The 54,575-nt window shown below is 73.7% G+C and carries 57 protein-coding genes (2 of these 57 cut by a window edge); 36 read left to right on the forward strand and 21 right to left on the reverse strand.

Features of this window, described 5'->3' with window-relative positions; genetic code table 11:
* Both ACFFJG_RS10415 and ACFFJG_RS10420 read left to right on the forward strand, forming a co-directional pair.
* A protein-coding gene (locus ACFFJG_RS10415) for a DEAD/DEAH box helicase (RefSeq protein WP_378518622.1) crosses the window boundary here: on the forward strand, window positions 1-321 show its 3' portion. 2,442 nt of this gene lie to the left of the window's left edge; only the last 321 of its 2,763 coding nucleotides appear in the window; its start codon lies beyond the left edge, outside the window; it ends in the stop codon at window positions 319-321.
* Window positions 318-1,004 (forward strand): SWIM zinc finger family protein, encoded by a 687-nt coding sequence (locus ACFFJG_RS10420; RefSeq protein ID WP_378518623.1) that lies wholly within the window; start codon window positions 318-320, stop codon window positions 1,002-1,004. Before ACFFJG_RS10415 ends, ACFFJG_RS10420 begins: the two co-directional genes overlap by 4 nt.
* Before the next feature lie 149 nt (window positions 1,005-1,153).
* Here the strand turns inward: ACFFJG_RS10420 and ACFFJG_RS10425 are convergent, their stop codons facing one another.
* On the reverse strand, window positions 1,154-1,702 hold the full coding sequence (locus tag ACFFJG_RS10425; RefSeq protein WP_378518624.1) for an SACE_7040 family transcriptional regulator: 549 nt from the start codon (window positions 1,700-1,702) through the stop codon (window positions 1,154-1,156).
* 291 nt (window positions 1,703-1,993) lie between these two features.
* Here ACFFJG_RS10425 and ACFFJG_RS10430 point away from each other — a divergent pair, with 291 nt between their 5' ends.
* From ACFFJG_RS10430 to ACFFJG_RS10465, 8 genes are all read left to right on the forward strand, one after another.
* Window positions 1,994-2,689, forward strand: a complete 696-nt coding sequence (locus ACFFJG_RS10430; RefSeq protein ID WP_446686222.1) for a response regulator transcription factor — start codon at window positions 1,994-1,996, stop codon at window positions 2,687-2,689.
* Complete coding sequence (locus ACFFJG_RS10435) at window positions 2,686-3,873, forward strand: sensor histidine kinase (protein ID WP_378518625.1); 1,188 nt, start codon at window positions 2,686-2,688, stop codon at window positions 3,871-3,873. The genes ACFFJG_RS10430 and ACFFJG_RS10435 overlap by 4 nt, the downstream gene beginning before the upstream one ends.
* 19 nt (window positions 3,874-3,892) lie before the next feature.
* Entirely contained in the window at window positions 3,893-5,479 is a 1,587-nt protein-coding gene (locus tag ACFFJG_RS10440; RefSeq protein WP_446686223.1) for a carboxyl transferase domain-containing protein, read from the forward strand.
* A gap of 5 nt (window positions 5,480-5,484) precedes the next feature.
* The gene (locus tag ACFFJG_RS10445; protein ID WP_378518626.1) at window positions 5,485-7,299 is read left to right on the forward strand and encodes an acetyl/propionyl/methylcrotonyl-CoA carboxylase subunit alpha; all 1,815 of its coding nucleotides are present in this window, start codon (window positions 5,485-5,487) and stop codon (window positions 7,297-7,299) included.
* Entirely contained in the window at window positions 7,292-8,236 is a 945-nt protein-coding gene (locus ACFFJG_RS10450) for a hydroxymethylglutaryl-CoA lyase (RefSeq protein ID WP_378518627.1), read from the forward strand. Before ACFFJG_RS10445 ends, ACFFJG_RS10450 begins: the two co-directional genes overlap by 8 nt.
* Window positions 8,237-8,613: 377 nt before the next feature.
* Window positions 8,614-9,702, forward strand: a complete 1,089-nt coding sequence (locus tag ACFFJG_RS10455) for a hypothetical protein (protein WP_378518628.1) — start codon at window positions 8,614-8,616, stop codon at window positions 9,700-9,702.
* Window positions 9,699-10,811, forward strand: a complete 1,113-nt coding sequence (locus ACFFJG_RS10460; protein ID WP_378518629.1) for a hypothetical protein — start codon at window positions 9,699-9,701, stop codon at window positions 10,809-10,811. The genes ACFFJG_RS10455 and ACFFJG_RS10460 overlap by 4 nt, the downstream gene beginning before the upstream one ends.
* Complete coding sequence (locus ACFFJG_RS10465; RefSeq protein WP_378518630.1) at window positions 10,808-11,998, forward strand: hypothetical protein; 1,191 nt, start codon at window positions 10,808-10,810, stop codon at window positions 11,996-11,998. Before ACFFJG_RS10460 ends, ACFFJG_RS10465 begins: the two co-directional genes overlap by 4 nt.
* Before the next feature lie 3 nt (window positions 11,999-12,001).
* Here ACFFJG_RS10465 and ACFFJG_RS10470 read toward each other — a convergent pair whose 3' ends face one another.
* Window positions 12,002-12,679 (reverse strand): EcsC family protein, encoded by a 678-nt coding sequence (locus ACFFJG_RS10470; protein WP_378518631.1) that lies wholly within the window; start codon window positions 12,677-12,679, stop codon window positions 12,002-12,004.
* A gap of 94 nt (window positions 12,680-12,773) precedes the next feature.
* Between ACFFJG_RS10470 and aat the strand changes: the two genes are divergently transcribed.
* The 3 genes from aat to ACFFJG_RS10485 all read left to right on the forward strand — a co-directional run bounded on the left by aat (window position 12,774) and on the right by ACFFJG_RS10485 (window position 14,474).
* Window positions 12,774-13,457 (forward strand): leucyl/phenylalanyl-tRNA--protein transferase, encoded by a 684-nt coding sequence (aat, locus tag ACFFJG_RS10475; protein WP_378518632.1) that lies wholly within the window; start codon window positions 12,774-12,776, stop codon window positions 13,455-13,457.
* A 71-nt stretch (window positions 13,458-13,528) separates the two neighbouring features.
* Window positions 13,529-13,990 carry a hypothetical protein gene (locus ACFFJG_RS10480; RefSeq protein ID WP_378518633.1) on the forward strand — a complete coding sequence of 154 codons (462 nt, stop codon included), beginning with the start codon at window positions 13,529-13,531 and terminating at the stop codon, window positions 13,988-13,990.
* A gap of 94 nt (window positions 13,991-14,084) precedes the next feature.
* Window positions 14,085-14,474, forward strand: coding sequence for a hypothetical protein (locus tag ACFFJG_RS10485; protein ID WP_378518635.1), 390 nt, complete (start codon window positions 14,085-14,087; stop codon window positions 14,472-14,474).
* A 94-nt stretch (window positions 14,475-14,568) separates the two neighbouring features.
* On the opposite strand, the gene ACFFJG_RS10490 is transcribed toward ACFFJG_RS10485, so the two are convergent.
* Window positions 14,569-15,450, reverse strand: coding sequence for an Fpg/Nei family DNA glycosylase (locus ACFFJG_RS10490; RefSeq protein WP_378518636.1), 882 nt, complete (start codon window positions 15,448-15,450; stop codon window positions 14,569-14,571).
* A gap of 46 nt (window positions 15,451-15,496) precedes the next feature.
* Here ACFFJG_RS10490 and ACFFJG_RS10495 point away from each other — a divergent pair, with 46 nt between their 5' ends.
* Both ACFFJG_RS10495 and ACFFJG_RS10500 read left to right on the forward strand, forming a co-directional pair.
* The gene (locus ACFFJG_RS10495; RefSeq protein WP_378518638.1) at window positions 15,497-15,760 is read left to right on the forward strand and encodes a hypothetical protein; all 264 of its coding nucleotides are present in this window, start codon (window positions 15,497-15,499) and stop codon (window positions 15,758-15,760) included.
* A gap of 71 nt (window positions 15,761-15,831) precedes the next feature.
* Window positions 15,832-17,049 carry an ATP-binding protein gene (locus ACFFJG_RS10500; protein WP_378518639.1) on the forward strand — a complete coding sequence of 406 codons (1,218 nt, stop codon included), beginning with the start codon at window positions 15,832-15,834 and terminating at the stop codon, window positions 17,047-17,049.
* A 114-nt stretch (window positions 17,050-17,163) separates the two neighbouring features.
* Here the strand turns inward: ACFFJG_RS10500 and ACFFJG_RS10505 are convergent, their stop codons facing one another.
* A complete protein-coding gene (locus tag ACFFJG_RS10505; protein ID WP_378518640.1) occupies window positions 17,164-18,582 on the reverse strand; it encodes a dihydrolipoyl dehydrogenase family protein in 1,419 nt (472 codons plus the stop codon).
* Window positions 18,583-18,762: 180 nt separating this feature from the next.
* On the opposite strand from ACFFJG_RS10505, the gene ACFFJG_RS10510 reads away from it, so the two are divergent.
* A complete protein-coding gene (locus ACFFJG_RS10510) occupies window positions 18,763-19,761 on the forward strand; it encodes a TerC family protein (protein ID WP_378518641.1) in 999 nt (332 codons plus the stop codon).
* Window positions 19,762-19,785: 24 nt separating this feature from the next.
* On the opposite strand, the gene ACFFJG_RS10515 is transcribed toward ACFFJG_RS10510, so the two are convergent.
* The 3 genes from ACFFJG_RS10515 to ACFFJG_RS10525 all read right to left on the reverse strand — a co-directional run bounded on the left by ACFFJG_RS10515 (window position 19,786) and on the right by ACFFJG_RS10525 (window position 21,776).
* On the reverse strand, window positions 19,786-20,580 hold the full coding sequence (locus ACFFJG_RS10515; RefSeq protein ID WP_378518643.1) for an endo alpha-1,4 polygalactosaminidase: 795 nt from the start codon (window positions 20,578-20,580) through the stop codon (window positions 19,786-19,788).
* A gap of 4 nt (window positions 20,581-20,584) precedes the next feature.
* Entirely contained in the window at window positions 20,585-21,208 is a 624-nt protein-coding gene (locus ACFFJG_RS10520; RefSeq protein WP_378518644.1) for a LysE family translocator, read from the reverse strand.
* 70 nt (window positions 21,209-21,278) lie between these two features.
* Window positions 21,279-21,776, reverse strand: a complete 498-nt coding sequence (locus tag ACFFJG_RS10525; protein WP_378518645.1) for a hypothetical protein — start codon at window positions 21,774-21,776, stop codon at window positions 21,279-21,281.
* Between the two features lie 289 nt (window positions 21,777-22,065).
* Here ACFFJG_RS10525 and ACFFJG_RS10530 point away from each other — a divergent pair, with 289 nt between their 5' ends.
* The 4 genes from ACFFJG_RS10530 to ACFFJG_RS10545 all read left to right on the forward strand — a co-directional run bounded on the left by ACFFJG_RS10530 (window position 22,066) and on the right by ACFFJG_RS10545 (window position 24,801).
* A complete protein-coding gene (locus tag ACFFJG_RS10530) occupies window positions 22,066-22,548 on the forward strand; it encodes a DUF2087 domain-containing protein (protein ID WP_378518647.1) in 483 nt (160 codons plus the stop codon).
* A 25-nt stretch (window positions 22,549-22,573) separates the two neighbouring features.
* A complete protein-coding gene (locus tag ACFFJG_RS10535) occupies window positions 22,574-22,927 on the forward strand; it encodes a UBP-type zinc finger domain-containing protein (protein WP_378518649.1) in 354 nt (117 codons plus the stop codon).
* A gap of 66 nt (window positions 22,928-22,993) precedes the next feature.
* On the forward strand, window positions 22,994-23,821 hold the full coding sequence (locus ACFFJG_RS10540; protein WP_378518650.1) for a glycerophosphodiester phosphodiesterase family protein: 828 nt from the start codon (window positions 22,994-22,996) through the stop codon (window positions 23,819-23,821).
* A 47-nt stretch (window positions 23,822-23,868) separates the two neighbouring features.
* Window positions 23,869-24,801, forward strand: coding sequence for a DUF5926 family protein (locus ACFFJG_RS10545; RefSeq protein ID WP_378518651.1), 933 nt, complete (start codon window positions 23,869-23,871; stop codon window positions 24,799-24,801).
* Between the two features lie 178 nt (window positions 24,802-24,979).
* On the opposite strand, the gene ACFFJG_RS10550 is transcribed toward ACFFJG_RS10545, so the two are convergent.
* The 8 genes from ACFFJG_RS10550 to ACFFJG_RS10585 form a co-directional block, all read right to left on the reverse strand.
* Window positions 24,980-25,456, reverse strand: a complete 477-nt coding sequence (locus ACFFJG_RS10550; RefSeq protein WP_378518652.1) for a GNAT family N-acetyltransferase — start codon at window positions 25,454-25,456, stop codon at window positions 24,980-24,982.
* Between the two features lie 28 nt (window positions 25,457-25,484).
* Window positions 25,485-26,489, reverse strand: a complete 1,005-nt coding sequence (locus ACFFJG_RS10555; RefSeq protein ID WP_378518653.1) for an adenylate/guanylate cyclase domain-containing protein — start codon at window positions 26,487-26,489, stop codon at window positions 25,485-25,487.
* Complete coding sequence (locus ACFFJG_RS10560; RefSeq protein WP_378518655.1) at window positions 26,486-26,860, reverse strand: cyclic nucleotide-binding domain-containing protein; 375 nt, start codon at window positions 26,858-26,860, stop codon at window positions 26,486-26,488. Before ACFFJG_RS10560 ends, ACFFJG_RS10555 begins: the two co-directional genes overlap by 4 nt.
* Before the next feature lie 43 nt (window positions 26,861-26,903).
* Entirely contained in the window at window positions 26,904-28,130 is a 1,227-nt protein-coding gene (locus ACFFJG_RS10565; RefSeq protein ID WP_378518656.1) for an arginine deiminase, read from the reverse strand.
* Between the two features lie 91 nt (window positions 28,131-28,221).
* Window positions 28,222-29,148 carry a hypothetical protein gene (locus tag ACFFJG_RS10570; protein WP_378518658.1) on the reverse strand — a complete coding sequence of 309 codons (927 nt, stop codon included), beginning with the start codon at window positions 29,146-29,148 and terminating at the stop codon, window positions 28,222-28,224.
* Window positions 29,149-29,322: 174 nt separating this feature from the next.
* A complete protein-coding gene (locus ACFFJG_RS10575) occupies window positions 29,323-30,459 on the reverse strand; it encodes a GNAT family N-acetyltransferase (protein ID WP_378518660.1) in 1,137 nt (378 codons plus the stop codon).
* A complete protein-coding gene (locus ACFFJG_RS10580) occupies window positions 30,441-31,046 on the reverse strand; it encodes a TMEM165/GDT1 family protein (RefSeq protein ID WP_378518661.1) in 606 nt (201 codons plus the stop codon). The genes ACFFJG_RS10575 and ACFFJG_RS10580 overlap by 19 nt, the downstream gene beginning before the upstream one ends.
* 14 nt (window positions 31,047-31,060) lie before the next feature.
* Window positions 31,061-31,900 (reverse strand): prephenate dehydratase, encoded by an 840-nt coding sequence (locus tag ACFFJG_RS10585; protein ID WP_378518662.1) that lies wholly within the window; start codon window positions 31,898-31,900, stop codon window positions 31,061-31,063.
* Between the two features lie 69 nt (window positions 31,901-31,969).
* Here ACFFJG_RS10585 and ACFFJG_RS10590 point away from each other — a divergent pair, with 69 nt between their 5' ends.
* The 6 genes from ACFFJG_RS10590 (at window position 31,970) to ACFFJG_RS10615 (ending at window position 40,250) form a co-directional block, all read left to right on the forward strand.
* Complete coding sequence (locus ACFFJG_RS10590) at window positions 31,970-32,362, forward strand: DUF4446 family protein (protein ID WP_378518663.1); 393 nt, start codon at window positions 31,970-31,972, stop codon at window positions 32,360-32,362.
* A gap of 223 nt (window positions 32,363-32,585) precedes the next feature.
* On the forward strand, window positions 32,586-34,244 hold the full coding sequence (gene kdpA, locus ACFFJG_RS10595) for a potassium-transporting ATPase subunit KdpA (protein ID WP_378518664.1): 1,659 nt from the start codon (window positions 32,586-32,588) through the stop codon (window positions 34,242-34,244).
* Window positions 34,241-36,337 (forward strand): potassium-transporting ATPase subunit KdpB, encoded by a 2,097-nt coding sequence (kdpB, locus tag ACFFJG_RS10600; protein ID WP_378518665.1) that lies wholly within the window; start codon window positions 34,241-34,243, stop codon window positions 36,335-36,337. The genes kdpA and kdpB overlap by 4 nt, the downstream gene beginning before the upstream one ends.
* A 24-nt stretch (window positions 36,338-36,361) precedes the next feature.
* Window positions 36,362-36,949, forward strand: coding sequence for a potassium-transporting ATPase subunit KdpC (gene kdpC / locus ACFFJG_RS10605; protein ID WP_378518666.1), 588 nt, complete (start codon window positions 36,362-36,364; stop codon window positions 36,947-36,949).
* Window positions 36,950-37,005: 56 nt separating this feature from the next.
* Complete coding sequence (locus tag ACFFJG_RS10610) at window positions 37,006-39,576, forward strand: ATP-binding protein (protein WP_378518667.1); 2,571 nt, start codon at window positions 37,006-37,008, stop codon at window positions 39,574-39,576.
* Window positions 39,573-40,250, forward strand: a complete 678-nt coding sequence (locus ACFFJG_RS10615; protein ID WP_378518668.1) for a response regulator — start codon at window positions 39,573-39,575, stop codon at window positions 40,248-40,250. Before ACFFJG_RS10610 ends, ACFFJG_RS10615 begins: the two co-directional genes overlap by 4 nt.
* Before the next feature lie 137 nt (window positions 40,251-40,387).
* Here ACFFJG_RS10615 and ACFFJG_RS10620 read toward each other — a convergent pair whose 3' ends face one another.
* On the reverse strand, window positions 40,388-41,965 hold the full coding sequence (locus ACFFJG_RS10620) for a bifunctional phosphatase PAP2/diacylglycerol kinase family protein (RefSeq protein ID WP_378518669.1): 1,578 nt from the start codon (window positions 41,963-41,965) through the stop codon (window positions 40,388-40,390).
* A gap of 60 nt (window positions 41,966-42,025) precedes the next feature.
* On the opposite strand from ACFFJG_RS10620, the gene serS reads away from it, so the two are divergent.
* Genes serS through ACFFJG_RS10640 form a run of 4 tightly spaced genes read left to right on the forward strand, consistent with a single transcriptional unit; the run spans window position 42,026 to window position 45,520 of the window.
* Window positions 42,026-43,291 (forward strand): serine--tRNA ligase, encoded by a 1,266-nt coding sequence (gene serS / locus ACFFJG_RS10625; RefSeq protein WP_378518670.1) that lies wholly within the window; start codon window positions 42,026-42,028, stop codon window positions 43,289-43,291.
* Window positions 43,284-44,123: an HAD family hydrolase gene (locus ACFFJG_RS10630; protein WP_378518671.1), complete on the forward strand. Its 840-nt coding sequence runs from the start codon at window positions 43,284-43,286 to the stop codon at window positions 44,121-44,123. The genes serS and ACFFJG_RS10630 overlap by 8 nt, the downstream gene beginning before the upstream one ends.
* The gene (locus tag ACFFJG_RS10635) at window positions 44,116-44,934 is read left to right on the forward strand and encodes an HAD family hydrolase (RefSeq protein WP_378518672.1); all 819 of its coding nucleotides are present in this window, start codon (window positions 44,116-44,118) and stop codon (window positions 44,932-44,934) included. The genes ACFFJG_RS10630 and ACFFJG_RS10635 overlap by 8 nt, the downstream gene beginning before the upstream one ends.
* A 10-nt stretch (window positions 44,935-44,944) precedes the next feature.
* On the forward strand, window positions 44,945-45,520 hold the full coding sequence (locus ACFFJG_RS10640; RefSeq protein WP_378518673.1) for a hypothetical protein: 576 nt from the start codon (window positions 44,945-44,947) through the stop codon (window positions 45,518-45,520).
* Window positions 45,521-45,545: 25 nt separating this feature from the next.
* Here the strand turns inward: ACFFJG_RS10640 and ACFFJG_RS10645 are convergent, their stop codons facing one another.
* From ACFFJG_RS10645 to mobA, 4 genes are read right to left on the reverse strand one after another with little or no spacing between them, the layout of a single operon-like run.
* Window positions 45,546-46,196 (reverse strand): bacterial proteasome activator family protein, encoded by a 651-nt coding sequence (locus tag ACFFJG_RS10645; protein ID WP_378518674.1) that lies wholly within the window; start codon window positions 46,194-46,196, stop codon window positions 45,546-45,548.
* A 22-nt stretch (window positions 46,197-46,218) separates the two neighbouring features.
* Window positions 46,219-47,187: an NAD(P)H-quinone oxidoreductase gene (locus ACFFJG_RS10650; protein WP_378518675.1), complete on the reverse strand. Its 969-nt coding sequence runs from the start codon at window positions 47,185-47,187 to the stop codon at window positions 46,219-46,221.
* A gap of 4 nt (window positions 47,188-47,191) precedes the next feature.
* Window positions 47,192-47,515, reverse strand: coding sequence for a DUF6457 domain-containing protein (locus ACFFJG_RS10655; protein ID WP_378518676.1), 324 nt, complete (start codon window positions 47,513-47,515; stop codon window positions 47,192-47,194).
* 57 nt (window positions 47,516-47,572) lie between these two features.
* Entirely contained in the window at window positions 47,573-48,178 is a 606-nt protein-coding gene (mobA, locus tag ACFFJG_RS10660) for a molybdenum cofactor guanylyltransferase (RefSeq protein ID WP_378518677.1), read from the reverse strand.
* 37 nt (window positions 48,179-48,215) lie between these two features.
* Between mobA and ACFFJG_RS10665 the strand changes: the two genes are divergently transcribed.
* The 5 genes from ACFFJG_RS10665 to ACFFJG_RS10685 all read left to right on the forward strand — a co-directional run bounded on the left by ACFFJG_RS10665 (window position 48,216) and on the right by ACFFJG_RS10685 (window position 52,252).
* Window positions 48,216-48,980: a carbon-nitrogen hydrolase family protein gene (locus ACFFJG_RS10665; RefSeq protein ID WP_378518678.1), complete on the forward strand. Its 765-nt coding sequence runs from the start codon at window positions 48,216-48,218 to the stop codon at window positions 48,978-48,980.
* An 11-nt stretch (window positions 48,981-48,991) separates the two neighbouring features.
* Window positions 48,992-50,251 (forward strand): hypothetical protein, encoded by a 1,260-nt coding sequence (locus tag ACFFJG_RS10670; RefSeq protein ID WP_378518679.1) that lies wholly within the window; start codon window positions 48,992-48,994, stop codon window positions 50,249-50,251.
* 68 nt (window positions 50,252-50,319) lie between these two features.
* The gene (locus tag ACFFJG_RS10675) at window positions 50,320-50,547 is read left to right on the forward strand and encodes a biotin/lipoyl-binding carrier protein (RefSeq protein ID WP_121142516.1); all 228 of its coding nucleotides are present in this window, start codon (window positions 50,320-50,322) and stop codon (window positions 50,545-50,547) included.
* A 38-nt stretch (window positions 50,548-50,585) separates the two neighbouring features.
* Complete coding sequence (locus ACFFJG_RS10680) at window positions 50,586-51,230, forward strand: Pr6Pr family membrane protein (protein ID WP_378518680.1); 645 nt, start codon at window positions 50,586-50,588, stop codon at window positions 51,228-51,230.
* A gap of 11 nt (window positions 51,231-51,241) precedes the next feature.
* The gene (locus ACFFJG_RS10685; RefSeq protein WP_378518681.1) at window positions 51,242-52,252 is read left to right on the forward strand and encodes an aldo/keto reductase family protein; all 1,011 of its coding nucleotides are present in this window, start codon (window positions 51,242-51,244) and stop codon (window positions 52,250-52,252) included.
* 364 nt (window positions 52,253-52,616) lie between these two features.
* Here ACFFJG_RS10685 and ACFFJG_RS10690 read toward each other — a convergent pair whose 3' ends face one another.
* Complete coding sequence (locus ACFFJG_RS10690) at window positions 52,617-53,879, reverse strand: MFS transporter (protein WP_378518682.1); 1,263 nt, start codon at window positions 53,877-53,879, stop codon at window positions 52,617-52,619.
* 72 nt (window positions 53,880-53,951) lie between these two features.
* Between ACFFJG_RS10690 and ACFFJG_RS10695 the strand changes: the two genes are divergently transcribed.
* A protein-coding gene (locus ACFFJG_RS10695; protein WP_378518683.1) for a cation diffusion facilitator family transporter crosses the window boundary here: on the forward strand, window positions 53,952-54,575 show its 5' portion. Its footprint extends 279 nt past the window's final position; 624 of the gene's 903 nt are visible here — the first part of the coding sequence; the start codon lies at window positions 53,952-53,954; its stop codon lies off the right edge, out of view.

The following is a 54,575-nucleotide window of genomic DNA, read 5'->3' on the forward strand; positions in this document are numbered from 1 at the left end:
GTGTTCCTGCTCTCGCTCAAGGCCGGCGGCACGGGCCTCAACCTCACCCGCGCCGACCACGTGATCCACTTCGACCGCTGGTGGAACCCCGCCGTCGAGGACCAGGCCACCGACCGGGCCTACCGCATCGGCCAGACCCGCCCGGTGCAGGTGCACCGCTTCGTCACCGAGGGCACGATCGAGGAGCGGATCGCCGAGCTGCTGAGGCGCAAGCGCTCGCTCGCCGACTCGGTGCTGGCGCGGGGCGAGACCGCGCTCACCGAGCTCTCCGACGCCGAGCTCCGCGACCTCGTCGAGCTCCGCCCCGGCGGCCGGCGATGACCACCTCGACCACGCACCCCCGGCTCCCCCCGCGACGCGGCGGCGGCACCGGCACCTGGTGGAGCAAGGCCGTGCTCCGCGCGGTCGAGGAGGCCGCCTACGGCGAGAAGGAGCTGCGCGCCGGACGGGCGCTCGCCCGCGCCGGCGCGGTCGGCGCGATCACCGTCTCCGACGGCGGCGCGGTGGCGGCCGTCACCGACGGCGACGACGCGTGGACCGTGGAGGTCACCGTTCCCGTCCTGGACGGGCCCGACGCCGCCACCGTCACCGAGCTGGTCGCGGCGGAGTCCGGCCGGGTGGGCGCGCTCCTCGCCGGGCAGCTGCCGCACGCCTTCGTCGAGGCGGTGGAGGAGGCGGGGGTCGAGCTGCTGCCCTACGGCGGCGAGCTGGGCTCGGCGTGCTCGTGCGACTCCTGGCTCGACCCCTGCCCCCACGCGGTCGCCGTGCTGACCCAGCTCGCGTGGCTGATCCAGGCCGACCCGTTCGTGCTCACCCACCTGCGCGGGCTGCCCCGCGAGGTCGTGCTGCGCGAGCTGCACCGGATCACCGCCCCCCGCGCCGGCACCGCGACCGCGCCGGAGGACGGCGTACCCGACGAGGTCGACGACCTCGCCGTCGCCGAGGAGGCCGCGGCCCGCGCGGCCCGCCTGCTCGAGCGCGGCGCCACCGCCGACTCCTGGTGAGCGTCCGGCCTGCCGTCCGCCGTGATGCTTCACCATGGGATGTCGCTGGACCCGCGCTTCCCCGTGGAAGGAGCGTGAGGGAAGTGCGGCTTCGCCGACATCCCATGGTGGAGCCGGCAGGTGCCGGCGGACGGCGACGGCGGGAGGCCTCAGAGACCGAGGGCGCCGTGCGCCATCTCCCGCAGCACCTCGTGGAGCTGGGGGTCGGGGAGCCGGCCGCTGTGGGGGGTCGAGTTGAGCAGCCCGAAGAGGACGTGGGCGCGGGTGCGGGAGGCCTCCGTGGTCACCGAGGGGTCGAGCAGCCGGACCTGGTCGGCCCACAGGTCGACGTAGGCGCGCTGGAGCGTGCGCACCCGCTCGCGGGCCTCGTCGGGCAGGCTGCTCCAGTCGCGGTCCTGCACGACGATCAGCGCGCGGTGGTCGATCGCGAACTCGATGTGCCACTCCACCAGCGCCTCGAGCGCGGCGCGCGGACCGTCGGCGCCCGCGACGCGACGCCGGCCCTGGTCGAGCAGGGTCTCGCTGATCGAGACCAGCATCTCGGCCAGCATCGCGTCCTTCGACTCGAAGTGCTTGTAGAGCGCGGGGCCGGAGATCCCGCAGGCCGAGCCGAGCTCGGCGACCGAGACGCCGTGGAAGCCGCGGGCGGCGAAGAGCTCGGCCGCGATGCCGAGGATCTGCTGCCGACGAGGGGTCACGAGGTCGAGGTTAGTGGTGATTAACCCGGTCGACGGCAGGCGCCGGACCGTGGACGGTGCACGACGCGACGGCGCCTCCCAGACGGCGAGCGGAATCAACGGTCCTCCCTGTGGGCCGGCACAGGTGGCCGCTCCCCCCAGCGGCCACCGACCCCCACGGTCCGTGCCGACGCGGACGATCCTCCCGAGGCGGGCCCCGGCTGTCAGTGGTGCCAGCACCACCGTGCGCGCACCGGCGGTGTGGTGCCCGCTCTACCGACGGGTGCGGGCGGGCGTGGCTACGCTGCGGCCATGCCTGCCATCCGCGTCGTCCTCGCCGAGGACGGCGACCTGCTCCGCGCGGGTGTCCTGGCCCTCCTCGCGGCGTACGACGACATCGACGTCGTCGCGACCGCCACCAACCTGCCGGAGCTGCTGGCCGTCGTCGCGGAGCACCGGCCCGACGTGCTGCTCACCGACATCCGGATGCCTCCCGACTTCACCGACGAGGGCATCCGCGCCGCCGCCGAGCTGCGCCGCACGCAGCCGGGCCTCGGGGTCGTGGCGCTGACGCAGTACTCCGACGTCGAGTACGCCCTCGACCTGGTGCGCGAGGGCAGCGACGGTCGTGGGTACCTGCTCAAGGAGCGCGTCGCGGACGTCGACGAGCTGGTCGCCGCGCTGCGCACGGTCGCCGCCGGCGGGTCGGTCATCGACCAGATCGTCGTCGACGCGCTGCTCGCCACCAGCGCCCGGCGCCACGACTCGCTGCTCGACCGGCTCACCCCGCGCGAGCTCGAGGTGCTGGCGATGGTGGCCCGCGGGATGACCAACGGCGCGATCGCCGCCGACCTCGTCGTCACCGATCGCGCCGTGGAGAAGCACATCAACTCGATCCTCACCAAGCTCGACCTCCCCGCCGACGCTCCCGTGCACCGTCGGGTGGCGGCCACGCTCGTCTTCCTCAGCGAGGCGGGCGTGGGCGGCGGGGTGTCGCCGCGCGGATGAGCCGGTTGCTGGCCGGCTGGGACGGCCTGGACCCGGCCCTGCGGTGGCTGCTGCGCATCAACCTGATCGCCCTGACCACCGCGACGACGCTGCTCGCGGCGGCGTACTTCATGGGCTTCCGGCACACCGCCGTCGAGATCGACCTCGCGGTGATGGCGGTCTCGATCGTGGTGATGCTCGTGACCCCGCCGCTGTGCCGGCGCTGGGGCGCCCCGGCCGCGATCACCGGCCTGACCGGGTCGGCCCTGCTCTTCGCGGTCGGTGGCACGTGGGCCACGCCCAACCTCAGCCCGCTGACCGCCCTGCTCACGATGGTGCCGCTGCTGGTGGGCTTCCCGTACCTCTCGCAGCGGTGGATCGGTGCGCTGATGGTGGTGGCCGTCATCGGCAGTGCGGGGGTGGCCGCGCTGGGGGAGTACCGCCGCGTGGGCAACGTCGAGGACGTCTGGTGGGTCAACGCGCTGGTGATCGCCTGCTCGCTCCCGACCGGCGTGGTCATCGTGGTCCACCTGGTGCGCGACGCCTACGTGCGGCTGCGCGCCCAGGCCGACGAGCTGGCCGGGTCGCGCACGCGGATCGTGGAGGTGGCCGACGCCGCCCGGCGCAGCCTCGAGCGCGACCTGCACGACGGCGCCCAGCAGCACCTGCTGGCGATGAGCGTGACCATCGAGCGGGCCCGCAAGGAGCTGCAGGCCGGGCGTGCCGACGGGGCGGGCGCACTGCTGGAGCAGCTCGCCGCCGACAACCGCGACGTGCTGCTCGAGCTGCGCGAGCTGGCCCGCGGCATCTACCCGCCGCTGCTCACCGAGCGCGGCCTCGTGGCCGCGGTCCAGTCGACGGCCCGCCGCTCGGCGGTGCCGGTGACGCTCGACGTCGCGCAGGTCGAGCGGCACAGCCAGCAGGTCGAGGCGGCGGCGTACTTCTGCATCCTCGAGGCGATGACCAACGCGGTGAAGCACTCGGGGGCCGACGAGCTGCTGGTGGTGCTGCGCGGTCGCCCGCACCTCAGCTTCACCGTGTCCGACTCCGGGCGCGGGTTCGACCCGGAGTCGGTGACCCGCGGCGGGCTCGTCGGCATGGCGGCGCGCATCGAGGCGGTCGGCGGCCGGCTGCACCTGCACACCGCACCCGGGCAGGGCACCCGGCTGGTGGGGGAGTTCCCGCCACTGGACGCTCCGGGTTAACGATCGCTAACCTGAGGTGGTGCCCGAGCCCCAGACCCCCCCGACCATGCGCGAGCTCGTCGACGACCTGCGTGACCGGCTCGCCCGGGTCCGCCAGGGCGGCTCGGAGAGCGCGCGGCGCAAGCACACCGACCGCGGCAAGCTCCTCGTCCGCGACCGCGTCGACCGCCTGCTCGACCCCGGCAGCCCGTTCCTGGAGCTCGCTCCCCTCGCCGCCTACGGCATGTACGGCAGCGACGGCGACGACTACGCCGTCCCGTCCGCCGGCGTCGTCGGCGGCATCGGCCGGGTGTCGGGCCGCGAGTGCGTGATCGTCGCCAACGACGCGACGGTCAAGGGCGGCACCTACTACCCGATGACGGTCAAGAAGCACCTGCGTGCCCAGGCGATCGCCGCGGAGAACCGCCTGCCGTGCCTCTACCTCGTCGACTCCGGCGGTGCGTTCCTGCCGATGCAGGACGAGGTCTTCCCCGACCGCGAGCACTTCGGGCGGATCTTCTTCAACCAGGCGAACATGTCGGCCCGCGGCATCCCGCAGGTCGCCAGCGTGATGGGCTCGTGCACCGCGGGCGGCGCCTACGTGCCGGCGATGTCCGACGAGACGGTGATCGTGCGCGACCAGGGCACGATCTTCCTCGGCGGCCCGCCGCTGGTGAAGGCCGCGACCGGCGAGGTCGTCACGGCCGAGGACCTCGGCGGGGGTGACGTGCACGCCCGCACCTCCGGCGTGGTCGACCACCTCGCCGAGGACGACGCGCACGCGCTGGCTATCGTGCGCTCGATCGTCGACACCCTCCCGCCCGTCGCCCCCGCGCGCACCCCCGCCGCCGAGGTGGAGGAGCCCCACGAGGCGCCGGAGTCGATCTACGACGTCGTCCCCACCGACACCCGCACCCCCTACGACGTGCGCGAGGTGATCCGCCGCGTCGTCGACGGCAGCCGCTTCCACGAGTTCAAGAAGCTCTACGGCGACACCCTCGTCTGCGGCTTCGCGCGGATCCACGGCTACGAGGTCGGCATCGTGGCCAACAACGGCATCCTCTTCAGCGAGTCGGCGCTCAAGGGCGCCCACTTCATCGAGCTGTGCAACCAGCGCGGCATCCCGCTGGTCTTCCTGCAGAACATCACCGGCTTCATGGTCGGGCGCGAGTACGAGAACAAGGGCATCGCCCGTGACGGCGCCAAGCTCGTCACGGCCGTCGCCTGCAGCGTGGTCCCGAAGTTCACCGTCGTGATCGGTGGCTCGTTCGGAGCGGGCAACTACGGCATGTGCGGGCGCGCCTACGACCCGCGCTTCCTCTGGATGTGGCCCAACGCCCGGATCTCGGTGATGGGCGGCGAGCAGGCGGCCGGCGTCCTGTCGACCGTGCGCCGCGACGGCCTCGAGGCCCGCGGCGAGGAGTGGTCGGCCGAGGACGAGGAGGCCTTCAAGGCGCCGATCCGCGCCCAGTACGAGGAGCAGGGCAGCCCCTACTACGCCAGCGCCCGCCTCTGGGACGACGGCATCATCGACCCCGCCGACACCCGCCGCGTGCTCGGCATGGCGCTCGGCGCGACGTCGTACACCCCGATCCCCGAGCCGTCCTACGGCATCTTCCGGATGTGAGCACCGTGAACACTGTCCTGATCGCCAACCGCGGCGAGATCGCGCTGCGCGTGATCCGCACCGCCCGCCGCCTCGGCTGGCGCACGATCGCGATCCACACCGACCTCGACGCCCGCGCGCCGCACGTGCGGGCCGCCGACACGGCCGTGCGGGTCGGGTCGTACCTCGACGTCGACGAGGTCGTGGCCGCCGCGCGCGAGTCGGAGGCCGGGTTCGTGCACCCGGGCTACGGCTTCCTGTCCGAGCGTGCGCCCTTCGCGCGGGCGCTGGCCGAGGCGGGGATCACCCTGGTCGGCCCGTCGGGCGACGTGATGGACGCGATGGGCCGCAAGGACGCCGCCCGCGACGTCGCGGTGGCCGCCGGGGTGCCGGTCGTGCCCTCCTACGGCCTCGACGAGGACCTGGCGACCTTCGCCTACCCGGTGCTGGTCAAGGCCGCCGCCGGCGGTGGCGGCAAGGGCATGCGCGTCGTCCGCAGCGCCGCGGAGCTGCCGGAGGCCCGCGCGGCCGCGGCGCGCGAGGCTGCGTCGTCGTTCGGCGACGACACCCTGCTGATCGAGAAGTACGTCGAGTCCGGCCGCCACGTCGAGGTGCAGGTCCTCGGCGACACCCACGGCACGGTCCTGCACTTCTTCGAGCGCGACTGCTCCACCCAGCGCCGGCACCAGAAGGTGCTGGAGGAGGCGCCCGCGCCCACCATCACCGACGCGCAGCGCTCCGCCATCACCTCCGCCGCCGTCGCGCTGGCCGAGCAGTGCGGCTACGTCGGCGCCGGCACCGTCGAGCTGCTCCTCGACAACGCCACCGGCGAGTTCTACTTCCTCGAGATGAACACCCGGCTCCAGGTCGAGCACCCGGTGACCGAGGAGGTCACGCGGGTGCGCGGCGGGCGGGTGGACCTGGTGGAGCTCCAGCTCCGCGTGGCCACCGGAGAGCCGATCGGCATCTCCCAGGACGAGGTCACGCTCGAGGGCCACGCGATCGAGGCGCGGGTCTACGCCGAGGACTCCTTCCACGGCTTCCTCCCGCAGGCCGGCGTCGCGACCCACGTCGCCTGGGCCGGCGGTGAGGGGATCCGGGTCGACCACGCGCTTGAGTCCGGCCAGGAGGTCAGCACGTCCTACGACCCGATGCTCGGCAAGGTCGTCGCGGTCGGCGCGGACCGCGAGGAGGCCCGCCGGCGGCTGGTGGACGCCCTCGGCCGCACCGTGGTCGCCGGGCTGACCACCAACACCGGCTTCCTGCGGGTGCTCGCCGACTCCGACGAGTTCCGCGACTGCACGATCGACACCGCCTGGCTCGACCACCACGAGGTGCCCGAGCCCGACGACGCCGAGGCCCGGCAGCTCGCCGCGGCCGCGCTGGTGGGGCCGACCGGCACCGGTCCCTGGCGGGCCGACGGCTGGCGCCTCGGCGCTGGTCCGGCGCCCGTCCGGGTCGTCGTGGGCACCGAGCTGGTCGACGTACGACCCGACGCGGCGCCCCGCGACGCCTTCGTGAAGGTCACGACCGGGTCCGTCGAGGTCGTCGACCGCGGGCAGCGGTTCGTCCTGGAGCGGCCCGACCCGTTCGGCGACCACGCGGCCGCCGCAGGCGACGGCACGCTGCTCGCGCCGATGCCCGGCACCGTGCTCGCCGTCGACGTCGCCGAGGGCCAGGCCGTGGCCGCGGGTGAGACGCTGGGCGTGATGGAGGCGATGAAGATGGAGCTCGCGCTCAAGGCGCCCTTCGCCGGCACCGTGACCTCGGTCGGCGCGGCAGCGGGCGACCTGGTCAAGCTCGGCGCGGTGCTCTTCACGGTGGAGCCCACCGATGACTGAGCGCACGCCCGGGCTCCCGATGACCGTCCGCGCCGACGGTCTCCCGTCGGCGGTCACGATCTACGAGGTCGGTCCGCGCGACGGCCTGCAGAACGAGAAGGCGATCGTGCCGGTCGCGGTGAAGGCGGAGTTCGTCCGTCGTCTCGTCGCGGCCGGGCTCCCGGTCGTCGAGGCCACCTCGTTCGTCCACCCGCGCTGGGTCCCGCAGCTCGCGGACGCCGCCGAGCTGATGACCGAGCTGGGCGATGCCGGCCGCCACCTGCCCGTGCTGGTGCCCAACGAGCGCGGCCTCGACCGTGCGCTCGAGCTCGGGCTGGAGCACGTGGCGATCTTCGGCAGCGCCACCGAGACCTTCGCGACCAAGAACCTCAACCGCACCTTCGACGAGCAGTTCGCGATGTTCGAGCCCACCGTCGCGCGTGCCCGCGAGGCCGGGATGGACGTGCGGGCCTACGTCTCGATGTGCTTCGGCGACCCGTGGGAGGGAGCCGTGCCGCTCGAGCAGGTCGTCACCGCCGGCACGCGGTTGCTCGACCTGGGCGCGAGCCAGCTGAGCATCGGCGACACGATCGGCGTCGCGACGGCCGGTCACGTCACGGCCCTCGTCGCGGCGTTCGCCGAGGCGGGCGTCGGCACCGACCGCCTCGCGATGCACTTCCACGACACCTACGGCCAGGCGCTGGCCAACACCTTCTCCGCGCTCCAGGCGGGCATCACCACCTTCGACGCCAGCGCCGGCGGCCTCGGCGGCTGCCCCTACGCGAAGTCGGCCACCGGCAACCTCGCCACCGAGGACCTGGTCTGGATGCTCGACGGCCTCGGCATCGAGCACGGCGTCGACCTCGACGCCGTCGTGGCCACCAGCACCTGGATGGCCGGCGAGCTCGGGCGTCCGAGCCCCAGCGCCGTCGTGCGCGCCCTCGGCTCCGCCGGGTAGTCCGCCGGCCCTCCGCCCGCGGGTGGCGGGATACGACATGCCGCGGGGCGATCGGCATGTCGTCTGCCGCCAGGGTGGGTGGCGTACGGCGGCGGCTGGACTGAGGGTGGCGGCGTACGACGTGCCACGGGGCGATCGGCATGTCGTCTGCCGCCAGGGTGGGCGGCGTACGGCACCGGCGGGGTGAGGGTGGCGGCGTACGACGTGCCACGGGGCGATCGGCATGTCGTCTGCCGCCAGGGTGGGCCGGCGCAGCCCCAGCGCGGCCACCTCGACCTCGGAGACGCCGCCGGGTGGTCCACCGGCAGGTGGTCCGGGCGACGCCCGTCGGCCAGCCGCTTCCCGGTGGACCACCCCGCTCGGGCAGAATCAGCGCCATGAGTCGTGTCGTCCACCTGCACATCGGGGCACCCAAGACCGGCACGACGTACCTCCAGGACCGGCTCCGCCTCAACGCGCCGTCGCTGGCCCGGCACGGGGTGACGATCCCCGCCACCAGGCCCGGGCAGACCGACATGTTCCACTTCCGCGCGGCGCTCGACCTCCTCGACCAGGACTGGGGCGGCGCGCCCGGGCACGCCAAGGGCGCCTGGGACGCGATGCTGCGCCGCGTCGACCGGGCCGAGGGCAACGTGGTGATCAGCCACGAGATCCTCGCCGGGGCCAAGCCCGACAAGATCGCCAAGGCGCTCAACGACCTGGCCGACCACGAGGTGCACGTCGTGTACTCCGCACGCGACCTCGGCCGGCAGCTCCCTGCGGCGTGGCAGGAGTCGATCAAGCAGGGCCGCAAGTGGAGCTTCCGCCGTTTCATCAACCGCTACGAGCGCGGCAGCGCGTTCTTCTTCCGCCAGGCCCTCGACCTGCCGGACGTCCTCGGCGCCTGGGGCGCCAAGCTCCCCCCGGAGCGCGTCCACGTCGTGACGGTCCCGCACGACCGCGGCCCCGACGGGGACGAGCTGTGGCTGCGGTTCTGCCGCGCCTTCCGCATCGACCCGGCCTGGGCGCCGCTCGACTCCGAGCGCGACAACCGCTCGCTCGGCATCGCGGAGACCTCGCTGCTGCGCAAGCTCAACCGCCGGCTCGAGCTGGGCGTGCACCGCGACCCGGTCTACGACAACCTCATCCGCGAGCAGCTCGCGCAGGAGGTCCTGGTGGCGCGCGACGCGTGGCCGGTGCGGCTGCCGCCGGAGCGCTACGACCTCGCCGAGCAGCACGGCGAGCGGTGGATCGAGTGGATCAAGGCCAGCGGCGTCGACGTCATCGGCGACCTCGACGACCTCAGGCCGCGCCGCCCCGCGGACGACGAGGAGTGGCGCAACCCCGACCGCGTCCGGGCCAAGCTCGAGCTCGGCGCCGCGCTCGACGCCCTCGAGGTGATGACCCGGGAGGCGGCCGAGAGCCGGGCCCGGTCGAGCGTGGGGGGCAGGCTCCGCACCACGGCACGTCGACTGCGCGACCGTTGAGCACCCGCGCCCAGGCGTGGGTGGCCCACCTGCGCTCCGGGGGGACCACGCCCTGGCTGTCCTGGACCGCGGCCGCTTCCGCCGCGGCCGCGGACGGGCCGGTGCCCGGTGCCCAGCAGCTCGAGCTGCTGCGACGGATCAACCTGGCCGCCGGTGGCACCCCCGTGCCGGGGCTGGCCGACCGGGTCCTCACCGCTCCGGCCGCCGGACGCGGCAGGGCCGACCTCCCGCTGGTCGGCCTCGACGTGCCGCACTGGGGGCCCCGCCCGGTCGACCCGGCGTCGCTCGGCGCCCACGAGCTGGTGCGGGTGGCGGTCGTGCTCCTGGCCGACGACCTCGTCGCGCTGGGCCCCGACCTCGTCCCGACGTCGCGGCCGAGGCCGTGGCGCCGCCGGTTCCGGCTGGTCGGCGACCCCGTCACCGTCGGCGGGCTGCGTCGCCACCTCGCCTCCCGCGGCCGGCCCGAGGGAGGTCCGCGGCAGCTCGTCGTCGCGGTCGGCGCACCCCTCGACCAGCTCCTGGCCCGCACCTGGACGCAGCGCTGCTTCGAGACCGGCACGATGCCCTGGGCGGACTGGCTGCGGTTCTGGCGCGAGCGCGACCAGCTCCCGGCCCGCGCGGACCTCGTCGCGTCCGTACGCCGCTGGCCGGCCCGCCGCTCGCGCGTGCGGATCGTCACCGACCTCGACCTGCTGCCCCGGCAGGTCGGCGTACGCCACCTCCCGTCGGTCGCGGTGCCGGGCGCCGACCAGGCCGAGCTCGCCCGCCGCATCGCCGCGGTCGTCGGCCTGCGGGTGCTGGCCCACGAGCGACCCGCGCTGATGCGCACCCTGCAGGACCGGATGCCCGGCAGCGGAGCGGCACCCGTCGCTGTCCCGGCGCGCGACCACGAGTGGGTCGCCGCGTCGGCCGCCCGTGCTGCACGCGCGGTGACCCGCGCTGGCTACCCTGTCGTCGGCGACCTCGCCGACCTCGACCCGACCGGTGCGACCCCGGCGGCCGGCGGCGGCACCGCGCAGGTCCTCGACCTCGCCGTCCGGATGGTCGTCGACACCCGCTGGCGCACCGCCGGCGCACGACGACCGAGCGAGGGGCAGGTGGAGCGGTGAGCAGGCGGGTGCTGCTGCACGTGGGCTGCCCGAAGACCGGCACGTCCTACCTCCAGGACGTCCTCTTCCGCAACCAGTCGCTGCTCCGCGAGCACGACGTCCTCTACGCCGCCGACCGCTTCGACGCCCACTTCCTCGCCGCGCTCGACCTGATGACGCTGCCGTGGGGCGGCCTGGAGACCGAGGCCGTCGGTGCCTGGGACCACCTCGCCGCGCAGGTGCGCGAGTGGCACGGCACGGCGATCATCAGCCACGAGATCCTCGCGCGCGCCACGCCGACCCAGGTCACCCGCGCGCTGGCCTCCCTCGGGGACGCCGAGGTCCACCTCGTCCTGTCCGCGCGCGACCTGGTCCGCCAGGTGCCCGCGGAGTGGCAGGAGAACGTCAAGCACCGCAGCCACATCACCTACGCGCGGTTCCTGGAGACCGTCCGCGACCCCGACCGCGACTCCCGGATCGGCTCGTGGTTCTGGGCGGTCCAGGAGCTGCCCGACATCCTCGACCGCTGGGGCGCCGCGCTCCCCCCGGAGCGGGTCCACCTGGTCACGGTGCCGCCGCCGGGGTCCGACCGCGGCGAGCTGTGGCGGCGCTTCTCGCGCACCTTCGGCCTCGACGACCTGCCGCTCGACCTCACCGCCGAGCGCGAGAACCCCTCGCTCGGCGTGCCGGAGACCTCGCTGCTGCGCACCATCAACCAGCGCGTCACCTCGGTCCTCGCGCCGCCCGACTACCGCCCGCTGGTGCGCGAGCTGCTCGCCCACCAGACGCTGTCGCGCAGCGTGTCGTCCGCGCGCCTGGGCCTGTCGCCCGACGACCACGCCTGGGCTCGCGGGCTGTCCGCGCAGTGGGTCGCCACGCTGGCCGAGCGCGGCTACGACGTCGCCGGCGACCTCGACGACCTGCTCGGCCCCGAGCCGGGCGACTTCGCCGACCCGGACACGGCGGCGGCCGACGAGCTGCTGCCGCCGGCGCTCGAGGCCATCAGCGCGCTGCTGGTCGAGGGCGCGCGGCTGCGGGCGGTCGAGGAGCAGCTCCACGCGGAGCTGCGCGAGGCGCGCGAGGAGCGCGACCGGGCCCGGCTGACCCCGGCCCACCGGGCGCGCCGCAAGGTGGTCACGACCCTCGAGGACAGCGCGCCCGGACGCGGCACGCTCGCGGCGTACCGCCGCCTGCGCCGCAGGGGCTGAGCCTCAGCGCCGTCGCGCCAGCAGCTCGCGGTCGGCGTAGCGCCCGACCTTCCACGTCGCGAAGCCGTCGGCGCCCGCGCCGACCACCCCGCCGACCACCGGGACCCGCCTGCCCACGGTCGTGGCCAGCCGCTTGCCGACCACTCGCGTGACGATGTCGGAGGCGACCACCGAGGCGATGGTGCCGTCGAGCGCCGGGTCGTGCACCGGGGCGGTGGCCAGCGCCATCGGCGTGGCGGGGAGCTTGCGCGCCCGGACCATCTCGGTGACGGTCTCCTCGCCGAGGAGGAGCGCGAGCACGGCGTTGCGCACCCGCGGGTCGCTGAGGTCGTGGCCGCGCAGGTGGGCGATGCCGGCGGCCATCCGGCACTGGATGATCGCCAGGCCGGTGACGTTGGCCGGGATGGCGAGCGCGGCGGTGACGAGGCCGCCGACGTTGGTCGCGAAGCCCTGCGCACCCGCGATGCGGACGTTGTTCTCGATCACCTCGTGGATCGCACGCTCCACGTCGCCGCGCTGCTCGGCCAGCTGCTTGTCGGCCGCGACCGCGGCGGGCGCGAGCGGGCCGATGCCGTCGATGGCGCGGTGCAGCGCCTCGCGCACGAAGCCCGTGCTCAGCCCGGGGGTGAGCTCCTGGATGCGGGGTGCGAGCTGGCGCCCCACCGTCTGCTTCAGGCCCATGGCCCGATCGTACGGCGCCGCGCCTGAGCGCGCCGTGCCCGTCGCGGCCGTCGGCGCGTACCGCGGGCAGGGGTTGTTCGCTAGCGTGCGAAGGGTGCCCATCGCCCCCGACCCGACGCCCTGGGCCTTCCCGCACCACTCGACCTGGGACCCCGAGGACGACCTGGTGGCGCTCGGCGCCGACCTGGAGGCCGGGACGCTGCTGACGGCCTACCGGCTCGGGCTGTTCCCGATGCCGGTGACCCTCGAGCGCGAGGAGCTGGGGTGGTTCTCGCCGGTCGAGCGCGGGGTGCTGCCGCTCGACGGCCTGCGGGTCTCCCGCTCGCTGCGCCGGTCGGCACGCACGTTCGAGGTGCGGGTCGACACCGCCTTCGACGAGGTGGTCGCCCAGTGCGGCAGCCGCGAGCGTCCCGACGGCTGGATCACCCCCGACTTCGCGCGGGCCTACGGGCGCCTGCACCGGCTCGGCTGGGCCCACTCGGTGGAGGTGTGGCGCGGCGACCGGCTCGCGGGCGGGCTCTACGGCGTGAGCATCGGCGGGCTGTTCGCCGGGGAGTCGATGTTCCACCGCGAGCGCGACGCCTCCAAGGTGGCCCTGCTGGCGCTGGTCGACCTGCTCCGCGACGAGCACGCGGACCGACGGGTCCTCGACGTCCAGTGGCAGACGCCCCACCTGGCCTCGCTGGGCGTCGTACGAAGGCCGCGCGCGGAGTACCTCGAACAGCTGGCGGGCTGCCTCGACCTGCCGGAGCCGGCGGGGCTCCGGTTGGACGATTGAGCGGCGCCACGACAGGGTAGGCACCCAGTCACCGGGACGCGACCGCGCGTCCACGCGAAGGGGGAACACCGATGACCGTCCGAGCCCGCCTCACCACCGCCAGCGTGGTCCTCCTCGTCGGTGCCGCCACCGCTGCCTGCGGCGGCGGCAGCGGCGCCCCGGAGTCGGCCAGCAAGGACGACTTCTGCAAGGCGCAGACGAGCCTGTTCACCAGCCTCGACCTCGGCGACGGCACCGAGCTGCCGTCGGAGAAGGACCTGGCCGACGCGATGCACACCTGGGCCGACAAGATCGAGGAGGTCGGCACGCCGGAGAACATCTCCGACGACGCCCGCAAGGGCTTCGAGGAGACGGTCGAGGCCGCCCACGACGTCTCCGAGGCCGACCTCAAGTCGCCCGACCTCGACTCGCTCGAGGCCGACATGTCCGACGAGGCCAAGAAGCAGGTCGAGGCGTTCACCACCTACGTCAACGACACCTGCGGCTCGATGTTCGGCGACCTCGAGACCCCTGAGCTCCCCGACGCCAGCTGAGCACCGCCGGGAGGCGGGCACGCGAAGACGCGGTCCCCGCGTGCCCGCACGGGTACGATCGTGGCCAGGGCACGGGTCAACGGGAGGGGTCACCATGCCGATCAGCCGCGAGGGACGCATCTGCTCCTTCTGCGCGACCCCGGGTGGCCCCGGGACCGACCTGTCGCTGGTCGGTGGCCTCGGGGCGCAGATCTGCGTGCCGTGCGTCGAGCACTTCCACGCGCTCGTCCAGGACGCCGAGCAGGTCAGCGCCAAGCGCAAGACGCTCCCGTGGGAGCGGATGGACGACACCGAGCTGCTGGCGACACTGCCGCAGATCCTCGCCTCGGCCGAGCAGAACGCCTCCTTCGCGCAGGAGTGGGTCGACATGCTGCGCGGACGCGGCATCACCTGGGCCGAGATCGGCCGGGTCCTCGGCGTCTCGCGCCAGGCCGCGTGGGAGCGGTTCACCAAGAAGCCGGCCCGAAAGAGCGCATCTGCGTGACCTCCCGGCTCGCGTCAAGGTACGCTTGACGCGAGTTGGTCGGGCTGTCACGGGGGTGAGCCCGACCAACTCCCATGTCCGGGCCCGGACGGCCTCACTTCAGCAGGCGTGACATCCGGCGGTCGGCCAGCGGCTTCCCGCCGGTCTGGCAGGTCGGGCAGTACTGCAGGCTCGAGTCGGCGAACGACACCTCGCGCACGACGTCGCCGCACACCGGGCACGCCTGACCGGTGCGGCCGTGCACCGCGAGGTTGCTCTTCTTCTCGCCCTTGAGCTCGCTGGCCGCGAGGCCGCTCGAGCGGGCGACGGCGTCGCCGAGGGTGGTGCGGATGGCGTCGTAGAGGGTCTGGAGGTCGTCGTCCTCCAGGCTGTTGGCGGGCTTGAACGGCGACATGCGGGCGGCGTGCAGGATCTCGTCGGAGTAGGCGTTGCCGATGCCGGCGATGATCGACTGCATCCGCATCACGCCCTTGATCTGCTTGCGGCCCTCGCGCGCCAGGATCTCGCGCAGCGTCTCGACGGTGAAGTCGTCGGAGAGCGGGTCGGGCCCGAGGCGGGCGATCCCCTCGACCTCCTGCGGGTCGCGCACGACGTAGATCGCCAGGCCCTTCTTCGTGCCGGCCTCGGTGATGTCGAGGCCCGGGTGCACGTCGAGGTCGGGGTCGTCGATGACCACGCGCGCCGCCAGCGGGTTCTTGCCGCCCGGGCGGGCCGGGAGGGCCGGCACCTCGTCGCGCCAGCGGATCCACCCCGCGCGCGCGAGGTGCACGACGAGGTGCACGCCGCTGGCGTCGATGTCGAGGAACTTGCCGTGCCGGGTGACCCCGTCGACCAGCGTGCCGTGGAGGGCGTGCAGCGGCGGGTCGAACGTCTTCAGGGCGCTGAACGCGGCCAGGTCGACGCGGCTGATGGCGCGGCCGACGAGGCGGCCGCGCAGGTCCTGGGCGAGGGCTTCGACCTCGGGCAGCTCGGGCACGCACCCGAGTCTAGGCAGGGGGTTGTGGGAGGAGTCACAATGGAACATGGCCCAGCAGCGCACTCCTCGCACCGGGGCGGTCTTCCTCGACCCCCGCGGCGAGGACCGCTCGCTCCGGGTGACGTGGCACCAGGAGTCCCAGCTGGTGGTGCTCTCGCTCTGGCGCGACAACGTCTGCGCCGGGACGTTCCGGCTCGCCGCCGACGAGGTCCCCGACCTGATCGCGCTGCTGCGCCGCGGGCTCGACGAGGCCTACGACGCCGCGCGCGAGCGGGTGGCGCGGGTCGAGCGGGCGCCCGAGGCGGGCTGAGCGCCGCGACACGACTCGCGCACTATCCGGTGGTCTATGAAATTGCCTAGACTTCCCGATAGCGTCCGATCATGGACCCGATCCGCAACCCGTACGCCCCCGGCGCCGGGCAGCGTCCGCCCGAGCTGGCCGGCCGCGACGAGCAGCTCGCCGCCTTCGACGTGGTGCTGGAGCGCGTCGCGAAGGGCCGGCCCGAGCGCAGCCTCGTCCTCACCGGTCTGCGCGGTGTCGGCAAGACCGTCCTGCTCAACGCGCTGCGCGGCACGGCGGTCCGCAAGGGCTGGGGGACCGGCAAGCTCGAGGCGCGTCCCGGGCAGGGCCTGCGACGCCCGCTGAGCAGCGCGCTGCACCAGGCGGTGCGCGAGCTGGGTCGGTCGGACGAGGAGTCGGTCGACCACGTCCTCGGCGTGCTCAAGTCGTTCGCCCAGCGCGACGCCGGCGCCGGCGCGAGGATCAAGGACCAGTGGAGCCCGGGCATCGACGCGCCCGCCGTGCGCGGGCGCGCCGACTCGGGCGACATCGAGATCGACCTCGTCGAGCTCTTCACCGACCTCGGCGGCCTCGCGGCCGATGTCGGCAAGGGGGTCGCGGTCTTCATCGACGAGATGCAGGACCTCGGGCCCGACGACGTCTCCGCGCTCTGCGCGGCCTGCCACGAGCTCAGCCAGTCGGGCCTGCCGGTCATCGTGGTCGGCGCCGGGCTGCCTCACCTGCCCGCCGTGCTGAGCGCGAGCAAGTCCTACAGCGAGCGGCTCTTCCGCTACCAGCGCATCGACCGGCTCACCCGTGACGCCGCCGACCAGGCCCTCGAGGCTCCCGCCGCCGACGAGGACGCCGCCTTCGAGCCCGACGCGCTCGCCGCGATGTACGCCGCCACCGGCGGCTACCCCTACTTCATCCAGGCCTACGGCAAGGCGGTGTGGGACCTCGCCCCGCGCTCGCCGATCACCGCCGCCGACGTCGCGGTCGCCGCGCCCGAGGCCGAGTCGGAGCTGGCCGTGGGCTTCTTCGGCTCGCGCTACGAGCGCGCCACGCCCGGCGAGCGCGACTACCTGATGGCGATGGCCGACGTCGCCGCCTCCCAGGCCGACGGCACCGACGGCGGCGCGGACGTCGACGGCGGCGCCGTGCTCAGCGCCGACGTCGCCGCAGCCCTGGGCAAGAAGCCCCAGTCGCTCTCGCCGGCCCGCGACTCCCTGCTCAAGAAGGGCCTGGTCTACTCCGGCGAGCGTGGCCGGATCGCCTTCACCGTCCCCCACTTCGGGCGCTACCTCCGCGACCGGGGGTAGGACCTCTCGCGCGTGTCCCGAGGTTCTGGGGGTTTGCAAGCAGCGAGAACCCCGGGTTTCCCCGGCTAGGCGGGGGAACCCGGCGCACGGCGCCCGATCAGCCGGGGCGCGACCTCAGGCGGGGGGCGGGACGCGGAACTCGCGCGGCAGCTCCTCGAGCAGCCGGAGCCAGAGCTCGGCGGCGGTGGGGTACGACGCCACGGCGTGGCGCAGGACGTGGGTCGGCACCCCCCCGGTGATCGCGACGGTCGCGGCGTGGACCAGCTCGCCGGCCTCCGGGCCGACGAAGGTCGCGCCGAGGAGCAGGTGCGTGCGCGCGTCGACGACGAGCTGCGCGTCGCCGGCGACGTGGTCGCGCAGCAGCCCGGTGCCGGCGGCGGACGAGGTGGGCACCTTGGTGGTCACCACGTCGTGCCCGGCGTCGCGCGCCTGCGCCTCGGTCAGGCCGACCGAGGCCACCTCCGGCTCGGTGAAGACCACCTGCGGGACCGGCGCCTCGCGGTCGGGCTCCCACGCGACCTCACCTGCGGCGGCCGCGGCGATCCGCGCACCGACGACGCGGGCCTGGTGCTTGCCCCAGTGGGTCAGCGGCGGGCCGCCGCTGGCGTCGCCGACGGCGTGCAGCCACTCCGGCAGCCGTCCGCCGGTGACGTCGTCGGGGGTGAGGTCGACCGCCTCGAGGCCGACGTCGTCGAGGCGCGGCGCACGGCCGATCGCGAGCAGCAGCTCGTCGGCCTCGACCTCGCCGGCCGACGTGGTGAGGGTGACGGTCCCGCCGTGCACCTTGCCGGTGACGGTCGCCTCCGCCCCCTCGCGTCGTACGTCGCTGACCTCGGTGCCGAGGTGCACCGTGACGCCGCGCTCGCGCAGGCCATCGAGCACGGCGTCGGCCGCGAACGGCTCGGTCCGCCCGAGCAGGCGGCGGTCGCGAACCACGAGGGTCACCTGCGAGCCGAGGGCGGTCATCCACAGCGCCGCCTCGCACGCCACGACCCCACCGCCGACGATCGCCAGCCGGTCGGGCACCTCGACGACACCGGTCGCGTCGCGGGAGTCCCAGGCGTGGACGTCGGCGTAGAGGTCGGGCACCCGGGCCGAGCTGCCGGTGGCGAGGACGACCGCCTGCCGCGCCCGCACGCGCGTCGTGCCCTCCGACGAGACGACCTCGACGGTGCGCTCGCCGACCAGCCGACCGTGGCCGCGCAGCACGGCGAGCCCGGCGCCCTCGGCCCACGAGGCCTGGCCGGAGTCGTCGTAGTGGGAGACCCACGTGTCGCGCCGCTCGAGCAGCGCCTGCGCCTCGACGTGCGCGGTCGATACCCCCGCGAGGTCGGAGGTGATGTCGGCGACCGCGACCGGTCGCAGCAGCGCCTTGCTCGGCATGCACGCCCAGTAGCTGCACTCGCCGCCGAGCAGCTCGCCCTCGATGATCGCCGCGGTCATCGAGGTGCCCTCGACGGCGTACTGGGCGGCGTTCTCGCCCGCCGGGCCGCCGCCGATGACGACGACGTCGTACTCCCTGGTCTGGTCCATGACCCGACCCTACGGGTGGCCGGAAGTGGCGGGTGCTTGCCGCTTCACCTAAAATCGTCGGCGAGGGGAGTACCCCACCCAACATCCGTCGGTCAGTACGGTGCCTCGACAGGCACCCCGGCGGAGGCCGCCACTCGGCGCGGCGGGGGAGACCTCAGGCCCACCGTCCTGAGGAGACCCATGTCATCGATCGCGTCACCCACCCTGTGGTTCGTCACCATCGGGGTCGTGCTCGCCCTGCTCGTCGTCGACTTCATCGCCACGCGCAAGCCGCACGAGGTGAAGATGAAGGAGGCCATCGCCTGGTCGGCGTTCTACGTCGCGCTGCCGCTGGCGTTCGGCCTCTACGTGTGGACCCAGCACGGCGGCGACCGGGGCCTGGAGTACTACACCGGCTACCTCGTCGAGAAGACGCTCAGCGTCGACAACCTGTTCGTCTTCATGCTGCTGCTCGCCGCGTTCGCGGTGCCCGAGGTGCTCAAGCAGCGGGTGCTGCTCTACGGCATCGTCGGCGCGCTGGTCCTGCGCGGCATCTTCATCGCGCTGGGCGCCGCGGCCCTCTCGCGCTTCGACTGGGTCTTCCTGGTCTTCGGCCTGGTCCTGCTCGCCACCGGCGTGAAGCTGCTCCGCGACGCGGTCCGCGGCCAGGAGCACGAGGTCGAGGTCTCCGACATGCGCGTGGTGAGGCTGATGCGCCGCATCATGCCGGTGACCGACGACTACGAGGGCGCGAAGCTCACCGTGGTGAGGAACGGTGCCCGCGCTCTCACCCCGTTCGCGCTGGTCACCGTCGCGGTCTTCGCCACCGACGTCGTCTTCGCCGTCGACTCGGTGCCGGCGGTCTACGGCATCACCGGTGACCCGTACCTCGTGTTCGTGACCAACGCCTTCGCGCTGCTCGGCCTCCGGGCGCTCTACTTCGTCCTCGAGGGCGCGCTCGGTGCGCTGGAGCACCTGTCCTACGGCCTCGCCGCGATCCTCGGCTTCATCGGCTTCAAGCTGGTCCTGCACTGGGCCCACCTGGTCTGGCCGTCGGTCCCCGACGTGCCGACCCTGATGTCGCTGTTCGTGATCGTCGGCATCCTCGGCATCACCGTCGCGACCAGCCTGGTGGCCAACAGGAGGAAGAAGGCGGCCCGCTCCGCCGGCTCGTCCGACGAGCCCGTCGGCACGCACTGACCCGCACCGGCCGGACGGCGTACGTCAGCACCAGCGGCGTACGCCGTCGGGTCGGAGGGCGCGGTCGCGCAGCACCACCGCGAGCCGGTCGCCGAATCCCTCGCAGGTCTTCCGGAAGTCGCGGGCGCGGTACTCCACGACGAGCACCTGGTCGCCGTAGACGTCGGTGTAGTCGCCGCACTCGTCGTAGCGCCCGCACTCCTCGGCGATCGCGAAGTCGTAGCCGGCGCGGGTGCCGTCCCACCCGGCGCGGTTCTTCTGCCCGGCCGCCAGGCCCGCGTCGTGCGCGGCCGCCGTCAGGAGGCGGGCGTACGCCGTCGCCTGCCGGGCGCGCAGGAGGCCGCTGCTGCGCGTGTAGGAGTCGAGGTTGTCGTACTCCACGGCGTCGAAGCCGTCACGGGCGCAGCCCGCGGTCCACCGGCCGACGATCCGCGCGAGCCGCTCGCGCTTGGCAGCGGTGCGCACGTCGAGCAGCCACTCGCCCCACGCCTCGTCGGTCACCAGGCGCCCGTCGGCGTCCTGCAGCAGCAGGTCGCGGCGGGCGAGCCAGAAGCGACGGGCGTCGGGCTGGGTCTGGAAGCCGTTGACGTAGCAGACGTTGAAGGCCCCCGGTGCGGGCGTCTCGGTGCGGTCGCGCACGACGATGCCGACGTTGTCGGGGACGTAGGCGGGGCCGCCGAGCTGGTAGTCGACGTCGGTCCCGGTGGGCAGGGACGCAGGCTCGGCCCGGGCGGCGTGGGCGGTGGCCGGCGCGAGCAGCAGAGCGGCGAGGACCGCGGGGAGAACGGCAGCGAGGACTGTCCTGAGGTGTCGGGGCACGGGGTCAGTCAACCGTCAGCATGGTCGCGCCGAGGCCGATCATCATCGTGCCGCCGGTCGCGCTGAGCGCGTCGAGGCGGGTGGGGCGCCGGGCGAACCACGTGCGGGCCGCCCCGGCCGCGAGCGCCCAGACGCTGTCGGACGCGGCTGCCATCACCCCGAAGACGAGGCCGAGCAGCATCGTCTGGGCGGCGATCGCCCCGCCGGGGTCGGCGAACTGGGGCAGGAAGGCGACGAAGAAGACGATGGTCTTGGGGTTGGTCGCGCCGACGGTGAACCCGATCCGCACCGGATGGCCGCGGCGCACCGGCGCGGCGGTCGCCATCGCGACGCGCGCGTCGGAGCGATGCCGGATCGCCTGGACCCCCAGCCAGATCACGTAGGCGGCGCCGAGCAGCTTGACCACGGTGTAGGCCGTCGCGCTGGCCGCGACGACCGCACCGAGCCCGACCGCCACCAGCGCGACCTGGGCGAGCAGCCCGAGCGCGTTGCCGACCACCGAGAGCAGCGCCTCGCGCCGGCCGACGGTCAGTGCGCGGCCGATCGTGAACAGCAGGCTGGGGCCCGGCACCTGGATGAAGAGGATCGAGGCGACGAGGAACGCGATCCACTGGCTCGACGACGGCATGGCCCCAGTGTGGGGCCGTGCCGCCGCCGTCGCCAGACGTTTCGGCCGGGCTGCGTGGGTGGGTGGAGGGTCAGCAGCCGCAGGAGTAGTAGGTGATGTCCCAGTGGTTGCTCTCGCGGGCGTACACGTTGCCGGACGGCGCGGTGTAGAGCGCGGCGCCGTCGCTGCGGGTGCCGGAGTAGGAGTAGTGGCTGGTGATGTAGCTGCTCACGCAGGTCGTCGGGCTGACGTCGACCTTGTAGCCGTTCCAGTGGCTGTAGGTGCCCGACGCGTGTCCGGTCTCGGTGCCGCCGGTGATGGTGATGGCGCAGCCGCTGATCGACCGGAAGGTCTTGATCCCGCTGACCGTCTCCTGGTTGATCTGGTCGTAGGACGTGCAGGTCGACACGTTGCGGTTGGTGCAGCCGCCGCTCGAGACGCGCGTGATCCCGGAGGCCGACAGCTGGCTGGCAGCCTGGGCGTCGGTGAGCTTGGTGACCGCGAACGACGGCCCGGCGAGACCGGCGACCGCGACGAGGGACCCGGTCAGGGCCAGGGCGGCCCGGGTGCTGGTGGCGTGGTGGGGCATGACAGTGCTCCGTACGTCGTGGCGAGACCCCCGATGGCCTCGCGACTCACCCCACCCGATCAACCGGGGCCGGTCGCGGTCAACCCCCGCACGGTGAATTCGGCTCGCCTCGGCCCCGGGTCTCTGGGAGACTCAGGGCCGAGGGCGACGTCCGACGCCCAGCCCGACGCGACGGCCCCGGTCCGCGCGAGGTGGCCAAGGGGAGCAGATCCTCGGGCGGTCCACACAGTTCGACGACGCCCGCTGCAGCGGCGTACCGGGGGCGCAGCGCAGTCGAAGGTGATCGGCGATGACGAAGGACAGCGACTTCAAGAAGGTCGTGCGCGCCCGGATGGCGCAGACGGGTGAGGCGTACGCCGCCGCGCGTGCGGCGGTGCTGGCGACCCCGGACCCGCGCGCGGAGGCGTACGACGTCGCCCGCGCGGAGCAGGAGCGACTGGTGGGTCGGCTCTTCGCCGACGGCCGGATCGCGCGGGTGCCGGCGCGGCGGAAGGTGCGGGCCGCGGTGCTGCTGGAGGTGCTGACCCGCTTCGAGCCGGGCCGCACCTACAGCGAGAAGGAGGTCAACGAGGTGCTGCTCGGGGTGCACGAGGACTTCGCCTACCTGCGCCGCGAGCTGGTCAACTACCACTACCTCCAGCGCGAGGACGGTCGCTACCGGACCGCCGAACAGGCACCGGAGCGCACGGCGCAGCAGCGGCAGGAGATCCCGGCGTGGGAGGCGTGCTGGCTGCCCGGGTTCCTGGCGGGCTCCCCGGCCTCTGGTCACTGAGCCGGCGAGGGGGCAGGCTGGGCCCATGGCCGACAGCGTCCCCGCAGGCATCGATCCCACCGTCCCGCCCTCCGGCACCGGCTGCGTCGAGTGCGACGCCGCCGGAGGGTGGTGGGTCCACCTGCGCCGCTGCGCGCAGTGCGGGCACGTCGGCTGCTGCGACAGCAGCCCGTCGCAGCACGCCACCGCGCACTTCCGCGCGACCGGCCACCCGGTGATGCAGAGCTTCGAGCCGGGCGAGGAGTGGTTCTGGGACTTCGCCGGGGAGACCGGCCTGGAGGGCCCGCGCCTGGCCGACCCGCAGGCACACCCCGACGACCAGCCGGTCCCCGGACCGGCCGGACGGGTCCCCGCGGACTGGCGCGACCACGTGAACTGAGCGACGAGACCCCCCGCTCGGGCGGTCCGTCCACCGCCGGGCCGTCCGGCGTGCGACGATCTGGCCATGCGTCGTGCCCCGCGCATCCGCCGCGCCGCCCCGTCCCGCACCCGCCCCCAGGTGGTGGCTCACCGCGGCAGCAGCCACGACACCGCCGAGCACACCCTCGCCGCCTACGTGAAGGCGCTCGACGAGGGGGCCGAGGCGCTCGAGTGCGACGTCCGGCTCACCGCCGACGGCCACCTCGTGTGCGTCCACGACCGCGACCTGCGGCGTACGGCGTCGACGTCGGGCCTGGTCTCCACGATGAACCTGGCCGAGCTCGACGAGCTCGACTTCGCGTCGTGGAAGAACCCGTGGGCCGAGATGGACGACGAGGCCCCCGAGGTCGACCCCGAGCGCGGCCGGGTGCTGACCCTGCGCAAGCTCCTCGAGACGGTCGCCGACTACGACCGGCACGTCGAGATGGCGATCGAGACCAAGCACCCGACGCGCTACGGCGGGCTGGTCGAGCGGCGCCTCGTCGACACCCTCGGCGACTTCGGCTGGGACCGGGCGGGCTCGCCGGCGCGGGTGATGAGCTTCTCCCTCAACGCGCTCACCCGGGTCAAGCGGCTCGCACCCGGCCTCGACGTGGTGATGCTGATCGAGCACGCCCACCTGTGGCCGGTGCTGCGCCCGATGGTCGGCGACGACTGGATCATCGGCCCGGGCATCGAGGAGCTGCGCGACCACCCCGGCCTGGGCCGGCACCTGGTCAAGGCCGCGCGCGAGGTCCACGTCTGGACCGTCAACACCGCCGACGACCTGCAGGTCTGCCTCGACCTCGGGGTCGGCGCGGTCATCTCCGACCGTCCCGCCCACATGCTCGAGCTGCTGGGCGTCAGCGGCTGACGCCTGCCGCGGCGGCCCCTGCGGGTGGCGCCGACTAGGGTTCGGGCATGGCCAAGAAGTCCCGCAGCCCGCAGACGTCCGCTCCCCGCGCCGAGGGCGAGGTCGGACCCCGCCAGCCCTGCCCGTGCGGCTCGGGCAAGCGCTACAAGGCCTGCCACGGCGCGGCCGGCGGCGCCGCCCCCACCTTCGTCGCGCGTCCCTTCGAGGGGATGCCCAGCGAGTGCGACGTGATCGCGCTGCGCGAGCTGGTGCCCGCCGCGACCGCGCCGCTCACGCTGAAGGAGGGCTCGCGCGCCGTCCGGCTGGCCACCCTGCTGCCCGGCGCCGCGCCCGCGATGGTGCGCGAGTCCGGCGACGTGTGGCTCGGCCTGCAGGTGCAGCACGCCTACGGCAACCCCGCCCGCGACCTCGGCGCGGTCCTCGAGCTGGCGCTGGCCACCGAGGAGCCCGGCATCATCGGGCTGATGAGCGCGCCCGGCGAGGGCCCGAGCCTGCAGGACCTGATCAGCGACACGACGCTCGACATCACCGTCCACGACGGCTTCGAGTACTGGATCGACGACATCCCCGAGCGCGACGCCGGCATGGAGGCCGCGCTCGAGCAGGCCAACAGCGGCGTGATGCCGACCTCGCGGCTGTCCTCGGTCGAGGCGGCGTACTGGACCAACGTCGGCACCAAGGAGCACCTGCGCTGGGTGATGCCGCACGACGAGGACCGCCTGCTCGACGCCCTCGCCCGCCTCCACGCCGCCGGCCAGGACTCCGTGGCCGACGGCTCGCGCTTCGTCGGCATGTTCCGCGCGCACGGCCTGCTCGCCCCGGTCTGGGACCTCCCGCTCGGCACCGGCGCCGAGGTGCTGGAGGAGCCCGCCGCCCGCTTCGCCACCGACCTCGCCGAGGCGCTGGAGGGGGGCGACCTCACCGCCGCCGAGCGCTCGGCGCGCGCCGGGCTCGCGAACCGCCAGGTGACGATCCGGTAAGGACTGGTCCACGAACTCCACGGGGCGAGAACAACCCGCGCGGATGTTGTGCGCGTCGTCGCCCGCGGAGTAGATTGCACATCGCCCGGTCGTTGTTGTTTCCCCCGTCAACAACGGCCGGGCTTCCCAATTTCGCGGGTGCCTCCTCCCCCGCCGCCTCCACGATCTCCGTCGCGGCTCAGGCCAGCCGGAGCGCCTCGATGCGCAGGTCGGATCCCTCGCGCAGCGGCTGCCACTCGCCGGTGCCGACGAAGCCGTGCGCCTCGTAGAGCCGGCGGGCGGCGTCGTTGCCCTCGGTGACGTGGAGGACAACGGACCGCCCGAGCCCTCGGGCGTGGTCGACCAGCGCCGCCAGGATCCGCGCGCCGACCCCGTGTCCGCGCGCCTCGGGCGCGACCCACATGCCCCAGACGAAGGCCTCCGCCGAGCCCTCGGGGACGAACAGGCCTCCCATCGCGACGGGCCCGTCGACGTCGTACGCCATCACGAGCGGGCCGGGACCGTCGGTCCGGGAGCGCCAGACCGACTCCGGCTGGGCCTCCGCCTCGGCGAGCGTCGCCCCGAAGGCGGTCGGGGCGTCGGCCAGGGCGCGGAGGCGGAGCGCGCGGACGTCTGCCCAGTCCTCGCCGGACACGGTGCGCAGCTCGGGTGCCATGGCAGCAGGCTAGGGCCGGGGCTGGGGCTCAGCCGTCCGCGGGCCGCGCTCGCACCCGCCACGCCTCGAGGTGGCTGAACCCCTTCGCCTGCACCCGCCGCACCCGGCGGAAGCGCCACGGCGTGTCGTCACCGTCGTCCGCCATCGCGTCGTGGACGCCCGCGTCGACCAGCACCGAGCCGGGACGGGCGGCCGAGGTCAGCCGGGCGGCCGCGTTGACGGTGGAGCCGAACACGTCGCCGAGGCGGCGTACGACCGGGCCGTGCGCGACGCCGGCCCGCACGGCGGGGAACGGGTCGTCGTCGTCCGCGCCGCGGGCGGTGAGGGCGAGGGCGACGTCGAGCGCCGCCGCCGGGTCGTCGACGGTGAAGAGCACCTCGTCGCCGATCGTCTTGATCACCTGGCCGCCGTGGTCGACGACGAGCGTCGTGGTGTCCTGCTCGAACCGGTCGACCCACGCGACGAGCTCGGCGCCGTCGAGGGAGCGGCTGCGGGTGGTGTAGCCGACGATGTCCACGAAGCACACCGCGAGCTCGGCCTCCGCGCGGGCGAGGGAGCCGGCGTCGTCGAGCAGGTGCTGCGCGGCGCTCGCGAGGTGGCGGCGCCACACGTAGGTCTGCAGCGCCTCGACGCGGGGGAGCACGTCGGCGGTGAGGGTGGTCAGCTGGTCGGCCGGGTCGCGGTCGCCGTCGGGCCCGGCCAGCACCAGCGAGGCCAGCAGCCCGGTCTGCCACTCCGCGAGCCGCGCGTAGCTGCGGCCCCAGGTGCGCACGAGCGCGGCCTGCGACTCCGGGGGCAGGATGCCGAGCTCGACCAGGTCGGCGCTGAGCCGCAGCGCCTCCACGTCGCCCTCGGCGAAGGCGACGTCGTCGTCGCCGCGGTGCGGGAAGCCGAGCTGGTGCCACAGCGTGACCGCGAGGTCGAGCGGTACGCCGGCGCGCTCGGCCACCTCGACCCGCGTCAGGGTGGGCTCCTGCCCGAGCAGGAAGGCCTCCATCGCCCCGGCGGTGCCGGGCGGGAGGTCGGTGCTCATCCCCCGGCGCCCCGGCCGGCGGCAGCAGCACGCAGGGCCTCGCCGAACGCCGGCACCTCCTCGGCGAGCGCGGAGAGGCGCTCGCTGGTGAAGTGCACGACGCGCAGGGGCGTCAGCGCGACGACGGTGGCCGAGCGCAGCGTGCGGTTGACGATCGCGGCCTCGCCCACCACCGCACCCGGGCCGAGGGTGGCGACCTCCGTGCCATGGCGGCGTACGGACACCTCGCCCTCGGTGATGAGGTACGCCTTGTCCGCGGGCGTGCTCTCGGCGATCGGCGACCACCCCTGCGGCAGGGTCAGCGGGGTGCCCGCCGCCAGGACGGTCCGGCGCTCGGCCGGGTCCAGGGAGTCCAGGATCGAGTCGGTCATGCCCGCTCAACGACCCACCGGGCCCGGGGTGATGGGTCCCGGGTCAGTCGGTGGCGAGCGGCTCGCGCGAGATCGGGCAGCTCATGCAGCGCGGGCCGCCGCGACCCGAGCCGAGCTCGGAGCCGGCGATCCGGACGACCTCGATGCCGGCGGCCTCGAGCCGGTCGTTGGTCTCGTCGTTGCGTTCGTAGGCGACCGCGACCCGCGGCGCGAGGGCCAGGGTGTTGTTGCCGTCGTCCCACTGCTCGCGCTCGGCGGTGACCGGGTCGAGGCCGGTGTCGATCTGGTGCAGGGTGTCGATCTGCATCGCCTTGGCGGCGGCGACGAGGAACGGCTCGGAGTCGCTGACCTGGAGGGTCAGGTCGGACTCGTCGGAGCCCTCGTCGGCCAGCGTGACGGTGACGGCGCGCAGGTTGTCGGCGACGTTGGGGTACATCACGACCTTGTCGACGTCGACCATCGTGCACACCGTGTCGAGGTGCATGGTCGCGCGCTCCTGCGCGATCGGCACGGCCAGGACGGTGTGGGCCAGGCCCGCGTGGAAGACCTGGCGGGCCAGCCGCTCCACGCCCGCGGGCGTCGTACGCTCGCCGACGCCGACCGCGATCACGCCGGGGGCGAGCAGCAGGACGTCGCCGCCCTCCACGTGCTCGTTGTGCCAGCCGTGGATCTTGCGGGTGCCGGCGAAGCGCGGGTGCTCGGTGTAGATGAGCTCGGTCAGCTGGGTCTCGCGCTTGCGCGCCGGCATCGCGAGGCTGGTCACCGCGACCCGGTCGCGCACCCAGACGCTGGAGTCGCGGGTGAAGAGCAGGTTGGGCAGCGGGTCGATGAGGAAGTCGTGGGGGTCGAGCAGGCTGGTGACCAGGCCATGGCCGCCGCGCACCTCGTCGTTGCGGATGCCGGCGGTCAGCACGTCGGTGAGCTCGGCGGGGGCGAGGTCGCGCAGCGCGGTCGCGAGGTAGCGGCGCATGGTGTCGCCGAGGTGCAGGCCCGACAGCGCGCTGGTGATCGCGTGGTTGCGGGCCAGCTCGCTCTCGAGGGTCTCGGTGAGGAGCTGCGTCAGGTAGAGCACCTCCACGCCGCGCTCGCGCAGCGTGTCGGCGAAGGCGTCGTGCTCCTCCTGCGCGCGGCTGACCCACGGGATGCCGTCGAACAGCAGCCGGTCGTTGTTGCGCGGCGTCAGGCGCTTGAGCTCGTTGCCGGGGCGGTGGAGCATCACGGTGGCCAGGCGGCCGACCTCGCTGTCAGCGCCATGGGGGGTGGTGACCATGCGCGGACTCTATCGGTCGGTGCGCTCACCGCACGTGCGGCGGATGCGGCCGCCGTGATCGCGGCCGCCGGGCCAGGACCGCCGCACGTGCTCAGGCGGCTTCAGCGTGTCCCGGGAAGTGAGGTCGCCACGCGTCGCCGAGCCGGAGGGGGACACCCGGCATGCGGCGAGCCAGGAGCACCCGGTGGACGCGGTGGAGGGTCTCGGCGGGAGTCGCGAAGATGCCCGAGCTGACGACCGGGACCAGCCGCCAGCCGGAGTCGTCGATCGCATCGCGTCGGGAGAGGTCCGCCTCCCAGGCACCCGGAACCAGCACATGGAGGGCACCGTTGTACTCGATGGCGACGCGGACCTCCGGGTAGCTCAGGTCGTACTTGCGGACCACGTCGCCGACCTCGTCGCGCACCTTCAGGTTGACCTGCGGCTCCGGCAGCCCGGCCAGCACGATCAGCATCCGCAGCCGGGTCTCCATCGGGGAGTCGACGTCGCGCCGGACGTACGCGGCCGCGCGCCGGGCCCGCGACGCCATCTTGTGCGGCACGTCGGCGCAGAACCGGACCAGCGCCTCCGGTGAGAGGAGTCCCCGCCGGACCATCGCGTCGCCGAGCACGACCAGGTCGACCAGCGTGAGAGTCTCCGCCATCTCGACGAACAGCATCCTCGGCTCGCTCACCGGGACGTCGTCGACGACCCGCACCGCGGTGTGCCGACCGACGTGCGCCCTGACGCCCCGGTGGCGGCGCCGCAGGCCCGCCCGTCGCACGCTCACGTGCTCGTCACCGCTGGTGGGGACGGGGAGGTCGTAGACCCGAGCCGCGGAGGCGTGACTCGCCCAGGCCACCCCCTCGTACGCGAGGAGCGCGGCGTTCGCGCGCAGCCGCGGGGTGACGACGACCGCCGACGTGACGTAGGTCCCCGGCAGCACGAGCCGGAACCCCGGTCCGCGGAGCGCCTTCGGGCTGATGCCCGCCGCAAGCCCGGTGCGGCGCAGGAACGGGACGGTCGGGTCGAAGGCCACTCGACGATGGTGCCGCGCGTACGACGTACGTGCTGCCGTCCTCCACAGGCCGCACGTGCGGCGGTCATGGCCGTCCTTCGGGCCGCTGGAGGACCACTACCGCCGCACGTGCGATGACCTACGTCCGTGCCGCGCGACGAAAGGGCCAGGACCGCCGCACGTGTGGCGCCCGGTTCAGGACTGCTGCGCCCGCCACTCGTCGCGGTGGAGGGCGTACTCGTAGGAGTCGGTCCAGCGGCCCTTGGACCAGAAGTCGCCGAGGCGGTGCACCTCGCGGCGCATGCCGAGCCGCTCGCAGAGGGCGGCGGAGCGGTCGTTGCGGGCGTCGAGGTTGGCCACGACGCGGCGCAGGCCGTAGTGCTCGAAGGCCATCCGGAGCACGGCGCGGGCGGCCTCGGTGGCATAGCCCCGGCCGGCGTGCCGCGGCATGACCGTCCAGCCGATCTCGCCCTCGGTGAGGCCGGTGCCCTGGAGGACGAGGATGGTGTCGCCCACCACCTCGCCGTCGTGCTCGGCGACCAGGCCGACGAACATCCCGTCGGCCGGGTCGGAGCGGCGGCGCACCATCTCGGCGACCTCGGCGGGGTTCTGGGTGCCGGTGAGCAGGAGGCTCGCGTAGGACTCGTCGGCCCACGCCTCGGCCATCGCGACCTCGTCGCCGGCCTGGAAGGGGCGCAGCAGCAGGCGCTCGGTGCGCAGCGGCCACACCGGCGCGACGAGGGTCAGGAACTCCCGGCGCGGCGCGTCCACCCAGGTCTCGCGCACCGTCGGCCCGCCGAGGCGGAGCCGGTCGTAGGCCGTCATCGGCAGCAGGAGCGCGTCGAGGCCGGGCACCGCGAGCACGCCGTCGACGGCCTCGCCGATCATCCCGCGCCCGATCTCGTCGTGCGGGTCGCGGCGCAGGATCTCGACCGCCGCCGAGGCCTCGGCGACGCGTGCGGCCTTCTGCCGGATCCGGACGGGGGAGACCTCCTCGAGGCAGACGTACTGCCCGGAGAGGTAGTGGCCCCACTCGGCCTCGCCGGTCTCGGGATCGTCGGGCCAGAAGGCCAGGAACCAGCCGTGGAGCGCATCGAGGCCACCGGCGACCTCGGCCAGCCGGCCGTGGTCGGCGGGCACCATCGGCGTGCCGTCGGACAGGACGTACGACGGCAGCGGGAGCCGGTCGTCGAGCATCAGCGCCATCGCCTCGGGCGTGGCCTCGACGAAGTGCTCGCGCACGTAGGCGTCGTCGGCCCCGGTCATCGCGTGCTTGCCGTTGACCTCGACGTAGCGGCGGCGGACCGCCTCGATCAGCGCGTCATCTCCCACACGGTCAACAGTGCCATGAGCACGCAGACCGTCGCACCGAGATAGTGGAGCACCGCCAGCCGGACGCGCTGGAGCAGCAGGCGGCCGACGATGACCGCCAGGCCGGAGACCGCGAGCAGCGCGCCCCACGCGCCGATGAAGACCGACACCGGGTCGTCGTACTTGGCGACCAGGGAGATGGTGAGCAGCTGCGACAGGTCGCCCCACTCGGCGGCGAAGAGCACCAGGAACGACGTCACCACGACCTTGAGGCCGTGGGCGGTCGCGTCGGCCTTGGCGGCGTACTCCTCCTCCTGGTCGGACTCCTCGGCGTCGGCCGAGCGCGCCTCGCGGAAGAGGATCACCGCGCCGATGACGAACATCAGCGCCGCGACGCCGTGGATGAGCTGCTCGGGCAGGAAGGAGGCCGCCTTGCCGACGCCGACCGCGACCCCGGTCTGCACGAGGAACGCCAGCCCGACGCCGATCCACACGAAGAGCGGGCGCATCTTGGTCGACATCACCAGCGTGGCGATGAAGGTCTTGTCGGGCAGCTCGACGACGAAGATGGCGCCGAAGGCGAGGGCCACGACGAGGAGATCGATCACCGCATGAGTCTCGCCTACGCGTCGCGGAAGGAGTCCGCAGGGTAGACGCCGAGGACCTTGATCTCGGTCGTGAAGAACGCCAGCTCTTCGAGCGCGTTGCGCACACCCGGGTCGTCGGGGTGGCCGTCGACCTCGGCGAGGAACTGCGTCGCGGTGAAGTGCCCGCCGACCATGTAGGACTCGAGCTTGGTCATGTTGACGCCGTTGGTGGCGAAGCCGCCGAGCGCCTTGTAGAGCGCCGCCGGCAGGTTGCGGACGTTGAAGATGAACGTCGTCACCACCGGCCCGCGTCCGGACGGCGCCCGCTCGAAGTCGCGGGAGAGCACGACGAAGCGGGTGGTGTTGTGGTCCTCGTCCTCGATCTCCTCGCGCAGCACCTGCAGGCCGTAGATCTCCGCCGCCAGCGGCGGGGCGATGGCGGCCTGGGTGGGGTCGCCCGACTCGGCGACCTCCCGGGCCGCGCCCGCGGTGTCGCCGGCCACCACCGGGACCAGCCCGAGCTCGCGGATCACGCCGCGGCACTGGCCGAGCGCGTGGACGTGGCTGTGCACGGTGCGCAGCGAGTCGACCGTGGCCTCGGGGAGCGCCATCAGCGAGAACTGGATGCGCAGGAACCGCTCGCCCACGATGTGCAGGCTCGACGTCGGCAGGAAGTGGTGGATGTCCGCGACCCGGCCGGCGATCGAGTTGTCGATCGGGATCATCGCCAGGTCGGCGTCGCCGTTCTCGACCGCGGCGAACGCGTCCTCGAACGACGCGCACGGCAGGGGCTCCCAGTCGGGGTAGGCCTGCTGGCACACGAGGTGGGAGTTGGCGCCCGGCTCTCCCTGGTAGGCGATCCGTCGAGCAGTCACGTCGGCGAGTGTGTCATCTCCGGCCGTGTCCGCCGGTCCGCGACCGCACGGCGAACATAGGGTTCGGGGGTGCTGTCCGTCGTCGCCGTCCTCCTCGCCGCCGTCGCCTGCGTCCTCGGCGGCCTCGCCCTGCGACGTACGTCCGCACGCCCCTCGGCCGACGGCGTCGACGCGCTGCCCGAGGACGTGCACGGCCTGCGTCAGGAGGTCGCGGCGCTCAAGGCGGAGAACGCCGACGCGCTGCGGCACCTCTCGGTCGTGAGGTACGACGCCTTCGGCGACGTCGGCGGCCACCTCAGCTGGAGCCTGGCCGTGCTCGACGACGCCGGCCACGGGGTCGTGCTGACCTCCATCCACGGGCGCAGCGAGGCCCGCACCTACGCCAAGTCCATCTCCTCCTGGTCGTGCGAGCAGCAGCTCTCGCCCGAGGAGGAGGAGGCGATCGAGCACGCCCGCCCCTGAGGCGGCACGGGCTGGGACACCTCCTGCCGGGCGCGGTGCGGCGCGCGCCACACCGGCGACAAGTGGCCGTCAACGGGCGCCAAGATCGCGTCAAGACGGGCGGTGAGGCCCGGTCGCGGGTCGAGCGTGGAGCCATGAGCATCGAATCCGGCCTGCTCGTGGTCGCGGTGGTCGCCGCCGCGCTCTACGTCCTCGCAGCCCTTGTCCTCCCGGAGCGCTTCTAGTGTCCGACACCCTCGGCGGTCTCCTGACGATCGCGCTCCTCGTCGCCCTGCTGGCAGCGGCCCACGTGCCCCTCGGCGACCACATGGCGCGGGTCTTCACCAGCACCCGCCACCTGCGCGTCGAGCGCGCGGTCTACCGCCTCAGCGGCGTCGACCCCGACGCCGAGCAGGGCGCCCGCTCCTACGCCACGGGCGTGGTCGGGTTCAGCCTGGTCAGCATCGTGGTGCTGATGGCGATCCAGCTCGCCCAGGCGGCGCTGCCGATGGACCGCGGGATGCCCGCCGTGCCGTTCTGGATGTCGTTCAACACCGCCATCTCCTTCGTCACCAACACCAACTGGCAGTCCTACGCCGGCGAGTCCACGCTGGGCTTCACCGCGCAGATGGCCGGGCTCGCGGTGCAGAACTTCCTCTCGGCCGCCGTCGGCATCGCGGTCGCGGTCGCACTGGTGCGTGGCTTCACCCGCTCCCGCACCGGCGCGCTCGGCAACTTCTGGGTCGACCTCACCCGCGGCACGGTGCGGATCCTGCTGCCGATGGCGTTCGTCGCCGCGGTGCTGCTGGTCGCCGGCGGCGTCGTGCAGAGCTTCGCCGACTCCACGATGTCGACCCTGGCGGGCCACTCGCAGGTCCTCACCGGCGGGCCCGTCGCCAGCCAGGAGGCCATCAAGGAGCTCGGCAACAACGGCGGCGGCTTCTTCAACGCCAACTCCGCCCACCCGTTCGAGAACCCGACCGGCTGGACGAGCTTCGTGGAGGTCTTCCTCATCCTCGTGCTGCCCGTCGCGCTCACCCGCACCCTCGGCACGATGCTCGGCAACCGCCGCCAGGGCCTCGCGGTCCTCGGCGTGATGGGGGTGCTGTGGACCGTCTCGCTCGTCGTCACGACGTGGGCCGAGGTCGGCGCGCACTCGCCGACCGCCCGGGCCGCGGGAGCGGCGATGGAGGGCAAGGAGACGCGCTTCGGCGAGTGGGCGTCGGCGCTGTTCGCGGTGGCCACCACCGGGACGTCGACGGGGGCGGTCAACGCCTCGCACGACTCCCTCACCGCCGCCGGCGGCGGCACCGTGCTGGTCAACATGATGCTGGGCGAGATCGTGCCCGGCGGTGTCGGCGCCGGCATCTACGGGATCCTGGTGATGGCCGTGCTGGCGGTCTTCGTCGCCGGCCTGATGGTCGGCCGCACGCCCGAGCTGCTGGGCAAGAAGATCAGTGCGAAGCAGATGACCTACGTCGCGCTCTACACGCTGACCACGCCCGCCCTCGTGCTGGTCGGCACCGGCGTCGCGATCGCCCGCGACTCGACGGCCGACGCGATGGGCAACCCCGGCGGCCACGGGTTCTCCGAGGTGCTCTACGCCTTCACCTCGGCCGCCAACAACAACGGCAGCGCGTTCGGCGGCCTCACGGTCACCTCGGACTTCTTCCAGGTGGTGCTCGGGCTGGCCATGCTGCTCGGCCGGCTGCTGCCCATCGTGCTCGTGCTGCTGCTCGCCGGGTCGCTCGCCGAGCAGGGCAAGGTGCCGGTCACCGCCGGCACGCTCCCCACCCACACCCCGCTCTTCGCCGGGATGCTGGTCGGCGTCATCGTCGTGATGACCGGCCTCACCTACTTCCCGGCGCTCGCCCTCGGACCGATCGCAGAGGCCTTGGCATGACGTTGTTGACCCCCACCCCCCCGACCTCCGCGACGCAGGAGCAGGACGCCGCGCGCGCCCACCGCCCGGCCGCCGGCACGACCACCCGGTCCCTGCTCGCGCAGGGCGTACGGCAGCTGCCGGAGGCGGTCCGCAAGCTCGACCCGCGCCACCTGTGGCGCTCGCCGGTGATGTTCCTGGTGCTGGCCGGCTCGGTCGTCACCACCGGTGCGGCCGTGCGCGACCCCGGGTTCTTCACGATCTCGATCGCCGTGTGGCTGTGGCTGACCGTCGTCTTCGGCAACCTCGCCGAGGCCGTGGCCGAGGGTCGCGGCAAGGCGCAGGCCGCCTCGCTGCGCGCCGCGCGCACCGACACCGTCGCCCGCCGCCTCGCAGCGGACGGCTCGGAGTCGCCGGTGCCGGCGACCCACCTCGCGGTCGGCGACCTGGTCGTCGTCGAGGCCGGCGACGTGGTGCCGGGCGACGGCGACATCGTCGAGGGCATCGCCTCGGTCGACGAGTCCGCGATCACGGGCGAGTCCGCCCCCGTCATCCGCGAGGCCGGCGGCGACCGCAGCGCCGTCACCGGCGGCACCCGGGTGCTCTCCGACCGCATCGTCGTACGGATCACCGCCGCTGCCGGCGAGACCTTCCTCGACAAGATGATCGCGCTCGTCGAGGGCACCTCGCGGCGCAGGACCCCGAACGAGGTCGCGCTGTCGATCCTGCTCTCCAGCCTCACCCTGGTCTTCCTCGCCGCGGTCGCCACGCTCGCGCCGATGGCGGCGTACTCCGGCGCGCCGCAGGACGTCGTCGTCCTCGTCGCCCTGCTCGTCTGCCTGATCCCGACGACGATCGGCGCCCTGCTCTCGGCCATCGGCATCGCCGGCATGGACCGGCTGGTGCGGGTCAACGTGCTCGCCATGTCGGGCCGTGCGGTCGAGGCCGCCGGCGACGTCAGCACCCTGCTGCTCGACAAGACCGGCACCATCACCTACGGCAACCGGCGGGCCAACCGCTTCGTCGCGGCCCCCGGGGTCGACCAGGACGAGCTCCGCGACACCGCGCGGCTGTCCTCGCTCGCCGACCAGACCCCCGAGGGTCGCTCGGTCGTCGACCTCGCGCTCTCCCAGGGCGCGGACGACGCGGACCTCCCGGCCGGTGCGGAGTTCGTCGAGTTCACCGCGCAGACCCGCATGTCGGGCGTCGACCTCGCCGACGGCACCCAGGTCCGCAAGGGAGCCGGGTCGGCGATCGCGACCTGGCTCGGCACCCAGCAGCCCGACGAGGTGTGCGAGGTCGTCGACTCGATCTCCCGCGGGGGCGGCACCCCGCTGGTCATCGGCCGCAAGGACGCCCGCGGCGCCGGCCAGGTGCTCGGCGTGATCCACCTCAAGGACGTGGTCAAGGAGGGCATGGCCGAGCGGTTCGCCGAGCTGCGCGCGATGGGCATCCGCACCGTGATGGTCACCGGCGACAACGCGCTCACCGCGCAGGCGATCGCTGCCGAGGCCGGCGTCGACGACGTCATCGCCGAGGCCACCCCTGAGGACAAGATGGCCTACATCCACCGCGAGCAGGAGGGCGGCCGGCTGGTCGCGATGACCGGCGACGGCACCAACGACGCGCCCGCCCTCGCGGCCGCCGACGTGGGCGTGGCGATGAACAGCGGCACGGCCGCCGCGAAGGAGGCCGGCAACATGGTCGACCTCGACTCCGACCCCACCAAGCTCATCGACATCGTGGAGATCGGCAAGCAGCTGCTCATCACCCGCGGGGCGCTGACGACGTTCTCGATCGCCAACGACGTCGCCAAGTACTTCGCGATCATCCCCGCGATGTTCGTCGCCGCCCACCCCTCCCTCGACAGGCTCAACGTGATGGGGCTCGCGACGCCGCAGTCGGCGATCCTCTCGGCGGTCGTCTTCAACGCGCTGGTGATCGTCGCTCTCATCCCGCTGGCGCTGCGGGGCGTACGTTTCCGCGCCGCGTCCGCGACCTCGGTGCTGCGCCGCAACATCCTCGTCTTCGGCCTCGGCGGCGTGGTGGTGCCGTTCGTCGGCATCAAGCTCATCGACCTGGTCGTGTCCACCGTCCCGGGCCTCGGCTCCTGACCCGGCTCCAGAAAGCGTCATGACATGTTCTCCGACCTCGCCCGCCAGTCCTTCGCCGGCCTGCGCCTCCTCCTCGTGATGACCGTCCTGCTCGGCGTCGGCTACCCCGCCGCGGTGTGGGCCGCCGGCCAGGCCTTCGGCGACCGCGCCGACGGCCAGCCGGTCCGCCTCGACGGCCATGTCGTCGGCTCCCGGCTGATCGGCCAGCAGTTCGACGGCGAGGTGTGGTTCCACTCCCGGCCCTCGGTCAACGACTACGACACCCTCGCCTCGGCCCCCAGCAACCTCGGCCCGCTCAGCACCGACCTGGTGGCCGCCATCGGTGAGCGGCGCGCCGAGGTCGCCGCCCGCGAGGGCGTCGCGGAGTCACAGGTCCCGCCCGACGCGGTCACCGCCTCCGGCTCGGGCCTCGACCCGCACATCAGCCCGGCGTACGCCCGGCTACAGGTCCCGCGCGTCGCGGCCGCGAACGGGCTGTCCGTCGACGACGTGCGCCGCATGGTCGCCGACAGCACCGACGGCCGCAGCCTCGGCTTCCTCGGCGAGCCCGGGGTCAACGTGCTCGAGCTCAACCTCGCCGTGCGGGCCGCGGTCCAGGGTGCAGCCGGCTGACGCGGCCCGCCCGGGCTCGGTCTCCCCGGCGTGTGCCGCCGGGGGAGACTGATCCCATGGAGCGGTCCACCCCACGCGCCACCGAGCGAGGCACGCTGCGCGTCTACCTCGGCGCCGCACCGGGCGTCGGCAAGACCTACGCCATGCTCGACGAGGGCCACCGTCGCGTCGAGCGCGGCACCGACCTGGTCGTCGGCTACGTCGAGACCCACGGCCGGCCCCGCACCCAAGCGGGCCTGGAGGGCCTCGAGGTGGTGCCGCGCCGGAGGATCGACCACCGCGGCACGGTCCTGGACGAGATGGACCTCGAGGCGATCGTGGCGCGGCGTCCCGACGTCGTCCTGGTCGACGAGCTGGCCCACACCAACGTCCCCGGCAGCGTCCACGAGAAGCGCTGGCAGGACGTCGAGGCGCTGCTCGACGCGGGCATCGAGGTCGTCACCACCGTCAACGTCCAGCACCTCGAGTCGCTCAACGACGTCACCGAGCAGGTCACGGGCGTGCGGCAGCGCGAGACGGTGCCCGACCACGTGGTGCGCTCCGCCGACCAGATCGAGCTGGTCGACATGAGCCCGCAGTCGCTGCGCCGCCGGATGGCCCACGGCAACATCTACCCGGCCGACAGGATCGACGCCGCCCTCTCGCGCTACTTCCGCGAGGGCAACCTCACCGCCCTCCGCGAGCTCGCGCTGCTGTGGCTCGCCGACCGCGTCGACGAGGGGCTCGAGCGCTACCGCCGCCAGCACGAGATCGACGCGACGTGGGCCACCCGCGAGCGCATCGTCGTGCCGGTCAGCGGCGGCCCCGAGTCCAGCACGCTGATGCGACGGGCCGCCCGGATCGCCAGCAAGCGCTCCGGGGGCGAGTGGCAGGCCCTCTACGTCACCCGGCAGGACGGGCTGACGAGCATCGCGCCCGACCAGCTCGCGCGGCTCTCGGCCAAGGCCGAGGAGCTCGGCGGCAGCCTGCACACCGTCGTGGGCGACGACGCCGCCGACGCCATCCTGGCCTTCGCCCGCGCGGAGAACGCCACCCAGGTGGTGATCGGCGCCAGCCGTCGCGGTCGCCTCTCCACGGTGCTGCGACCCGGCGTCGGCGAGCGGGTGGTCAGCGGCTCGGGCGACATGGACGTCCACATCGTCTCCCACGACTACGCCCGCGCCGCCTCCCGCGACAAGGGCGCCCCCGCCGACGAGCTCGGGCCGCGACGGCGCCTGGCGGGCCTGGTCTTCGGGCTCCTCGCGCCCACCGCGTTGAGCCTGGCGCTCCACCTCACCCAGGACCTCCACGGGTTGCCGATCGAGGCGATGTCGCTGATGGTGGTGGTGGTCGCGACCGCCCTCATCGGCGGGTTGGCGGCCGCCGTGGCCTCGGCGCTGGTCAGCGCGTTCCTGCTCAACTACCTGTTCACCCCGCCGCTCCACACCCTCACCATCGCCGAGCCCGAGAACGTCGTCACGCTGGTGATCTTCGTGGCGGTCGGCATCGCCGTCGCGACGGTCGTCGACCTCGCGGCACGGCGTACGACGCAGGCGCGGGCCGCGCGGGCCGAGGCCGACGCGCTCACCGTGCTGGCGCACAGCCTGCTCACCTCCAGCCAGGACACCGCCGGCCTGCTGTCGTCGGCCTGCCGCCAGCTCGACGCCCGCGGCGCGGCCCTGCTGCGGCGGGAGCCCGGCGGCGCCGAGGTGGTGGTCGCCTCCTGCGGCGACGCCCCCACCTCGGTCGAGCGCGCCGACGCGGCGGCGGCGGTCGACGACCGCAGCACCCTCGTGCTCGCCGGCACCACGCTGCCGGCCACGGCGCGGGGTCTGCTCAACGCCTACGCCGCCTACGCCAAGGTGATGGAGGAGCGGCGGCTGGCCACGCTGGCCGACGTCGAGCGGCTCCGGCTCGCCGAGCTCGACCGCACGCGCACGGCGCTGCTGGCCGCGGTGTCGCACGACCTGCGCAACCCGCTGGCGGCGGTGAAGGTGGCGGTCGCAAGCCTGCGCAGCACGGACGTCGCGTTCTCACCGCAGGACGAGGCGGCGCTGCTCGAGACGATCGAGGAGTCGACCGACCGGCTGACCGCGCTGGTGGCCAACCTGCTCGACATGAGCCGGATCAGCACGGGGTCGGTGAGCGTGGCGGTCGGCGAGGTCGGCCTCGCCGAGGCGGTGCGGGCCAGCATCGCGCCGCTCGTCGGCGGCGAGCGGATCGAGGTCGACGTCGACCCCGAGGTGACCGCGCTCGCCGACGCCGGGCTGCTCGACCGGGTGCTGGCCAACATCTGCGAGAACGCCCTCAAGTACACGCCGGTGACCGCCCGGGTCCGCGTCGACGCGGGCACGGCGGGCGACCGGGTGACGCTCCGGATCTCCGACACCGGGCCGGGCGTGCGCGACCACGACCGGGCGCGGCTCTTCGCGCCGTTCCAGCGTCTCGGCGACGTGCCCCAGCAGGACGGTGTGGGGCTCGGGCTCGCGGTGGCGCACGGCCTCACCGAGGCGATGGGTGGCACGATCTCGACCGAGGAGACCCCGGGCGGGGGGCTGACGTTCGTCCTCGAGCTGGCGGCCGCGCCCGACGCCGTACCGCCCGCCGGGACGCTGGACGTCCCGATCCTGGATAGCGAGACCCGATGACCTTCGTGCTCGTCGTCGACGACGACCCGGCGATGCGCCGCACGCTGTCGATCAACCTGCGGGCGCGCGACTACGAGGTCGAGACCGCCGGCGACGGCCGCTCGGCCCTGCAGGTCGTCGACGAGCGGATGCCCGACGTCGTGCTGCTCGACCTCGGGCTGCCCGACCTCGACGGCATCGCGGTGCTGACCCGGCTGCGCGCGTTCACCCAGGTGCCGGTGATCGTGGTGTCGGCCCGCACCGAGTCCGACGACAAGGTGGAGGCGCTCGACCTCGGCGCCGACGACTTCATCACCAAGCCGTTCTCGATCGAGGAGCTGCTCGCGCGGGTGCGCGCCACCTCACGACGCGTCGGACGCGAGGAGCCCGACCTCGTCGTCGAGGTCGACGGCCTGCGCCTCGACGTCACCGACTCCCGCGCGACCCGTGACGGCGAGGAGCTGCACCTGACCCCGACCGAGTGGCGCATCGTGGAGGTCCTCGCCCGCCGCCGCGGCCGGCTGGTGCGCCAGGGCGAGCTCCTCACCGCCGTCTGGGGCCCGCAGTACGAGCGCCAGACCAACTACCTCCGGGTCCACCTGGCCAGCATCCGCCGCAAGCTCGAGGCCGACCCCGCCCACCCGGTGCTCTTCGTCACCGAGCCCGGGATCGGCTACCGCTTCGCCCCCCACTGAGTCGGCGCGAGTGTGCCGCGGATCAGTGCCGAGTCGGCGCGAGTGCGCCGCCGGGCGGGACACAAGCGCCGACTCGGCGGGCCTGAGCGGGACACACGCGCCGACTCGGCGGGCCTGAGCGGGACACGCGCGCCGGGTCAGCGGGGGACGCGGACGAGGAGGCGGCCGTGGATGCACTCCATCCACAGCTCGCGACCCTCGCCGACGGAGTCGCCGTCGAGCTGGCGGGGGGTGTCGGTCGAGGCCTTGATCCGCACCCGGGAGCCGGTGCGGCGGTCGAGGGTCTCGTCCACGATCGGGCTCTTGCGCAGCACCCGCATCGCGACGGTGATCCACGACAGGAACTGGCGGGGGTGGATGATCACGACGTCGAGGATGCCGTCGTCGAGGGTGGCGTCGGGCAGCAGCGGCATCCCGGCCTGGAGGAAGCCGACGTTGCCGACCACGACGGTGCGGGCTCGGTGGGTGGTCGGCTCGCCGTCGTCGACCTGGATCTCGACCTTGATCGCCGGGAACATCAGCGAGCGCAGCCCCGAGACGACGTAGGCGACCCATCCGATCTTCTTCTTGATGTCCTCGTTGACGCCCTCCATGATCGCGGCGTCGAAGCCCATCCCGGCCATCACCATGAAGTGGGTGTCCTCGATGCCGTCGCCGCCGACCCTGACCAGGTCGATGGCGCGGTCCTGGCCGTTGAGGGCGACGTCGATCGCCGAGCGGAGGTAGAGCGGCACGTCGAGGTTGCGGGCCAGCAGGTTGCCGGTGCCGGCGGGGATGATGCCGACGGGGATGCCGGTGCCGGCGAGCTCGGCGCACACCTCGCGCACCGTGCCGTCGCCCCCGCAGACGATGACCAGGTCGGCGCCGGAGACCGCGGCCTTCTCGGCCATGCCGGTGCCGGGGTCCTCGACCGTCGTGTACTGCCACGTCGGCTCCGACCAGCCCGACTCGCGCGCCATCGCGCTGACGACGGAGCGGAACTGGCCGACGTCCTCGACCTTGATCGGGTTGAGGATCACCGCGACCCTGCGCTCGGAGGCGTACACCTCCGGCAGCGGCTCGGCGTGGGCCGCGGTGGAGCGCGGGCGCGGGTCGACGAGGGCGAGCCCGAGGGCGAAGATGCCGATGCCGAGGAGCGAGCCGGCGATCACGTCGGTGGGGTAGTGGCGCCCCAGCAGCACGCGGTCGAGGCAGACCAGGAGCCACCACGCGACCACGAGGACGATCCCGAGGCGCCGGAGGCTGGCCCGGCGCACGAACAGCACGAGCAGCGTCACGAGGAGGCAGGCGTACGCCGCGGTGGACGAGGCGTGCCCGGACGGGAAGCTGTAGGAGCTGAGCGGGCTGAAGTCCGTGCCCTGCCACTCGGGACGGTCGCGGCCCAGCCACACCTTGAGCGCGGAGGTGGACAGCGACGTGGCGACCATCACCACCAGCGCCAGCAGCGCCGCCCACCGCTGGCGGCGCAGCAGCAGGCCCAGCACCAGCACCACGGTCAGCACCGTCATCCCGACGGTCGCGAAGAGGTGCTCGACCACCCGCAGGACGTCGATGAACGCCCTCGAGTCGTCGGCCCAGTCCTCGAGGTTGCGCCCCTCGACGTCGAAGGAGTCGAGCGGCGCGCGGTCGCCGGTGACGGCGTACCCGAGGACCGAGAACAGCACCAGGCAGACCGCGGCCAGGGCGAGCGAGCGGAAGCGGGAGGCGCGAGTCACCTGCGAAGTATGCCCAAACCCGTTTCGGCACCCCACGCCCCTGCGGATAGCCTTCCCCTCGTGATCGACCCTCGCCTGCTCCGTGACGATCCCGACCGCGTGCGTGCCGCCCAGGCCAAGCGCCGGCTGTCCGACGACGTGGTCGACCGGGCGCTGGCCGCCGACTCCGCTCGCCGGCAGGCGATCGCCGACTTCGAGGCCAAGCGCGCCGAGCAGAAGGCCAGCGGCGCGCTCGTCGCCCGGGCGCAGGGCGAGGAGAAGCAGGCCCTGCTCGCGCAGGTCAAGGAGCTCGCCGCGAGCGTGAAGGAGGCCGAGGCCGCCCGCAACGCCGCGGAGGCTGCCTGGGACGAGGCCATCCGGGCGATCCCCAACATCGCCGACGACGCGGCGCCGGCCGGGCTCGAGGACGACTACACCGTCATCGAGCAGGTCGGCACGCCGCGCGAGTTCGACTTCGAGCCCCGCGACCACGTCGAGCTCGGCCAGCTGCTCGGCGCCTTCGACCTCGAGCGCGGCGCCAAGGTGTCGGGCTCGCGGTTCTACTTCCTCACCGGGGTCGGTGCCCAGCTCCAGCTCGCGCTGGTCAACATGGCGATGGACCAGGCGCGGGCGGCGGGCTTCGTCCAGACCGCCGCGCCGTCGCTGGTGCGCCCGCGCGCGATGGAGGGCACGGGCTTCCTGGGCCAGGCCGCCGACGACGTCTACCGCATCGAGGGCGAGGACCTCTACCTCGTCGGCACCTCCGAGGTCCCCATGGCGGCCTACCACTCCGACGAGATCCTCGACCCCGCGTCCCTCCCGCTGCGCTACGCCGCCTTCAGCCCGTGCTTCCGCAAGGAGGCCGGCAGCCACGGAAAGGACACCCGGGGGATCTGGCGGGTGCACTGGTTCGACAAGGTCGAGATGTTCGTCTACACCACGCTCGAGGAGTCCTGGGCCGAGCACCAGCGGCTGCTGGCGTGGGAGAAGGAGTTCCTCGACAAGCTCGAGCTCTGCTACCGCGTCATCGACACGGCGGCCGGCGACCTCGGCCTGAGCGCGACCCGCAAGTTCGACTGCGAGGCGTGGATCCCGACCCGGCAGGGCTGGGGCGAGCTCACCTCGACCTCCAACTGCACCGAGTTCCAGGCCCGGCGCCTCGACATCCGAACCCGCGCGGACGGCCAGACCACGCCGGTCGCCACCCTCAACGGCACGCTCACGGCGGTCACCCGGGCGATCGTCGCGATCCTCGAGACGCACCAGAACGCCGACGGCTCGGTCACGGTCCCGCAGGCGCTCCGCCCCTACATGGGCGGTCTGGAAGTGCTGAAGCCCCTTGTCTGACTGGGCACCGAAGCTCGTCGCGCTCGACATCGACGGCACCCTGCTGGCGTGGGTCGACGGGCAGACCGAGGAGTACGAGACCATCACCGCGCCGGTGTACGACGCGGTGCACCGCGTGCTCGACGCCGGTGCCCACGTCGTGCTGGCCAGCGGCCGCTCGCCGCACGGCATGACCCGGATCGCCGACCTGCTCGACCTCCCGCGTGACGGCTCCGACCGGCTCTGGGTGGTGGCCTCCAACGGTGCGGTCGTCTTCCGCTACCCGCCGATGGAGGTCGTCCACGAGGAGACCTTCGACGCCGCCCCCGCGGTGGCCGCCGTGCTGGAGCACCACCCGAACGCCCTGGTCGCCGTCGAGGAGCGCGAGGTCGGCGGCTACCGCGTCAACCGCGTCTTCCCCGAGGGCGAGATCTCCGGCGAGCAGATCATCACCGAGGTCGACGACATCGTCGGCGAGCCGGTCAGCCGCGTGATCATCCGCGACCCCGAGGCCACGGCCCAGGACTTCGTCGAGCTCGGCGCCCGCCTCGGGCTGCACGGCACCGACTACGTCGTCGGCTGGACGGCCTGGCTCGACCTGTCGCCGGTCGGGGTCTCCAAGGCGTCCGGTCTCGAGCACGTGTGCGCCCAGCTCGGCCTCACCGCCGCCGACGTGCTCGCCATCGGCGACGGCCGCAACGACATCGAGATGCTCACCTGGGCCGGCCGCGGCGTGGCCATGGGCCAGGCGGTCGACGAGGTGAAGGCCGCCGCCGACTTCGTGACCGACCCGGTGGTCGAGCACGGCGCCGCGGTCGAGATCTCGCGCTGGTTCCCGCCCGCGGGTGCCTGAGGTGGGTGCGGCGGCGCGCCCGCGCCTGGTCGCCACCGACCTCGACGGCACGCTGCTCGACCCGCAGGGACGCGTCACCGACCGCACCCGGGCGGTGCTCGACGAGCTCGACGACCTCGGCGTACCGGTCGTGTTCACCACGGGCCGGCCGGTGCGGTGGATGGAGGAGCTCTGGGACGCCGTCGGCGGCCACGGGCTGGCGATCTGCAGCAACGGCGCGGTGGTCTACGACGTCGCCCGCCGCGAGGTCCGCGAGCACCGGCCGGTCGCCCGCGAGGTGGGCCTGGGGCTGGCCGACGCGGTGCGCGAGGCCGTGCCCGGGACGACGTTCGCCCTCGAGCACACCGGCGGCTGGTCCAGCGAGGCCGACTTCCCCGGCCACCCCGACGACGTGGCCGGGCGCACGCAGGGGCCGTGGGCCGAGATCTACCGCGACGACGTGGTGAAGGTGCTCGCGGTGCACCCCGACCTCGACCCCGAGGACTTCTGGCAGCGGGTGGAGGCGGCCGTCGGCGACCGCGTGGTCACCACCTGGTCGTCGTCGTTCGCGCTCGTCGAGATCAGCGCGCCCGGCGTCACCAAGGCCACGACGCTGGCCACGCTGGCTGCGGAGATGGGCGTCGCGGCGCACGACGTCGTCGCGTTCGGCGACATGCCCAACGACCTGCCGATGCTGGAGTGGGCCGGGACGTCCTACGCCATGGCGCAGGCGCACCCGTCGGTCCTCGAGCTCGCCGACCACCGCGCGCCCGGCAACGACGCGGACGGCGTCGCGGTGGTGCTCGCCGACCTGTTCGACCTGCGTCGTTAGGGTGAGGCCCATGTCCCGAGCCCTCCGCGTGGTCGCCGCGCTGCTCGTCGCGTGCACCGGCCTGGTGCTGGCGGTGTCCGCCCCCGCGTCGGCCGCGTGCACCTGCAAGCAGGGACAGCTCGCACAGCAGGTGCGGAAGGCCGACGCCGTCTTCATCGGCAGCATCGACGCTGTCGGCACCACGTCGGGTGGCGGGCACACCTACACGATCACCGCCTCGCGCAGCTTCAAGGGCGAGCCCGAGCGCTCGACGATGGTGGAGTCACCGGGCGGCAAGGACGCGTGCGGCCTCGGTGCCCTGCAGGTCGGCCAGACCTACGTCTGGATGGCCGCCGGCACCGCCTCGCCCTACCGGGCCGACAGCTGCGGCGGCACCTCGGTGGCCAACCCGACGAAGGTCGAGAAGGTCGAGAAGCTGCTCGGCGAGGGCGCGGCCGTGGAGCCGCCGCCCCCGCCGCAGGCCGTGCGCACGCTGGTCGAGGACGCGCCCCCGGCGCGCTTCGCCCGGATGGCCGCGCCCGGTGCGGCGGCCGCGCTCGTCGGCCTCCTCGGCCTCGTCGTCGTACGCCGTCTCTCGCGGCGCTGAGCCGACCGGTCCGCGGCCGGCGGGCTCAGAGGTACATGCCGCCCGTGCCGCCGGTGCCGTCGCCGTCGTCGTCGCCGCCGGGCGCGGCCATGTTGGGCATCCCGACGGGCTGCTGGGGCGCGTGCCCCGCGCCCGGGGGCAGGGCCCGGCGCATCTGCTCGAGCTGGGCGCGGGAGACCATCTGCTGGGCGTAGATCGCGGTCTGGATGCCGTGGAAGAGGCCCTCCAGCCAGCCGACGAGCTGGGCCTGGGCGATGCGGAGCTCGCCGTCGGACGGGGTGCTCCCCTCGGTGAAGGGCAACGAGAGGCGCTCGAGCTCCTCGACCAGCTCCGGCGCCAGGCCCGACTCGAGCTCCTTGATGGAGGCGGCGTGGATCTCCTTGAGCCGCTGGCGGCTGGCCTCGTCGAGGGGCGCGGCCTTCACCTCCTCGAGGAGCTGGCGGATCATGCTGCCGATGCGCATGACCTTCGCCGGCTGCTCGACCAGCTCGGTGACGTGGCGCTCACCATGCTCGCCGTCCTCCCCGGCCTCGCGGCCGTCGTCACCGGCCGCCTGCGCCATCGCGGGGAGCGCGCTCGCGGGGATGGTGCCGATGGGCTGGCCGTCGGGACCGAGGACCACGACCTGGTCCTCGCCGTCACCGGCGGTGGGGGCTGAGGGCTGCTGCTCGGTCATGCCACGACCCTAGCCGGGCACCTCAGAGGGTCAGCACGATCTTCCCGCTGTGCCCGCCCTCGTCCATCAGTGCGTGCGCCCTCGCGACGTCCTCGAGCGGCATCGTGTTCTCCACGATCGGACGGACCTGGCCCGAGGAGACGAGCGGCCACACGTTCTCGACCACGCCGCAGCAGATCGCGGCCTTCTCGTCCCGCGGCCGGGCGCGCAGCGAGGTGGCGGTGACCGAGGCGCGCTTGCGGAGCAGGGCGTTGATGTCGAGCTCGCCCTTCGCGCCGCCCTGCATGCCGATGATCACCAGCCGACCGCCCGTGGCGAGCGCGGCGACGTTGCGCCCGAGGTACTTCGCGCCCATGTTGTCGAGCACGACGTCGGCGCCGCCGGCCTCCTCCAGCACCTCGACGAAGTCCTCGTCGCGATAGCTGATCGCGCGGGTGGCGCCGAGCGTGCGGCACAGCTCGAGCTTCTCGGGCGACCCGCCGGTGGCGTAGACCTCCGCGCCGCGGGCGGCCGCGAGCTGGATCGCCATGGTGCCGATGCCGCCGGCGCCGCCGTGCACGAGGAAGCGCTCGCCCTTGGCGAGGTGGGCGGTCATGAAGACGTTGGACCACACGGTCGCCGCGACCTCGGGCAGTGCCGCGGCCTCGACCAGCGAGACGCCGGACGGCACGGGCATGACCTGGCCGACCGGGACCGCGACCCGCTCGGCGTACCCGCCGCCGGCGAGCAGCGCGCACACCTCGTCGCCGACCGACCACCCCTCGACGCCCTCGCCGAGGGCGGAGACGCGGCCGCTGCACTCGAGACCGATGACCTCGGAGGCGCCGGGGGGCGGCGGGTAGAAGCCCTGCCGCTGCAGGGTGTCGGCGCGGTTGACCGCGGTGGCGACGACGTCGACGACCACCTCGCCCGGGCCGGGCGTCGGGTCGGCGACCTCACCGACGGACAGGACCTCGGGGCCGCCGGTGCCGGCGGCGACGACGGCGCGCACCGGCTCAGTCCTCGTACTCGTCGTCGGTGTGGTCGACGACCGAGTCGTCGGGCACGTCGTCGTCGACGTCGTCCGGGTCGTGGGCGTCGGCCGGCTTGTCCCAGCTCTCGGCCAGGGCCTGGGCGCGGGCGGCGAGGCGCTCCACCTGGTCGGGAGCGGCGTCCGCAGCACCTGCGGCGAAGCCGAGGAGGTACGCCGTGATCGGCGCGGCCGTCTTCTGCACGTTCTGCGACGCCGTGCGGGCGAGGTCGAGGACGAGGCCCTCGTCGACCTCGGTGTCGACGTCGAGCGCGTCGCTGAGCTCGTCGATCCAGTCGTGGAGGTTCACGGGTCCAATCTCCCCCACCGGGTCGGCGCCGGGCAAGGGACCCCCGGAGCGGGCCGGCTACTGCTCCGCGAGGTCGCGCAGGTCGGCCCACGAGTCGACGTCGGACGCCTCGTCGCCCTCGGCCGCGACCTCGGCGAGAAGCAGGGGGGCGAGCAGGCGGTGGAGCGCCATGCCGTGCCGGCCCTCCAGGCCGGGGGTCACCGAGGCGAGCCGCGCGGCGTCCAGCACGCCCGCGAGCTGGCGGCGGCCGTCGGGGCCGTGCAGGAAGGCACCGTCGTGGCCGGCCGCGGCGGAGCGGAGCCGCCGGAACGTGCGCGGCGTCGTGCGCGGCATGTCGACCGCGAGCACGCCGAGGAGCGAGGGGCGGCGCAGCAGCGCGTCCACGCCGGTGAGCAGCCCGGCGACCGGTCCACCCCGCGGTGGGTCCTCGCACACGAACGTCACCGGCCGCGAGGTCGGCACCGGCTCGGGCGCCACGACCACCACCTCGTCGGCGTCGACGAGCGCGTCGAGCGCCAGCGCGAGCAGCGTCCGCCCGCCCAGCTCGATCGCCGCCTTGTCGACGCCGCCCAGGCGGGCCGCGGTGCCGCCGGCCAGCACGACCGCGCAGAAGCCCCCGCCCCGGTCGTCCTCGGCCATGCCCCCGCCCCGGCCCTCTCCCATGCCCCCATCCTGCCCGCAGGACTGGCACGCTGGACCCATGAGCGACCAGCTGCGCGTGCGCGTCCTGCAGTGGGCGAGCGGGCTCGACCCCGCCGCCAACCGGGCCCGGCTGGCCGGCATCGGCCCGGGGGCCGACCTGGTGGTGCTGCCCGAGGCCTTCGCGCGCGACTTCGGGCAGGCGGGCTCCGACGTGAGCGCGTTCGCCGAGACGCTCGACGGTCCGTTCGCGAGCGAGGTCGACCGGGTCGCGGGCGCCGCGTCCTGCACGGTGGTTGCTGGCATGTTCGAGGTGTCGGGCGACCCCGCCCGCCCGTTCAACACCCTGACCGTCGGCGGGGGCGAGGGGGGCTCGTACCGCAAGATCCACCTCTACGACTCCTTCGGCTACCGCGAGTCCGACCGGCTCAGCGGGGGCGCCGTGCAGCCGGTCGTGGTCGACGTCGCGGGCTGGAAGGTCGGCCTGATGACCTGCTACGACCTCCGCTTCCCCGAGCTGTCCCGGATGCTCGTGGACGCGGGCGCCGAGGTGCTGGTCGTGCCGGCGGCCTGGCTGCCGGGCGACCGCAAGGTCGGCCACTGGCGCACGCTCCTGGCTGCCCGGGCCATCGAGAACACCTGCTTCGTCGTCGGTGCAGGCCAGCCGGAGCCGCGCTACGTCGGGCACTCCGCCGTCCTCGGCCCGCTGGGCGACGAGCTCGCCGCCGCCGGCGGTGCGGAGGCCGTGCTCGACGTCACCCTGGAGCGCGACGACCTCGTCGCGGCCCGTCGTACCAATCCCTCGCTGGCCAACCGCCGGCTGTAACCTCGTCCGACGTGTCTTCCCCCACCTCCGGCGGCTCGCGCGGCTCGTCCCGCGGCAAGCGCGCGGCCGAGCGCCCGCCCTCGCGGTGGCGCCGCGCCCGGAGGCCGGCCCCGCCGGCACCCGCCCCGGAGGTGGCGACCGCGCCCGCCGAGCAGGTGCGGCCGGTCGCGACCGAGCCCGTCGAGGTGCCGCCCGCCGCGGTGCCGTCCGGTGAGCCCGTCGCCACGCCCGCCCCGATCATCGGCGGCCCGGTGCTGCCCGACGACGGCCCGCGGATGCAGCTCGTCGCCCTCTGGCTCGGCCTGCTGGGCCTCGGCACCCTCGCGCTCCTGTGGTGCGCGGTGAGCGGCTCGCTCTCCACCGGCACCAGCGACAACGCCCTGTCCTCGGCCCCCGGCTGGCTCGACGGCGCCGGTGCGGTGGCCGTCGCCACCGCGCTGTCGTGGCTGCTGGCCACCCGCACGGCCGGGCGGGCACTCGTCTCCGCCGGCCTCGCCCTCGCGCTCGGCACCGCCAGCGTGCTGGTCGGCGGCCGCGTGCTCCCGACCGGTGCGGCCGTGATGACCTGCGTGGTCGGCAGCGTCTACGCGGTGATGATCACCATCCCGGCGGTGACGTGGTGGAAGGCGGTGCGGGAGGTCCTCGTCGCGACCGTGGTGGCCGTCGCCACCGCCCTCGCCGTCGTCGGCTTCGAGCCCACCGTCGGCACCGAGCGGTTCCAGTTCGCGGCGCTCGTGCTGGCTCTCGGCCTGCTGTTCACCATCGTCTACCGCCTCGGCGCCGGCCTCCACGGCCTGGGCCGCCGCGGCGTCATCGTCGTCGCCGGGGGACTCGTCGTGCTGGTGGTGACGCTGGCCTACGCCGAGCTGCTGCGCCGCTACGGCGCCCAGACGTTCGTGTCGTCGGTGCTCGACTTCGCCGAGGCGACCGCCGACCGGATCGGGGCGTTCCCGCGCCCGCTCGTCGTCCTGCTCGGCGTCCCGGCCCTGGTCTGGGGCACGCACCTGCGCGCCCGCCGCCGTCAGGGCTGGTGGGTGTGCGCCTTCGGCGTGGCCGCGACCGTGCCCATGGCGACCGTGCTCGTGCCGCCGGACGGCTCGTTCCTGGAGGCGGCGCTGCGGGTGGTGTACTCCCTCGTGCTCGGCCTCGTCGTCGGCTACCTCGTCATCCGCGTCGACCTCGCGCTGACCGGGCCCAAGGGCCGCGGCGGCCGGCGCGCCGAGGAGGCCGGTCCGCACCGCCCCGAGCCCCGGCGCTTCGCCGAGCTCTGAGCCCTCCGCGGCAGCGGTCGCCGGGGCCGATCCCGGCGTACGCCCGGGTAACCGCTAGCGTCGGGTCCATGGCCCGCAGCAAGTCGCTCGAGATCGTGTCCGAGCTGGTCGCCAACGTGCTGACGATCGAGGTCGCCGAGGGCGACAGCGTCGAGGCCGGCGACACCGTCGTGCTGCTGGAGTCGATGAAGATGGAGATCCCGATGCTGGCCGAGCGCGCCGGCACCGTCACCGCGGTCAAGGTCACCGTCGGCGACGTGGTGCAGGACGGCGACGTCCTGGTCGTCCTCGACTGAGGCTCCCCGCCACGACGCGGGACCCCTACGCTCTCGCCATGACTCCGGAGCGCGCCCGCAGGATCCACGTGGTGGTGGCCGGGGTGACCTGGTTCGCCGTGTTGTGGCAGCTGGCGCTCGTCCTCACCGGCGAGGCGGTGCTCGTCGAGGAGGACCCGCCGGGGCTGGGCGCCCGCATCTACCGCTTCTTCGCCTACTTCACGATCCAGAGCAACCTGCTGGTGGCGATCACTGCCACGGCGCTCGCGCGGACCCCGGCTCTCGACCGCACGGCCTGGCGGGTGGCGCGGCTCGCGGGGCTCGTCGGGATCACCGTCACCGGGCTGGTGCACTTCTTCCTGCTGCGCCCGCTGCTCGACCTCGACGGCGCCAGCTGGGCCACCGACAAGCTGCTGCACGTGGTGGTGCCGGTGCTCGCGGTCGCGGCGTGGGCAGTCGCCGGCCCGCGACCGCGCGCGAGCGTGCGGGAGGCGGCGTACGGGCTGGTCTGGCCGGTCGCGTGGACCGCGTGGACCCTGGTCGTGGGGCAGGTCGACGGCTGGGTGCCGTACCCGTTCCTGGACGCCGACGAGAACGACTGGGGCGCGGTCGCCGTCACGTGCGCGGGCATCACGGTGCTGTTCGTGGCGCTGTTCGCGCTCTTCACCTTTCTGGACGGGAAGCTGCGACCCGCTCCTCGCTAGGGTCGGGAACCATGGAATTCCGATACCTCGGCAACAGCGGTCTCAAGATCTCCGAGATCACCTACGGCAACTGGCTCACCCACGGCTCCCAGGTCGAGAACGACGTCGCGACGCAGTGCGTGCGCGCCGCGCTCGACGAGGGGATCTCCACCTTCGACACCGCCGACGTCTACGCCAACACCAAGGCGGAGACCGTCCTCGGCGAGGCCCTCAAGGGAGAGCGGCGCGAGTCGCTGGAGATCTTCACCAAGGTCTACTGGCCCACCGGCCCCGGCGGGAAGAACGACACCGGCCTGTCCCGCAAGCACATCATGGAGTCGATCAACGGCTCGCTGGAGCGGCTGCAGACCGACTACGTCGACCTCTACCAGGCCCACCGCTACGACACCGAGACGCCGCTCGAGGAGACCATGCAGGCCTTCGCCGACGTCGTGCGCCAGGGCAAGGCCCTCTACATCGGCGTCAGCGAGTGGACCGCCGACCAGATCCGCGCCGGCGCCGCCATGGCCAAGGAGCTCGGCTTCCAGCTGATCTCCAGCCAGCCGCAGTACTCGATGCTGTGGCGCGTCATCGAGGACGAGGTCGTCCCCGCCTCCCGCGAGGTCGGCGTCTCCCAGATCGTGTGGAGCCCGATCGCCCAGGGCGTGCTGACCGGAAAGTACAAGCCGGGCGCCGAGCCGCCGGCCGGCTCGCGCGCCGCCGACGAGAAGGGCGGCGCCGACATGATCAAGCGGTTCATGAACGACGACGTCCTCACCGCCGTCCAGGGCCTCGAGCCGATCGCCGCCGACTGCGGCCTGACGATGGCCCAGCTTGCCGTCGCCTGGGTGCTGCAGAACGACAACGTCGCCGCCGCCCTCGTCGGGGCCTCGCGTCCCGAGCAGGTCTCCGACAACGTCAAGGCCGCCGGCGTGAAGCTCGACGACGACGTGATGAAGCGCATCGACGAGGCCCTCGGCTCGGTCGTCGTCCGCGACCCCGCGATGACCGCCGAGAACGCGCCCAAGGGTCGGGTGGCCTGAGGCTGGCCGCCCCCGAAGTCCCCGGATGTCCGGGGACTTCGGCCTGATCGTGGAAGATCCGGGTCACCAGGTGGCTCGGATCCTCCGCGATGCCCCTTTTGGGACTCCTCAGGCCCACTGCCGTTCGGCAGTCCCTGCCTCGTGTTGCTCCACCATGGGATGCCGGGACGTGCTGCACTCCCCTCACGCTCCTTCATGAGGGAAGTGCGACCTCGCCGACATCCCATGGTGAAGCAGCGGCGGCGTGGCGAGCTGTACGCCGTCGGCGCGATAGCTAGGGACGTTCTGGCGGGTCCGGGACCGGTTTCGCCCACCAGAACGTCCCTAGCTACTGCTGGCGACAGGCGTGGCGCGTACGCCAGCCTCAGGCGGCGCGCGTCACCCGGTAGCGGACGAAGGCCGGGACGGCGAGGGCGGCGAGGACGGTGAAGACGACCACCAGCACGCCTCCGCCGGCAGCGGCGACGGCGGCGCCGGTGGCAGCGGCGGTGGCGCCGTGGGCGACGTCGGCGATGCGGGGGCCGCCGGCGACGACGACGATGAAGATGCCCTGGAGGCGGCCGCGGACCGAGTCGTCGGCCGCGGCCTGGAGCATCGAGGTGCGGAAGGCGGCCGACGCCATGTCGGCGGCACCCCCGATCGCGAGCATGAGCACGGCGAGGCCGAGCATGCCGGGCAGGTGGGGGGCGAGCATCGCGGCGACGCCGAAGCCGACCATCGCCAGGCCCCACACGATGATCGCCGCGATCACCGCCACGCCCTGCCGCTCCACGCGGGAGACCCAGCCCGACAGCACCCCGCCGACGACGGCGCCGGCCGGGATGGCGGCGAAGAGCAGCGCGAAGGCCAGGCCGCCCTCGCTCGGGCCGCCGAAGTCGACGTGGGCCATCTCGGGGAAGAGCGCGCGGGGCATGCCGAAGACCATCGCGATGATGTCGACGACGAAGGACATCATCAGCACCGGCTGCGCGCGGAGGTAGCGGAAGCCGTCGACGACGGCGCCGATGCCGGGCGTGACGGTCGCACCGATCACCGGCAGCGCAGGCAGCCCGACGACCGCGAAGAGGGTCGCGAAGAGCGTGATCGTGTCGAGCAGGTAGAGCCAGGAGAAGCCGACCAGCGGGATCAGCGCGCCACCGACGAGCGGGCCGGCGATGCCGCCGGCCTGCATGACGGTCATGGTGAGCGAGTTCGCGGCCGGGAGGAGCTCGGCGGGCAGCAGCCGCGGCAGCAGCGCGGAGCGGGTGGGCTGGTTGACGGCGAAGAACGCCTGCTGCACCGCGAACAGCGACAGCAGGAGCCACACGTCGGCCCCGCCGAACGCGGCCTGGAGCCAGAAGCAGGCGCTGGTGGCGATGAGCCCGGTGGTGGTGATCATCAGCAGGGTCCGCCGGTCGAACACGTCGGCCAGCGCGCCGCCCCACAGCCCGAAGACCACGAGCGGCACGAGGCCGAAGACACCGGTGAGGCCGACGTAGGCCGACGACCCGGTGATCGCGTAGATCTGGGCCGGCACCGCCACGACGGTCAGCTGCGCGCCGACGACGGTGACGATGTTGGCCAGCCAGAGGCGGCGGAAGTGGGGGTTCGCGAGCGGGCGGGTGTCTGCTAGCAGTCGCCTCTCCACGTCCCGCAGGCTAGGTCACGCCACCGGGTGCGCCGAAACCGGTCGGCCCACGCCGCCGCTAGCATCGAGCCCATGGGTGCAGGCCACGGACACGGCGGCCACGCGGGCAGTCGCCACCGCTGGCGGCTGGCGGTCTCGTTCGGGCTGGTCGCGGCGTTCTTCGTCGTCGAGCTGGCGGTCGGGCTGGCCAGCGGGTCGCTGGCGCTGATCTCCGACGCGGGCCACATGGCCGCCGACGTGGTGGCGCTCGGCGCGGCGCTGGTCGCCACCAAGATCGCCACCCGGCCCGACGGCACGGGCCGCCGCACCTACGGCTCCTACCGCGCGGAGGTCTTCGCCTCCGGCTTCACCGTGCTGGTGATGCTCGGGGTCTCGGCCTACGTCGTCGTGGAGGCGGTCCGCCGCGCCGGTGACGAGGTGGAGGTCGCCGCGGGCCCGATGCTGGTGGTGGGCGCGATCGGCCTGCTGGTCAACCTGGTCTGCCTGCTCCTGCTGCGCGGTGGCGCCCAGGAGTCGATCAACGTCAATGGCGCCTACCTCGAGGTGGTGGCCGACGCCGCCGGGAGCGTCGGCGTGCTGGTGGCCGGCGTGCTGGTCCGCGCCACGGGCGCGCCGGTGTGGGACACGGTGGTGGCCGTCGGGATCGGCGTCTTCGTCGCGGTGCGCGCGGTCCTGCTCGGTCGGGAGGTGCTGGCC

The organism is Nocardioides zeicaulis (assembly GCF_042432345.1).
In the GTDB taxonomy this organism is placed as follows: domain Bacteria; phylum Actinomycetota; class Actinomycetes; order Propionibacteriales; family Nocardioidaceae; genus Nocardioides; species Nocardioides zeicaulis.

What these genes read in the sequence shown, in the direction of transcription:
- ACFFJG_RS10645 (WP_378518674.1), bottom strand. Translation starts at nt 46,196, where the DNA reads ATGACCGAGCAGCAGCCCTCAGCCCCCACCGCCGGTGACGGCGAGGAC.
- ACFFJG_RS10530 (WP_378518647.1), top strand. Translation starts at nt 22,066, where the DNA reads ATGACGAAGGACAGCGACTTCAAGAAGGTCGTGCGCGCCCGGATGGCG.
- ACFFJG_RS10565 (WP_378518656.1), bottom strand. Translation starts at nt 28,130, where the DNA reads ATGGTCACCACCCCCCATGGCGCTGACAGCGAGGTCGGCCGCCTGGCC.
- mobA (WP_378518677.1), bottom strand. Translation starts at nt 48,178, where the DNA reads ATGGGAGAGGGCCGGGGCGGGGGCATGGCCGAGGACGACCGGGGCGGG.
- ACFFJG_RS10500 (WP_378518639.1), top strand. Translation starts at nt 15,832, where the DNA reads ATGGACCCGATCCGCAACCCGTACGCCCCCGGCGCCGGGCAGCGTCCG.
- kdpC (WP_378518666.1), top strand. Translation starts at nt 36,362, where the DNA reads ATGTTCTCCGACCTCGCCCGCCAGTCCTTCGCCGGCCTGCGCCTCCTC.
- ACFFJG_RS10680 (WP_378518680.1), top strand. Translation starts at nt 50,586, where the DNA reads ATGACTCCGGAGCGCGCCCGCAGGATCCACGTGGTGGTGGCCGGGGTG.
- kdpB (WP_378518665.1), top strand. Translation starts at nt 34,241, where the DNA reads ATGACGTTGTTGACCCCCACCCCCCCGACCTCCGCGACGCAGGAGCAG.
- ACFFJG_RS10485 (WP_378518635.1), top strand. Translation starts at nt 14,085, where the DNA reads ATGCCGATCAGCCGCGAGGGACGCATCTGCTCCTTCTGCGCGACCCCG.
- ACFFJG_RS10520 (WP_378518644.1), bottom strand. Translation starts at nt 21,208, where the DNA reads ATGCCGTCGTCGAGCCAGTGGATCGCGTTCCTCGTCGCCTCGATCCTC.
- ACFFJG_RS10545 (WP_378518651.1), top strand. Translation starts at nt 23,869, where the DNA reads ATGGCCAAGAAGTCCCGCAGCCCGCAGACGTCCGCTCCCCGCGCCGAG.
- ACFFJG_RS10525 (WP_378518645.1), bottom strand. Translation starts at nt 21,776, where the DNA reads ATGCCCCACCACGCCACCAGCACCCGGGCCGCCCTGGCCCTGACCGGG.
- ACFFJG_RS10420 (WP_378518623.1), top strand. Translation starts at nt 318, where the DNA reads ATGACCACCTCGACCACGCACCCCCGGCTCCCCCCGCGACGCGGCGGC.
- ACFFJG_RS10510 (WP_378518641.1), top strand. Translation starts at nt 18,763, where the DNA reads ATGTCATCGATCGCGTCACCCACCCTGTGGTTCGTCACCATCGGGGTC.
- ACFFJG_RS10640 (WP_378518673.1), top strand. Translation starts at nt 44,945, where the DNA reads ATGTCCCGAGCCCTCCGCGTGGTCGCCGCGCTGCTCGTCGCGTGCACC.
- ACFFJG_RS10555 (WP_378518653.1), bottom strand. Translation starts at nt 26,489, where the DNA reads ATGAGCACCGACCTCCCGCCCGGCACCGCCGGGGCGATGGAGGCCTTC.
- ACFFJG_RS10615 (WP_378518668.1), top strand. Translation starts at nt 39,573, where the DNA reads ATGACCTTCGTGCTCGTCGTCGACGACGACCCGGCGATGCGCCGCACG.
- ACFFJG_RS10480 (WP_378518633.1), top strand. Translation starts at nt 13,529, where the DNA reads ATGACCGTCCGAGCCCGCCTCACCACCGCCAGCGTGGTCCTCCTCGTC.
- ACFFJG_RS10685 (WP_378518681.1), top strand. Translation starts at nt 51,242, where the DNA reads ATGGAATTCCGATACCTCGGCAACAGCGGTCTCAAGATCTCCGAGATC.
- ACFFJG_RS10535 (WP_378518649.1), top strand. Translation starts at nt 22,574, where the DNA reads ATGGCCGACAGCGTCCCCGCAGGCATCGATCCCACCGTCCCGCCCTCC.
- ACFFJG_RS10505 (WP_378518640.1), bottom strand. Translation starts at nt 18,582, where the DNA reads ATGGACCAGACCAGGGAGTACGACGTCGTCGTCATCGGCGGCGGCCCG.
- ACFFJG_RS10455 (WP_378518628.1), top strand. Translation starts at nt 8,614, where the DNA reads ATGAGTCGTGTCGTCCACCTGCACATCGGGGCACCCAAGACCGGCACG.
- ACFFJG_RS10435 (WP_378518625.1), top strand. Translation starts at nt 2,686, where the DNA reads ATGAGCCGGTTGCTGGCCGGCTGGGACGGCCTGGACCCGGCCCTGCGG.
- ACFFJG_RS10495 (WP_378518638.1), top strand. Translation starts at nt 15,497, where the DNA reads ATGGCCCAGCAGCGCACTCCTCGCACCGGGGCGGTCTTCCTCGACCCC.
- ACFFJG_RS10560 (WP_378518655.1), bottom strand. Translation starts at nt 26,860, where the DNA reads ATGACCGACTCGATCCTGGACTCCCTGGACCCGGCCGAGCGCCGGACC.
- ACFFJG_RS10470 (WP_378518631.1), bottom strand. Translation starts at nt 12,679, where the DNA reads ATGGGCCTGAAGCAGACGGTGGGGCGCCAGCTCGCACCCCGCATCCAG.
- ACFFJG_RS10610 (WP_378518667.1), top strand. Translation starts at nt 37,006, where the DNA reads ATGGAGCGGTCCACCCCACGCGCCACCGAGCGAGGCACGCTGCGCGTC.
- ACFFJG_RS10675 (WP_121142516.1), top strand. Translation starts at nt 50,320, where the DNA reads ATGGCCCGCAGCAAGTCGCTCGAGATCGTGTCCGAGCTGGTCGCCAAC.
- ACFFJG_RS10450 (WP_378518627.1), top strand. Translation starts at nt 7,292, where the DNA reads ATGACTGAGCGCACGCCCGGGCTCCCGATGACCGTCCGCGCCGACGGT.
- ACFFJG_RS10540 (WP_378518650.1), top strand. Translation starts at nt 22,994, where the DNA reads ATGCGTCGTGCCCCGCGCATCCGCCGCGCCGCCCCGTCCCGCACCCGC.
- ACFFJG_RS10665 (WP_378518678.1), top strand. Translation starts at nt 48,216, where the DNA reads ATGAGCGACCAGCTGCGCGTGCGCGTCCTGCAGTGGGCGAGCGGGCTC.
- ACFFJG_RS10430 (WP_446686222.1), top strand. Translation starts at nt 1,994, where the DNA reads ATGCCTGCCATCCGCGTCGTCCTCGCCGAGGACGGCGACCTGCTCCGC.
- ACFFJG_RS10550 (WP_378518652.1), bottom strand. Translation starts at nt 25,456, where the DNA reads ATGGCACCCGAGCTGCGCACCGTGTCCGGCGAGGACTGGGCAGACGTC.